Annotated in this window: 57 protein-coding genes (1 of these 57 running past the window's edge); 32 read left to right on the top strand and 25 right to left on the bottom strand. The window is 41.6% G+C overall.

Translation table 11 applies throughout. From position 1 onward, the window contains the following. On the bottom strand, window positions 1-273 hold the 5' portion of the coding sequence (locus CHU92_RS14005; protein ID WP_094416628.1) for a LysM peptidoglycan-binding domain-containing protein. The gene continues 807 nt to the left of window position 1, outside the view; only the first 273 of its 1,080 coding nucleotides appear in the window; the start codon lies at window positions 271-273; its stop codon lies beyond the left edge, outside the window. Window positions 274-436: 163 nt separating this feature from the next. Continuing rightward, window positions 437-1,966 (bottom strand): glutamine-hydrolyzing GMP synthase, encoded by a 1,530-nt coding sequence (guaA, locus tag CHU92_RS14000; RefSeq protein WP_094416626.1) that lies wholly within the window; start codon window positions 1,964-1,966, stop codon window positions 437-439. Window positions 1,967-2,146: 180 nt separating this feature from the next. Here guaA and CHU92_RS13995 point away from each other — a divergent pair, with 180 nt between their 5' ends. Beyond that, window positions 2,147-2,830 (top strand): cell division ATP-binding protein FtsE, encoded by a 684-nt coding sequence (locus CHU92_RS13995; RefSeq protein WP_094416624.1) that lies wholly within the window; start codon window positions 2,147-2,149, stop codon window positions 2,828-2,830. A gap of 16 nt (window positions 2,831-2,846) precedes the next feature. Further along, a complete protein-coding gene (locus tag CHU92_RS13990; protein ID WP_094416622.1) occupies window positions 2,847-3,740 on the top strand; it encodes a glycosyltransferase family 2 protein in 894 nt (297 codons plus the stop codon). Here CHU92_RS13990 and CHU92_RS13985 read toward each other — a convergent pair. Genes CHU92_RS13985 through CHU92_RS13975 form a run of 3 tightly spaced genes read right to left on the bottom strand, consistent with a single transcriptional unit; the run spans window position 3,723 to window position 6,041 of the window. Beyond that, window positions 3,723-4,805, bottom strand: a complete 1,083-nt coding sequence (locus CHU92_RS13985; protein ID WP_094416620.1) for a glycosyltransferase family 4 protein — start codon at window positions 4,803-4,805, stop codon at window positions 3,723-3,725. The genes CHU92_RS13990 and CHU92_RS13985 overlap by 18 nt on opposite strands. Beyond that, the gene (locus CHU92_RS13980; RefSeq protein WP_094416618.1) at window positions 4,802-5,224 is read right to left on the bottom strand and encodes a sugar 3,4-ketoisomerase; all 423 of its coding nucleotides are present in this window, start codon (window positions 5,222-5,224) and stop codon (window positions 4,802-4,804) included. Before CHU92_RS13980 ends, CHU92_RS13985 begins: the two co-directional genes overlap by 4 nt. Then, window positions 5,202-6,041: a glycosyltransferase family 2 protein gene (locus tag CHU92_RS13975; RefSeq protein ID WP_094416616.1), complete on the bottom strand. Its 840-nt coding sequence runs from the start codon at window positions 6,039-6,041 to the stop codon at window positions 5,202-5,204. Before CHU92_RS13975 ends, CHU92_RS13980 begins: the two co-directional genes overlap by 23 nt. 40 nt (window positions 6,042-6,081) lie before the next feature. Here CHU92_RS13975 and CHU92_RS13970 point away from each other — a divergent pair, with 40 nt between their 5' ends. Further along, window positions 6,082-7,221, top strand: a complete 1,140-nt coding sequence (locus CHU92_RS13970) for a glycosyltransferase family protein (RefSeq protein WP_094416642.1) — start codon at window positions 6,082-6,084, stop codon at window positions 7,219-7,221. A gap of 26 nt (window positions 7,222-7,247) precedes the next feature. Here CHU92_RS13970 and CHU92_RS13965 read toward each other — a convergent pair whose 3' ends face one another. From CHU92_RS13965 to CHU92_RS13945, 5 genes are all read right to left on the bottom strand, one after another. Next, on the bottom strand, window positions 7,248-9,287 hold the full coding sequence (locus CHU92_RS13965; RefSeq protein ID WP_094416614.1) for a S8 family serine peptidase: 2,040 nt from the start codon (window positions 9,285-9,287) through the stop codon (window positions 7,248-7,250). Between the two features lies 1 nt (window position 9,288). Then, window positions 9,289-10,308 carry a hypothetical protein gene (locus CHU92_RS13960; RefSeq protein WP_094416612.1) on the bottom strand — a complete coding sequence of 340 codons (1,020 nt, stop codon included), beginning with the start codon at window positions 10,306-10,308 and terminating at the stop codon, window positions 9,289-9,291. Window positions 10,309-10,423: 115 nt separating this feature from the next. Continuing rightward, window positions 10,424-11,152 (bottom strand): LbetaH domain-containing protein, encoded by a 729-nt coding sequence (locus CHU92_RS13955; protein WP_094416610.1) that lies wholly within the window; start codon window positions 11,150-11,152, stop codon window positions 10,424-10,426. Next, window positions 11,149-12,630, bottom strand: coding sequence for an oligosaccharide flippase family protein (locus CHU92_RS13950; protein ID WP_094416609.1), 1,482 nt, complete (start codon window positions 12,628-12,630; stop codon window positions 11,149-11,151). The genes CHU92_RS13955 and CHU92_RS13950 overlap by 4 nt, the downstream gene beginning before the upstream one ends. 2 nt (window positions 12,631-12,632) lie before the next feature. Further along, entirely contained in the window at window positions 12,633-13,604 is a 972-nt protein-coding gene (locus CHU92_RS13945) for a GNAT family N-acetyltransferase (RefSeq protein ID WP_094416607.1), read from the bottom strand. Window positions 13,605-13,720: 116 nt separating this feature from the next. Here CHU92_RS13945 and CHU92_RS13940 point away from each other — a divergent pair, with 116 nt between their 5' ends. From CHU92_RS13940 to CHU92_RS16200, 3 genes are read left to right on the top strand one after another with little or no spacing between them, the layout of a single operon-like run. Further along, the gene (locus tag CHU92_RS13940) at window positions 13,721-15,529 is read left to right on the top strand and encodes a T9SS type B sorting domain-containing protein (RefSeq protein WP_243389612.1); all 1,809 of its coding nucleotides are present in this window, start codon (window positions 13,721-13,723) and stop codon (window positions 15,527-15,529) included. A 4-nt stretch (window positions 15,530-15,533) separates the two neighbouring features. Next, window positions 15,534-15,929 carry a hypothetical protein gene (locus CHU92_RS13935; RefSeq protein WP_094416603.1) on the top strand — a complete coding sequence of 132 codons (396 nt, stop codon included), beginning with the start codon at window positions 15,534-15,536 and terminating at the stop codon, window positions 15,927-15,929. Then, the gene (locus CHU92_RS16200; RefSeq protein ID WP_317044704.1) at window positions 15,886-16,806 is read left to right on the top strand and encodes a MutS-related protein; all 921 of its coding nucleotides are present in this window, start codon (window positions 15,886-15,888) and stop codon (window positions 16,804-16,806) included. The genes CHU92_RS13935 and CHU92_RS16200 overlap by 44 nt, the downstream gene beginning before the upstream one ends. 33 nt (window positions 16,807-16,839) lie before the next feature. Here CHU92_RS16200 and CHU92_RS13925 read toward each other — a convergent pair whose 3' ends face one another. Both CHU92_RS13925 and CHU92_RS13920 read right to left on the bottom strand, forming a co-directional pair. After that, window positions 16,840-17,439 (bottom strand): trimeric intracellular cation channel family protein, encoded by a 600-nt coding sequence (locus CHU92_RS13925; RefSeq protein ID WP_094416599.1) that lies wholly within the window; start codon window positions 17,437-17,439, stop codon window positions 16,840-16,842. Continuing rightward, window positions 17,439-18,182: an RDD family protein gene (locus CHU92_RS13920; protein ID WP_094416597.1), complete on the bottom strand. Its 744-nt coding sequence runs from the start codon at window positions 18,180-18,182 to the stop codon at window positions 17,439-17,441. The genes CHU92_RS13925 and CHU92_RS13920 overlap by 1 nt, the downstream gene beginning before the upstream one ends. A gap of 21 nt (window positions 18,183-18,203) precedes the next feature. On the opposite strand from CHU92_RS13920, the gene CHU92_RS13915 reads away from it, so the two are divergent. The 7 genes from CHU92_RS13915 (at window position 18,204) to CHU92_RS13880 (ending at window position 25,399) form a co-directional block, all read left to right on the top strand. Continuing rightward, entirely contained in the window at window positions 18,204-19,178 is a 975-nt protein-coding gene (locus CHU92_RS13915) for a stage II sporulation protein M (RefSeq protein WP_094416595.1), read from the top strand. Continuing rightward, entirely contained in the window at window positions 19,162-20,097 is a 936-nt protein-coding gene (locus tag CHU92_RS13910) for a hypothetical protein (RefSeq protein ID WP_094416593.1), read from the top strand. The genes CHU92_RS13915 and CHU92_RS13910 overlap by 17 nt, the downstream gene beginning before the upstream one ends. Next, the gene (locus CHU92_RS13905; RefSeq protein WP_129583099.1) at window positions 20,090-20,878 is read left to right on the top strand and encodes a DUF4129 domain-containing protein; all 789 of its coding nucleotides are present in this window, start codon (window positions 20,090-20,092) and stop codon (window positions 20,876-20,878) included. Before CHU92_RS13910 ends, CHU92_RS13905 begins: the two co-directional genes overlap by 8 nt. Window position 20,879: 1 nt before the next feature. Continuing rightward, window positions 20,880-22,064, top strand: coding sequence for a DUF4350 domain-containing protein (locus tag CHU92_RS13900; RefSeq protein ID WP_094416589.1), 1,185 nt, complete (start codon window positions 20,880-20,882; stop codon window positions 22,062-22,064). Beyond that, window positions 22,061-23,092: an AAA family ATPase gene (locus CHU92_RS13895; protein ID WP_094416587.1), complete on the top strand. Its 1,032-nt coding sequence runs from the start codon at window positions 22,061-22,063 to the stop codon at window positions 23,090-23,092. Before CHU92_RS13900 ends, CHU92_RS13895 begins: the two co-directional genes overlap by 4 nt. Further along, complete coding sequence (locus tag CHU92_RS13890; protein WP_094416585.1) at window positions 23,092-24,423, top strand: DUF58 domain-containing protein; 1,332 nt, start codon at window positions 23,092-23,094, stop codon at window positions 24,421-24,423. The genes CHU92_RS13895 and CHU92_RS13890 overlap by 1 nt, the downstream gene beginning before the upstream one ends. 400 nt (window positions 24,424-24,823) lie before the next feature. Next, entirely contained in the window at window positions 24,824-25,399 is a 576-nt protein-coding gene (locus CHU92_RS13880) for a hypothetical protein (protein ID WP_094416581.1), read from the top strand. A gap of 175 nt (window positions 25,400-25,574) precedes the next feature. On the opposite strand, the gene CHU92_RS13875 is transcribed toward CHU92_RS13880, so the two are convergent. Further along, on the bottom strand, window positions 25,575-26,132 hold the full coding sequence (locus CHU92_RS13875) for a CIA30 family protein (RefSeq protein ID WP_094416579.1): 558 nt from the start codon (window positions 26,130-26,132) through the stop codon (window positions 25,575-25,577). 282 nt (window positions 26,133-26,414) lie between these two features. Between CHU92_RS13875 and CHU92_RS13870 the strand changes: the two genes are divergently transcribed. From CHU92_RS13870 to CHU92_RS16065, 3 genes are read left to right on the top strand one after another with little or no spacing between them, the layout of a single operon-like run. Beyond that, on the top strand, window positions 26,415-27,203 hold the full coding sequence (locus tag CHU92_RS13870) for a TrmH family RNA methyltransferase (RefSeq protein ID WP_094416577.1): 789 nt from the start codon (window positions 26,415-26,417) through the stop codon (window positions 27,201-27,203). A 15-nt stretch (window positions 27,204-27,218) separates the two neighbouring features. Then, window positions 27,219-27,965, top strand: coding sequence for a M48 family metallopeptidase (locus tag CHU92_RS13865; RefSeq protein WP_094416576.1), 747 nt, complete (start codon window positions 27,219-27,221; stop codon window positions 27,963-27,965). Further along, window positions 27,911-28,885, top strand: a complete 975-nt coding sequence (locus CHU92_RS16065) for an RHS repeat-associated core domain-containing protein (RefSeq protein ID WP_207759854.1) — start codon at window positions 27,911-27,913, stop codon at window positions 28,883-28,885. Before CHU92_RS13865 ends, CHU92_RS16065 begins: the two co-directional genes overlap by 55 nt. A 668-nt stretch (window positions 28,886-29,553) precedes the next feature. Here the strand turns inward: CHU92_RS16065 and CHU92_RS13850 are convergent. From CHU92_RS13850 to CHU92_RS13840, 3 genes are all read right to left on the bottom strand, one after another. Beyond that, on the bottom strand, window positions 29,554-30,516 hold the full coding sequence (locus tag CHU92_RS13850) for a D-2-hydroxyacid dehydrogenase (protein WP_094416572.1): 963 nt from the start codon (window positions 30,514-30,516) through the stop codon (window positions 29,554-29,556). Between the two features lie 21 nt (window positions 30,517-30,537). After that, on the bottom strand, window positions 30,538-31,608 hold the full coding sequence (gene serC / locus CHU92_RS13845) for a 3-phosphoserine/phosphohydroxythreonine transaminase (protein WP_094416570.1): 1,071 nt from the start codon (window positions 31,606-31,608) through the stop codon (window positions 30,538-30,540). A gap of 74 nt (window positions 31,609-31,682) precedes the next feature. Then, a complete protein-coding gene (locus CHU92_RS13840) occupies window positions 31,683-32,741 on the bottom strand; it encodes an acyl-CoA reductase (protein WP_094416640.1) in 1,059 nt (352 codons plus the stop codon). A 140-nt stretch (window positions 32,742-32,881) separates the two neighbouring features. Here CHU92_RS13840 and CHU92_RS13835 point away from each other — a divergent pair, with 140 nt between their 5' ends. Then, entirely contained in the window at window positions 32,882-33,232 is a 351-nt protein-coding gene (locus CHU92_RS13835; RefSeq protein WP_094416568.1) for a 4Fe-4S dicluster domain-containing protein, read from the top strand. Between the two features lie 94 nt (window positions 33,233-33,326). Here CHU92_RS13835 and CHU92_RS13830 read toward each other — a convergent pair whose 3' ends face one another. Then, window positions 33,327-33,863: an acid shock protein gene (locus CHU92_RS13830; RefSeq protein WP_129583097.1), complete on the bottom strand. Its 537-nt coding sequence runs from the start codon at window positions 33,861-33,863 to the stop codon at window positions 33,327-33,329. A 310-nt stretch (window positions 33,864-34,173) separates the two neighbouring features. On the opposite strand from CHU92_RS13830, the gene CHU92_RS13825 reads away from it, so the two are divergent. The 14 genes from CHU92_RS13825 to CHU92_RS13760 all read left to right on the top strand — a co-directional run bounded on the left by CHU92_RS13825 (window position 34,174) and on the right by CHU92_RS13760 (window position 46,646). Then, window positions 34,174-35,775 carry a Na+/H+ antiporter gene (locus CHU92_RS13825; protein ID WP_094416564.1) on the top strand — a complete coding sequence of 534 codons (1,602 nt, stop codon included), beginning with the start codon at window positions 34,174-34,176 and terminating at the stop codon, window positions 35,773-35,775. A 70-nt stretch (window positions 35,776-35,845) separates the two neighbouring features. After that, window positions 35,846-36,964: a vWA domain-containing protein gene (locus tag CHU92_RS13820; protein WP_094416562.1), complete on the top strand. Its 1,119-nt coding sequence runs from the start codon at window positions 35,846-35,848 to the stop codon at window positions 36,962-36,964. A gap of 26 nt (window positions 36,965-36,990) precedes the next feature. After that, window positions 36,991-38,454 carry an AAA family ATPase gene (locus tag CHU92_RS13815; RefSeq protein WP_094416560.1) on the top strand — a complete coding sequence of 488 codons (1,464 nt, stop codon included), beginning with the start codon at window positions 36,991-36,993 and terminating at the stop codon, window positions 38,452-38,454. A 135-nt stretch (window positions 38,455-38,589) separates the two neighbouring features. Further along, window positions 38,590-39,219, top strand: coding sequence for an NAD(P)-dependent oxidoreductase (locus CHU92_RS13810; protein WP_094416558.1), 630 nt, complete (start codon window positions 38,590-38,592; stop codon window positions 39,217-39,219). Between the two features lie 38 nt (window positions 39,220-39,257). Then, window positions 39,258-39,638, top strand: a complete 381-nt coding sequence (locus CHU92_RS13805) for a helix-turn-helix domain-containing protein (protein WP_094416556.1) — start codon at window positions 39,258-39,260, stop codon at window positions 39,636-39,638. Window positions 39,639-39,682: 44 nt separating this feature from the next. Further along, window positions 39,683-40,339: an RBBP9/YdeN family alpha/beta hydrolase gene (locus CHU92_RS13800; protein WP_094416554.1), complete on the top strand. Its 657-nt coding sequence runs from the start codon at window positions 39,683-39,685 to the stop codon at window positions 40,337-40,339. A gap of 210 nt (window positions 40,340-40,549) precedes the next feature. Continuing rightward, on the top strand, window positions 40,550-41,506 hold the full coding sequence (locus CHU92_RS13795) for a helix-turn-helix domain-containing protein (RefSeq protein WP_094416552.1): 957 nt from the start codon (window positions 40,550-40,552) through the stop codon (window positions 41,504-41,506). An 86-nt stretch (window positions 41,507-41,592) separates the two neighbouring features. Then, window positions 41,593-42,324 carry an SDR family oxidoreductase gene (locus CHU92_RS13790; RefSeq protein WP_094416550.1) on the top strand — a complete coding sequence of 244 codons (732 nt, stop codon included), beginning with the start codon at window positions 41,593-41,595 and terminating at the stop codon, window positions 42,322-42,324. A 101-nt stretch (window positions 42,325-42,425) separates the two neighbouring features. Beyond that, complete coding sequence (locus tag CHU92_RS13785) at window positions 42,426-43,439, top strand: aldo/keto reductase (protein WP_094416548.1); 1,014 nt, start codon at window positions 42,426-42,428, stop codon at window positions 43,437-43,439. A gap of 19 nt (window positions 43,440-43,458) precedes the next feature. Beyond that, a complete protein-coding gene (locus CHU92_RS13780; protein ID WP_094416546.1) occupies window positions 43,459-44,112 on the top strand; it encodes an NADPH-dependent F420 reductase in 654 nt (217 codons plus the stop codon). A 112-nt stretch (window positions 44,113-44,224) separates the two neighbouring features. Continuing rightward, a complete protein-coding gene (locus CHU92_RS13775) occupies window positions 44,225-44,605 on the top strand; it encodes a DUF6713 family protein (RefSeq protein ID WP_094416545.1) in 381 nt (126 codons plus the stop codon). Window positions 44,606-44,672: 67 nt separating this feature from the next. Further along, window positions 44,673-45,086: a hypothetical protein gene (locus CHU92_RS13770; RefSeq protein ID WP_094416543.1), complete on the top strand. Its 414-nt coding sequence runs from the start codon at window positions 44,673-44,675 to the stop codon at window positions 45,084-45,086. 90 nt (window positions 45,087-45,176) lie between these two features. Then, entirely contained in the window at window positions 45,177-45,800 is a 624-nt protein-coding gene (locus CHU92_RS13765) for a DUF523 domain-containing protein (protein ID WP_094416541.1), read from the top strand. 318 nt (window positions 45,801-46,118) lie between these two features. Continuing rightward, window positions 46,119-46,646 (top strand): DUF1003 domain-containing protein, encoded by a 528-nt coding sequence (locus CHU92_RS13760; protein ID WP_094416539.1) that lies wholly within the window; start codon window positions 46,119-46,121, stop codon window positions 46,644-46,646. A 249-nt stretch (window positions 46,647-46,895) separates the two neighbouring features. Here CHU92_RS13760 and CHU92_RS13755 read toward each other — a convergent pair whose 3' ends face one another. The 8 genes from CHU92_RS13755 to CHU92_RS13720 all read right to left on the bottom strand — a co-directional run bounded on the left by CHU92_RS13755 (window position 46,896) and on the right by CHU92_RS13720 (window position 55,443). Then, window positions 46,896-49,949, bottom strand: a complete 3,054-nt coding sequence (locus CHU92_RS13755) for an efflux RND transporter permease subunit (protein WP_094415329.1) — start codon at window positions 49,947-49,949, stop codon at window positions 46,896-46,898. 2 nt (window positions 49,950-49,951) lie between these two features. Next, window positions 49,952-51,001, bottom strand: coding sequence for an efflux RND transporter periplasmic adaptor subunit (locus CHU92_RS13750; RefSeq protein ID WP_094415331.1), 1,050 nt, complete (start codon window positions 50,999-51,001; stop codon window positions 49,952-49,954). Further along, a complete protein-coding gene (locus tag CHU92_RS13745) occupies window positions 51,001-52,368 on the bottom strand; it encodes a TolC family protein (protein ID WP_094415333.1) in 1,368 nt (455 codons plus the stop codon). The genes CHU92_RS13750 and CHU92_RS13745 overlap by 1 nt, the downstream gene beginning before the upstream one ends. Before the next feature lie 51 nt (window positions 52,369-52,419). Then, the gene (locus tag CHU92_RS13740) at window positions 52,420-53,025 is read right to left on the bottom strand and encodes a TetR/AcrR family transcriptional regulator (RefSeq protein ID WP_094415335.1); all 606 of its coding nucleotides are present in this window, start codon (window positions 53,023-53,025) and stop codon (window positions 52,420-52,422) included. 343 nt (window positions 53,026-53,368) lie between these two features. Beyond that, the gene (locus CHU92_RS13735; protein ID WP_094415337.1) at window positions 53,369-53,932 is read right to left on the bottom strand and encodes a dihydrofolate reductase family protein; all 564 of its coding nucleotides are present in this window, start codon (window positions 53,930-53,932) and stop codon (window positions 53,369-53,371) included. A gap of 38 nt (window positions 53,933-53,970) precedes the next feature. Next, a complete protein-coding gene (locus CHU92_RS13730) occupies window positions 53,971-54,543 on the bottom strand; it encodes a hypothetical protein (RefSeq protein ID WP_094415339.1) in 573 nt (190 codons plus the stop codon). Window positions 54,544-54,591: 48 nt separating this feature from the next. Next, window positions 54,592-54,900, bottom strand: a complete 309-nt coding sequence (locus tag CHU92_RS13725; protein WP_129583060.1) for a hypothetical protein — start codon at window positions 54,898-54,900, stop codon at window positions 54,592-54,594. A 42-nt stretch (window positions 54,901-54,942) separates the two neighbouring features. Beyond that, a complete protein-coding gene (locus CHU92_RS13720) occupies window positions 54,943-55,443 on the bottom strand; it encodes a hypothetical protein (RefSeq protein ID WP_094415343.1) in 501 nt (166 codons plus the stop codon). Window positions 55,444-55,591: 148 nt separating this feature from the next. Between CHU92_RS13720 and CHU92_RS13715 the strand changes: the two genes are divergently transcribed. Beyond that, a complete protein-coding gene (locus tag CHU92_RS13715; RefSeq protein WP_094415345.1) occupies window positions 55,592-57,568 on the top strand; it encodes an alpha-ketoacid dehydrogenase subunit alpha/beta in 1,977 nt (658 codons plus the stop codon). Window positions 57,569-57,671 lie beyond the last annotated feature (103 nt).

The raw sequence follows: 57,671 nt of genomic DNA, 5'->3' as shown, positions 1-57,671 counted from the left end.
AGCCTGCACCTTAACCTTTTTACCAACCGGAATCCGGAGCATCATACCCTGGCTAATGCCGTTTACCGCATCAGGGTTTAGTTCATAAATGTCCTGTGGAAGCACCATATACTTTTTGGCAATGATAACCATGGTTTCCCCAAGGGCAACATGGTGAATTGCTGTCTGTTCGGATGTCTCTTTTTCAGAATTTTGCTGTGGGAGCTGAAACGGAGCAGCCATAGCAAAATTCGCAACCAGAAGAGAACTTACGAGTATCAGTTTTGCTTTCATTTGTATAGTTGTAGATGTGATTAGCCCTTAAATTTCTTGGGTTAAAGCTACAAAAATGTAGCCATAACCTGTAAATATTTTCGACCAAATGGCTATATAAATCGATAACATGCAGAAAAAACTGCTTTACAGCGACAAAAAGCCACAACCCATTTTAACAATATTATTCCCATTCTATTGTTGCGGGCGGTTTGGAACTAATATCATATACAACCCTGTTTACTCCTTTTACTTTATTAATTATTTCATTTGATATTTTCATAAGGAAATCATAGGGGAGGTGTACCCAGTCGGCCGTCATGCCGTCAGTGCTTTCTACCGCCCTCAGGGCTACCACTTTTTCGTACGTACGCTCATCGCCCATTACCCCTACACTATTAACAGGCAGGAGTATTGCCCCCGCCTGCCACACTTTGTCATACAGCCCATGGTCTTTAAGCCCTTGTATAAATATATGGTCAACTTCCTGCAATATCCTTACCTTTTCAGGTGTAATATCCCCTAATATCCTTATGGAAAGCCCTGGTCCCGGGAAGGGGTGACGGCCTAAAAGTTCAGGGTCAATCCCCAGTGTTGCCCCTACCCTGCGTACTTCGTCTTTAAAAAGCATACGCAGCGGCTCTACCACCTGCAGCTTCATAAAATCAGGCAATCCTCCCACATTATGGTGTGATTTGATAGTGGCTGAAGGCCCTTTTACAGAAACCGATTCGATTACATCAGGATATATAGTACCCTGTGCCAGCCACTTTACATCGGTGATCTGGTGTGCTTCATCGTCGAATACTTCTATGAATACACGTCCAATAGTTTTACGCTTCGTTTCGGGGTCATCAATCCCTGCAAGCTGTGAGAGGAAACGGTCAGATGCATCAACACCTTTTACATTCAATCCCATGTCTTTATACTGGTGAAGCACGTTTTGGAATTCATCTTTCCTTAGCAGGCCATTGTTTACAAAAATGCAATACAGGTTGCTGCCTATAGCCCTGTTAAGTAATACTGCTGCTACGGTGGAGTCTACCCCGCCCGAAAGGCCCAGCACCACTTTATCGTTGCCCAGTCTTACCCTTAGTTCTTCTACAATATCTTCAACAAAAGAATTTGGGGTAAAGTTTTGGGGTACCTGGGCTATTTTAACTAAAAAATTTTCCAGCATTTGCTTACCATCACTAGAATGGTATACTTCCGGGTGGTATTGTATCGCATAGGTAATTTCGCCTTCAATTTTGTAGGCAGCATTCTCCACATCTTTAGTACTGGCCAGCCTTACAGCACCATCGGGCAGTTTTTTAATCGTGTCGCTGTGGCTCATCCACACCTGGCTGTTTAAGTTCACGCCCTCAAAAAAAGGCTCACCCTCTTTAATATAGGCCAGGTTGGCACGGCCATATTCGCGAATGTTGCTTGGCGCCACCTCGCCCCCGTTAAAATGGGCCAGGTACTGTGCACCGTAACAAACAGCCAGCAAAGGGAGCTTACCGCGGATTTGGGACAGGTCAGGATGCGGGGCATCTTCGGCACGTACCGAGAACGGGCTGCCTGAAAGTATTACCGCTTTATAAGATGATAAATCAGCCGGCGGGTTGTTGTAAGGGAAAATTTCGCAGAAGATGTTTAACTCGCGAACCCTTCTCGCAACGAGTTGTGTATATTGCGAGCCAAAGTCTAAAATAAGTACGTTGTGTTGCATGGGCAAAAATAAATGAAAAAAACGATTTTCCGATTACTGGATTACCAGTTTTTGGATTTAATCTGGAAATAGGCGAATTTGAGATAAACATAAAAATAGGCATACTCGAGCGACATTTTTATACAAAATTTTGAATAGCGGCGTTATCTTATTACTTTTACCAAATAAATGTAGACAAACATGCCCAATCCAGTACTTTCGCTCAGGAACGTTACAATATACCAGGATAATACCGCTATATTAAAAGAAGTGAACCTTGAGGTGAACCATGGCGAATTTTTGTATATCATTGGAAAAACGGGTTCCGGGAAGAGCAGCTTCATGAAAACGCTTTATGCTGACCTTAAACTGCGCGAAGGTGAAGGCATATTTGTTGAATATGACCTGGCGCGGCTTAAAGACAGGGATATACCTTATCTACGCAGAAAAATAGGTATTGTTTTCCAGGATTTTAAGCTCCTGCCTGACCGGAGCATAACTGACAATCTCCTTTTTGTGCTGAAAGCCACGGGCTGGAAAGACCAAAAGGATATGCTCGAAAAAATACATGAAGTGCTGGGCAAGGTTGGCGTCAATAACAGCTCCAACAAAATGCCGCACCAGCTTTCGGGTGGTGAGCAGCAAAGGGTGGCGGTAGCACGCGCCCTGCTTAATGATCCTGAAGTTATACTGGCTGACGAGCCTACCGGTAACCTGGACCCGCAAACCAGCGTTGAGGTAATGCAGCTGCTGCGCGAGATAAACCAGAACGGCAAAACTATAATTATGGCAACCCATGATTATGCCCTGCTGATGAAATTCCCTTCTAAAACATTGAAGGTTGAAGACGGTACTTTATTTGAAGTAGTGCAGCGAACCGTGTAAGCCTGAGCCTGAATAAATGCTGTCCGTACTTATACCTACTTATAATTTTAATGTTTATCCCTTAGCAGCGGCAATACAAAAGCAATGTGCGGGCAGTAATATTGCATTTGAAATTATTGTCATTGATGATGGCTCCGGATCTGCCTTAAATGCTGAAAATGATAAAATAAATTATCTCCACAGGTGCAGCTTCAGCGCTTTAAGCGCCAATATTGGCAGGAGCGCCATACGCAACTTGCTGGCATCGAAAGCTAACTACACGTGGATGCTTTTCCTGGATGCCGATACGCTGCCTGTTGATGAAAACCTGATAAAGAATTACCTGCCGCACATGGATAACCATGTTAAAGTGGTTTACGGAGGCATAAAATATAAAGAAAACAAACCCGAAACCATGCAACTGCTAAGGTGGGTATATGGTAACCGGCGCGAAGCCCTAGAAGCAGAGGAAAGGCAGCAACGGCCTTACCTGAGGCTACTGACCCTTAATTTTCTTGCACATAAAGATGTTTTTGAGAAAGTAAGGTTCAATGAAAATATACCCAATGTAAGGCATGAGGACACTTTATTTTCTTACGATTTAATGGTGGCAGGCTTACCAGTAGAGCATATTGATAATAACGTATATCACTTAGGGCTTGATAACAGCATACAGTTCATTAGAAAATCTGAAGAAGCAATTGCCGGACTTAAATTTTTACTACAGGAAGGTTTATTGCCCGATGATTATGTAGGCATGGGGAGGTTATATGCCCGTCTCAGGAAAGCAGGGCTGGCTGCTACCGTTTCATTTATATTCGTTGCAACCCGGAAAGCGATGCTAAAAAATCTTCTGGGCAGCCATCCGTCGCTGAAACTGTTTGATTTCTACCGGATAGGCTATATGTGCAGTTTACCGGCCAGCCAATGAAGTAAAAAGTTTATTCCAACGTGCCACGCTAGCGGCTTTGCTATACCTATCTTTTATTTCCGACGCTTTAGAGCCAAGGTAATGCCGCAGGTTTTCATTTTCTATTATTTCCAGAACAGCTTTTATATATAATTCAAGGTTGCCCTCAGGTACGAGTAACCCGTTTTGCCTGTCAACTATTATATCAGCCGGGCCCACAGGGCAGTCAAATGCTACACAAGGGACGCCGCAGGCCATTGCTTCGAGCAATACCATCCCAAAACCCTCTGAGTAAGAAGCTACAAGGCACACCGAAGCAGTAATGTATGCCTTATGGATATCAGGCCGCGGCTCATGAAAAACTACATGATTGCTGATCCCAAGCCGGTTTGCCATTTCCCTCAGGTCATAATCGGGATTTTCTTCTCCGTAAATTTCCAAAACCCATTCCGGATATTTTTCGGTAACGCTTTTCCAGGCAAGTAATAGCCTGTCATATCCTTTTTCGGGTACATGCCTGCCTACGGCTATGGCTTTTTTTGCCATGAGTGAACTTTTGCCTGTCTCATTAAACCACAGATAATTAGGAATAATGTCCGCATTGCTGCAATTCCATTCTTTCCGGGCAGATGGCGATAAAACCACCAAGCGGTCATACCTGGACACAGAGACATCCATGAACCTGTAGAGCATGGCCCGAAGAAAATAAGGCCTGATGAAAGCCAGCCAGATATTTTTGGAACCATGCATTTCGTAAACGAGTTTATACCTGCGTGGGGTAAAATAAGGCAGCAGGAAACTTTTGATTCCATTGTCGCACATAATCAGGATGTCGGGCCGGAAAGCTTTTATGTGCTTTAAAAGTAGTTTTTTATATGAAAAAAAATAATTTAATCCTTTTTTGGGTCGGATAATGGCAAGGCCTACCTGCGGCAAAAGCGGGTAAAGGGAAGGTTCGGAAGAAGGGTTTGTACACAGGACAGCAACCTCATACCCCATGGAGGCAAATGTATTAGCTTTGTCCACAAGGACACGCTGCAAGCCTCCTGCCCCATTTATTGTTGTCGTAATATACAGAAGTTTCACTCTCCGGAATTTCTTTTATATTCTCTAAAGTCTTTGATATTTCGTATATAATCATTTTCCGAAAAAATATCAGACGACACTACCAGGCATACTGCACCGGCAGAAAAATGTTTCAGTTCGCGCCATATTCCCTGCACAATCAAAAGCCCCTTTCCGGGATTGTTGAGGGTATATGTATGTTTTTGTAAACCATCATTTACTACAACGTCAAAACTGCCGCTCAATGCCACCAGGAGCTCCTGCTGGGCTATGTGTGCATGACCCCCGCGCCGTGCGTTGCTGGGAATATCGTAAAGGTAATAAACCCTATTAATTTGAAAAGGGATTGTGCTGCCCTCTATGACTGATAAATTTCCACGCCTGTCGTTAATACGGGGCAGTTCAATAATGCGGACATCATGTATTGTCGTGTTTTCCATTTACAGAAGAAAAGTTTTTGTGGCCGCGTGTAGCATGCTTCCAAAGGTTATAAACTTGAGAGAGTGTGATTTTTTGTTGTTTACAGTCAAAAAAAAGCTTTATAAATATCCAATAAAAATATCGTTTGCCAAAAATAGCAGAATACACTGCTCCTAAGGTAAAATATTTTTTTATAACGTCCATAGTTTCAGACCCGGCATTATCCGGATGGATATTTATGACACCCGGGAACATCACTAGTTGGTGTTTTTTTTGCTGCAACTGATGCACAAAAACAGCTTCTTCACCTAACGGATAATCAGTCCCTAAGCCAAACCGGGTATCAAACCGCAGCCCGGCCATTTTAGCCTTTTGATGGTTTAGCGCCATTTCTACAGACATAATGCCCAGTTTTTGAAAAGTAGAAATTGCGGAATACCCCATCTTTGTATATTTTTTAAACAACTTCCCCTGCCCGTTTAATGTCCTGAAAGTAATAAGCGTGGCGCCAGGATATTCAGAAAAAGCACCGGACACTGTCTCTGTGAAGTCATCACAATATACTATATCATCATCTGCAATGAGCAAAATTTTGCCTTTTGCGTGTTGCAGGGCAAGGTTACGGCTCCTCGAGAGGCCTTTTTCAAAAGAGTTGACTACCCTTATTTGCGGGTTATCAGCTTTGAGGAGTTTATCGGGCGTGGTTTGGTTTATGATAAGTATAGAAAAATCATATACTTCCGCAAAGGGGAACATCGGCTTTAAAAAATCGAGTGTAGTGCGGTGCATGGTAGCAACCAGTACCTCGATATCAGATTTTTTAAAAATTTCGGCCAATTATCATATATTTACGCAAATATACTATTTCTGGCAAAGGATGAAAATACTTTTAGTGGGCGAATACAGCAGGCTGCACAATTCACTGAAGGAAGGGCTGCAGGCCCTGGGTCATGAGGCCGTCATAGTAGCTACCGGCGACAACTTCAAGAACTATGATGTGGATTATTCCATAGCTCCGCTGTTTTTTACCAAATACCTCCTGCCCCGCAAGTGTAAAAACGCTTTTTACCTGCTTACAGGCATTGACCTTGAAAAAACAGAAAAAGGATTGCGGTTTTACTTTCTGCTGCCAAAGTTAAAAGGATTTGACCATGTACAGTTAATCAATTCTGATGCGCTGGAAACCCATCCCCGCTTTGAAAAATGGCTGTACCAAAAACTGCTGCGGCAAAATAAAAAAATGAGCCTGCTGGTATGCGGTGATGAAACCCCTGTTATTGATTACCTGCTTAAAAATGAGCTGCAGCCCAATATTCTTACCCCCTTTTTTGAAAATCCTACATTAAAAAACACCTACAAGTACCCGCTCAAGTACACCAAAAGGAATTACAGGAGGCTGTTTGATTATGTCAAGGCAAACGCTTCAGTATTGGTTACCTCTGACCTTGACTATAAAATCCCTATGGAACGCATGGGGTACGAGGTAACACACATCCCTAACCCCATAAATACAGAAAAGATACGTGCCACTGCGGTTTCACAACGGGGCAAAATAGTAATATTCCTTGGCATTAACAGGCTGAGCTATATCAAAAAAGGCATTCCTTATTTTGAAGAAGCGCTGGAAATTGTAAAGGAAAAGTACCCTGATAAGGTAAAGGTCATTATTGCTGAAAATACGCCCTACGCCCGGTATAAAAAACTTTATGAAGAAGCGCATATACTGCTGGATTATACTTATGGATTGGACCAGGGATATAACGCACTGGAGGCCATGGCGGCAGGTAAAGTGGTTTTTACCGGTGCGGGCGCTGAATTTATGGCGTATTATGGCTTAAATGACCGTGTGGCCATACATGCCGTGCCTGATGCTCAGGCTATAGCCAATGATCTGGGCGCTCTTATTGATAATCCTGAGGAGATTGTGGCCATAAGCCAAAGGGCAAGAGCTTTTATTGAAAAAGAACATCACTATATCGCTATAGCTCAGCAGTATCTTGAGGCGTGGCAAATATAAAAAGCCGGTTTTAAACCGGCTTTAAATTATTTTTTAACAAACTTTATTGTCTCAGAATAAGTATCTGACGACAATTTTACCAGATAAATACCTGGTGCAATACCCGGAAGGCTTATACTAAATGAAGCGCCAGTTGCTTTATTTTCATAAATTAGCTTCCCTGATATATCAAAAACTTGGATATTTACGCTATTATGTTTATTAGCCAAAGTTATATTGAATATTCCATTGTTAGGATTCGGAAAAAGCTTTGTTTCAGCTATTGCATTTACATTCTTACTTACTTTCTCCTTTTCCCTGGCAGCAATTCTGCTGGTATTGCTGCATCCAATATCAAGATTCGCATCAATTTTTAAATCAATAAAACCCTCAGCATTTGGTGCCAAATCACTTCCTGGCAAAACATCAACAATATTCCGAGCGGTGAAATCTGCAGTGCATTTATCTTTAAATACCACATTTTGAATTGACAGCCTATTATTAATCCTATTTAATTCGAAGTTGAACCTATAAAAAATATGATTATCTATTACTGCACTACCTGTAGGGCTTATCATTTCAGCGACAAATTCAACAGCATCACCTGTTTCAAGTTTACCCGCACCAACTATACCGTAAAAATTTTGATTTATAGGCATGTGTTCTACATCTTTTGTAGTTAGCTGTAAAATATCTTCAACTTCTTTATAATTCAGACACTGATCAACTGAAACCATCAAGCCCACTGTACCTGTTACAAGAGGAGCCGCAGAGGAGGTTCCAGATCCATAAACTTCTGTAAGATTATGACTATACCAAGGCGCCTGAAAAATTTTGTAACTAGGAGCTAAAATATCAACATGCTTATTAAGAGTATGCATCCACACTAAACCATTTGTGTTTGTAGGTGATTGGTAATAGCCATTATGTGTGACTCCTATAGGATTTTGGATATCTGTACCATCTACCACAGGTGATACTGAATCTTCAATATTGACATAGTTTGGAAACCAATCAGATGTACAACAATAAGCACCTGTATCCGTCATTTGAGAATATGTATGATTGATTCCAGATACAGAAATTACCTTATCATAACTAGCCGGATAACCATATTGTATACCTGTATAATACCCACCTCCTGCCCCAGAATGATTAGAATTTGTTGTTGCAAAAGAAGTTCTGTTACCAGCACCAGCAACCATTACAACATTATAATCTTCGGTTATTTCATCAATAATCCATTGTTCCGCTGTATATCCCTCGGATACCAACATTATAGCCCAACTCATATTAATAACCTTAACACCTGATTGTGCTAATTGTAAAAGCATGTTGTAAGATTGGCCCTGATGATTATAAAAGTATGTATAAGAATTTGCAACAATACTACAATCATAACAAACTCCTACAGTACCTGCACCATTATTTCCTTGGGCAGCAGCTAAACTTGCTGTAGAAGTACCATGCCAACTACCTGTATTATTCACATCAAAATAAGCAGGATTAGTATAAATATTTCTTAAAGGAAATAACCTTTGTGTTTTCAATTGCAAATCAACGTCTGTAGTGTCAATATTACTGTCAGAAATCCCAATCTTTATTTGATTTGACCCTGTAGTTATATCCCATGCTTTAGGCGCGTTAATATAATCTAAATCTTTTCTACTGGCGTTTGCTCCTAAATTTATGACAGGACTTGTGGAACCATAATCGTTTGGATAAGAATTTAATAACTCGATTTTATTTCCCGTAGTTTCCTCAAATATTAAATATTTGTCAAACTTTTTTTTCATGTCTTGAAGAAGACTACTATTATAGCTTACGACACTAAATACGTTGAGGGTATTTATACGTTTTGATGCTGGAAATGATTGCTCAAATTGCAGGATTTCATATTTAGAAAAAAAATCTTTTTCTTCTAAATTAGTACCACTATAAATTAACTTATTACCTACTTGTTCAAATTTCGGTGCATTAGAATAGCTATTTATGTGGACATAGAACGAATAAATTGGCCTTTCCTGTTTCTGACTATATGCCGATAAGAAAAATAAGCTGTAGAAAATTAATAAGCTCTTTTTCATTTTATTTTTTATTAAGTTGCTCTTTTAATATTTTTAGCTCTTTATTAAGCTCTATAGTATATAAAGTTAGTTCTTCAATCTTTTGTAGCAGCAACTTATTCATTTCACCTAATTCAATACCTTTTGCTTCAACCTCTTTAGCTGAAGGTATGTCTTTTAAATGCCCTTTTTCTTTTATATGTTGTTCCACTTCCTCAAGTGTGGGTAACTCATAGTCATCTTCAAATACATAATCTGCCCAAGTTGTATAAACTTTTACCCGATACGCTCTTATATTTCCATTTACAGATAATCTATAATTATCAGAACCATCCGTGAAAGATGATGTACCAATACCGATGTTTGAATCTGTTAGAACATTTCCTTCAATCATTGAACTACCTCTAACTACAAATTTATGCTCAGGTAAATAATTAGCCCAACCTCCAACAACAATTCTGGAGTTTGTTTTTGGTAAATCAATAGTAACAGAACTGTTACCATCATCTGTAACTCTAAAGTTTATTTCCTGATTTTTATCAAATAATCTAAAATATCCACCACTACCCTGCTCTGCATTAAATGCAAACCTATTTTTTGCACTTCTATCAGCTATTGTAAAAAAAACTTCTGGGGTAGGATTATAGTTTGAAGAAGGAAAATCAAAAAAATTTAGTAATCGAGCTTGTGAAGGCACATCTATAACCATTCCACCTGTTAAAACCTGACATTTCAAGTTTCTATCCTCCCAAGAAGTAAAGGTCTGTCCATTTGATAATGAATTTGATAATTTAGCGCTACTCGCCCTTATACTTCCATTAACATCTAATTTTTCTGAAGGAGAAGAAGTATTTATACCTACATTACCATTTGAGCCATTAATAAAAACAGAACCCGTTGTAGGTTTAAACGTCAGATGTTTTCCATTCATTGTTACAGTCCTTGTCGCTGAAAGGGTTCCATCACCTGTGTAAATTGTAGTTTGTGCATTTGAAAATTGCAGAAATAATAAAAAAAATCCTGCTGAAAATAAATTTTTCATAGTAAAATGATTAATTGGTTTATATCACAAAACTATTGAAAATGAAATATATTAAACTTATTTTTGTAATATTTTATGAAAAAATTAACAAAATATCTATGAAATAACTTAAAACTCATAATTTAATTATCAGCCATTTAAGAAGTAACTCTTTCTCTCTTTCCCAATCACGTGAAATATTATTTTTAAGAAGAGCGGCGGGTACACCACCGATTAAAATGTTTTGTCCTAATGAAACATAATTTTTATTACATACACTATTTGATGCAACAGAACAATAATCAGGCGTTACAGTATCTTTCATGATTGAAACCCTGTTTCCAATATAATTAAAGCTACCTATATGTACAGGGCCTTTGATTGAATATTTCTCACCAGTCAGCGTATTTATCATGGTGTGAAAGTTCGTATCCAATATTTGCGATTCAGAACCAATACGGGCATAATCTCCTAAAATAACTTTATAGGTACATATTATCTTACCCGATGATGCCATAGATGACATATGCCCAAATTCAGCAACAGCATCAGGTGCCACATACACAAAGTAATCTTTCCCGAATTGTACATGCCCATTAAATATTATTGTTCCCTCGATTGCTAATTCTGCATAACCTTTATGTACAGTAGTTTTTTCGTACGGCTGGCCAAAGCCTATCATCCCTCTTTTTAATGGAGCATTGATTATAATCCTGCCGTTTATGTTTTGAAACTTAACAGGCCCGTAAAAAAAAACCGGTAATTTCAAAGCTGTTAAAAAATTAAATTTTTTAAAATTGAAATATAAAGTTTTCAGCCAGTTTACTTTACGGTAAAATTTTAATTTATGGTAAAGGGTTCTCATTTGTTTTTCTTTTTTAATAAATCCTTCAACATGCTTTTTATAAATATTAGTTTGTCAATTTCTTTATAGGAATATACAATTGACACAAGTAAAAGAATTAAAAAAATTATATGTTTAGCACTTCCAAAATACATTCTGCTAATAACAATACCAAGTAAACATAGCATAAAACCTGAAATAAACACCTTAACAAAATTACTACCAAAGCTAATCCTGTACCTTAAACAGCTAATAAGGCCTATAATTATCAAATGAGAAGCATAGTATATGAATAAAGCTATTCCTAAACCTTCAAGGGAGCCGTAATAAAAACCTGTAATACAAAATAGGATATAAACTGAGTTGAAAAAAACAGCTGTTCTGATAAAAACTTTAGAATCACCTTTTGCAATAATCACATAGCCCATTGTAAAGGAAACAGCTTTAAAAAACATTGCTGCTACTGCCCATGAAAGCATTGGAATTACTTCGTTAAACTTTGCTGAGAGCAGAACTTTTACAACCAGAGGTGAGTATCCAAGAAAAAAAATAATTATTGGTATAATTGCCAGCATAGCAATTATTGCCTGCTGGTTAACCGCTTTATTTATTAAGTAATTATCCTTGCTTATAGAGGCAAGACGTGGAAAATATTCTGCACTCATAGCAGTAAATAAAATCCCTACATAAGAGTTAACCATAGCCATTCCGATTGTAAACAGACCAACTGTACTCACTGAAGACATGTTGCTTATAAATATCTGTATTACAAAATTTGAAAATACAGGCAGAAAGCTACTTAATGCTAATAAAGATCCTAAATGCAATATTTCTCGCCCATGCGCTAATGTTTCATTAAAACTTATTCTTGTATATGCAATGTTTAATTTTTTATAAAAAAAAACTGAAATTAATAAATTAAATAGTGCTGTAATTATAATAGCCGGAACTATAGCATCAATACCTAAGAAATAATATAATGGAAGTGTGAGCAACAATCCGCCGATATTGCCATACAAATTTGTTTTAGCCAAATACTTAAACCTATTCATACCCTGCATAATTGCGGTATGTGAAAAGGTAAGTTGCTGCATTATTATTGAAACTGAAATACAGATTATAGGGACTGTCATTCCTGTATTTTTAAAAGTCCAGATACTTAAATATTTAGAAAAAAAAATTGCTGTTAATGCCCCGGCAATTCCTGTAGCAATGGCGAGCTTAATTACCGCAGAGGCTTTAACCTGTAATATACGGGGTGAATCATTGGATATCTCTGCTATATGTTTAACACTACTTATTTCCATGCCAAAACCAGTTGCCATTCTTACCATATCTATAGTAGAATTAAGAAGGCCGAAAATACCATAACCCATTGGGCCAATGAAAATTGCAAGACACTTTGAACGTATTAGAGCAATTACAATATTGGCAATTTGAACCATGCCAAATAATGATCCTGATTTAATTATATTTCTATATGCAGTAGTTTCAGACATTGTTAAAAAAGCACCTTATCCAGCAATTTATAATTTTTAGTTTCTACCTCATAAAAATCCTGGGTTACGGTACGTGCTCCAAAACTTTCTTTCCAAAATACTAAATTTTCATTCAGCTTTTTACCATGTTCAAGGTTCGAAGGCCCAAAATCAAAGTATCTTTTATCTCTAAAGATTTCTGTTATAAAATAGTGATACAGATAATCAAGGCTTCCGAGTTTATTTTTATCAGCGTTACCTGATATATATTGCGGGTGTGCTACCATATCAGTTACAAAAATTGTTGTACCCGCTACTATTTTGCCCTCATGATAAAGGTTAAACTGGCGTATGTTTTCGGGAAATCTTGAATGTAGCAATGTAATCTCACCTGCCGAATGTACCGGCATTACGCCATGTTTATTCTTCAGGTTTGGTATAAGCACAGTATTCCAGAACAAGTCAAACTCAGGCTCCTCTACTATTTTAAGGTTATTTTTTATTCCCCTGTTTATGCATTGTTTCCTGTCTTTAGAAAATGTAGTTCCCGTGGTTGGGTCATATACGCTGAGGCTATCCTTTTTTATTAAAGCAGCGCCTGCAACAAACAAGGCATAGTCAATTTCCTGTGCGGGAATTTTATGGTATATAGGAGGTATGATCTTCACATATAACTTTAAAAAACCTGCATCATGCAAATATTTTAGTAAAGCCCGTAATATCCTTATTACTTGTGCAAGTTTAACTTTATCATTATAAACAAGCCCCCCATAAGTAAGCCCGCCATGCGAATGCACCTCATCACCCACTTTATTAGCGGGCAATACGGCCAGGAGTTTCGCACCTTCAAAAATTAATAAGGAAAAATCTTCAAACCGGTCGGAATGATATTCCATAAAATCCCGGTGAAAAAGGAAAGTACCGTTTTTTGATGCTTCCACAAAAGCATTCCACTGGCTGTAATATTCAGGTGAGTATTTAACTATGCTATACATTAATTGCTGCCGATACAGGAAGTAAAAGTAACAAAAATAATATAGTTTGCCGTTTTACATCTATATGTGGTAAAACCCGTTCATATTTTTTATTATTTTTAAAAAAAATTATCGCCGTGAAATACATAATGCCACTACTGGTGCTTATTTTTTTAGGGCCTGCCTGCCATGCCCAGGTTGACATAAGCTTATATCAACAGTTCAACGGGCGGTATGATTTTACCTTTGTAGGGAATACACTTAACCCTACCGAAAATAATATTATTAACACCTGTACCATAAATACGTCATCATCGGCAAACCTTAACCTTGGCCCGGGCGATACCATAATAGCCGCATACCTTTACTGGGCAGGCTCAGGATCGGGTGTTGATACTATTAAGCTAAACGGGCAGGATATTTCAGCAACACGGGGATTTTTGGTGACTAATACTACTGATGTTGCAAGGGTGTATTTCAGCAACTTTGCCGATGTTACCCAACAGGTACAGGCTACCGGTAATGGTACCTATACGGTATCGGATTTTGATTTAAACCCTGTTATTTCACAAGTACCGCGTATCTATTGCAATAACAGCACTAATTTTGGGGGATGGGCCATTATTGTAATTTATAAAAATGACAATTTTCCGCTTAACCAGATTAATTTATATGACGGGCTGGAATTTGTACCTAATTCGGTAGATATAACCTTATCAAGCCTTAATGTTATAGACAACATCGGTGCTAAAATCGGGTTTTTAGCATGGGAAGGCGATGCCAACCTGGCTATTAATGAGCGGCTCAAAATCAACGGCAACTCGTTGCAAAACCCTCCCCTCAATCCCTTAACCAATGCTTTTAATGGCACCAACAGTATCACGGGTTCAAATACGTTATACAACATGGATCTTGATGTATATGATATACAAGGCTTTATAAATATCGGTAGCCTGAGCGCGGAAATAACTTTAGAATCAGGGCAGGACTTTGTGATGATCAATACCATCCTTACTAAACTAAACAGCCAGCTGCCAGACGCTACGGTGACTGTAAACAATGTGGGGCAGCAGTGCGGTTCAGGCCAGGTACAGCTTAATTATACCGTGTTTAATGTAAACAGTACCGATGTACTTCCCGCCGGCACGGCGGTATCCGTCTATGTTGACGGTATTTTTATTACTCATTTCACCACTACAGCCCCATTGCCTGTAGGCGGGAGCGAGAGTGGCTCAATAACTATAACTTTGCCGGAGAACACGGAGGATAACTTTGAAGTGAAGCTAATTGCCGATAACCTTAACGGTGTGGCCAGTATAAAAGAAACCGATGAAACCAATAATACCTACACCCTGAATTTGTCAAAATTAATCGTGCCCACGCTGCCCCCTATACCGCCGCTCCTGTCATGCAACGAAGGTTTCGGGGCGGGTACATTTGATTTTTCAGGATATTCTGAAAGCCTGAAAAACAACCCGGAAGACAGTGTTACCTTTTATGAAAATACGGCAGATGCCACCCAGGGAGCAAATCCAATTCTGGATCCATCAAACTATAGGGCAACCTCAAGCCCCAAAGAAATCTTGGTACGGCTGGAAGCGGAAAACGGCTGCTATGCCATCGGCTCCTTCCTGCTGAATACAAGGCTTTGCCCGCCGGAAACATACAACTATGTAACCCCGAACGGAGACGGGCTTAACGATACTTTTTTTGTAAAAGGCCTGCGCAATATTTTCCTGAATTTTAAAATGAGCATTTATAACCGATGGGGCAACCTGGTATGGACAGGAAACAATGCTACCCAGGATTGGGATGGTATAGCCAATGAGGAAAAAGTGGGCCCTGCTGATGCTAATGTGCCCTCAGGAACCTACTATTTTGTATTGGAACTTAACGAGCCTGATTATCCTAAGCCTATAGTGGGATGGGTGTATGTAACGAAATAAAACTATGCAGGTAAAAGATTTAAATATTGAAAAAGAGATACTGCCATTTTTTGACTTTACCTGGAATGAGGATGCAAGGATAAAAGTAAAAAAATTTATACTCACACCTTTAAATACAAAAGATGCCATAATAACAAGGCAGAAAATTGTAAAAGGCTTCCTTACTAATATCAGCTTGTATACATCGTACTCCTACTCAAGGATAGATTATCGTGAAGTATCACAATTCATGTCAGGATATACTGATAAAGAATACCTTCCAAAAAGGCTATCTACGCTGTTGCTGCTAAATAAAAAACGATACTATCTGTACCGCAGCCGTTGTGTACAGGTAATACTTTTGTACCACAGGCTGCATAACCCTATACATCAAAAACCTTACTATTGCTGCATTCCCTGAAACTTATAAAGATGATATAAAAAAACTGGATGATTTTTTTAATTTCCTGAGGCTTGACTATTTTGAAGCGCTAATCTGGTCAGGCGGATTTAAAATTAAGGCAATAGTAGCGTTTATAAAACTTGTATCAGTACACTACAATGAGGGCAGGATTAAAGTATTTGAGGATGCTTATACAACTTTTGAAGCTTATATCTCTATCAGCCTGGGTACTTATAAAAACAAATTTACTTTTCCAGATATTACTGATAATGTACTGCATTTAAAGGATTTTTACCATCCGCTGCTAAAGGAGCCGGTTAAAAACTGTTTTAATCCTGAAGCCAATGTTACATTACTAACCGGACCTAACATGTCAGGTAAATCAACACTTCTAAAAGCTTTGGGAATTTGTGTTTATCTTGCCAATGCAGGCTTTCCTGTCCCGGCAGCAGAAGCAGCCATACCAAAATATGACAGCATTTTTGTATTTATAAATCTTAATGATGATTTACAAAGCGGCTACAGTCATTTTATGACGGAAGTCATTAATCTAAAACAAGTTGTGACTACTGCAAAATCATCAAGATGCTTTGCTGTATTTGATGAGCTTTTCAGGGGAACCAATATAGAAGATGCTTTCGAAATAAGTGAGACAACACTGAAAGGATTGCTAAACTATAAAAATAGTATGTTTTTAGTTTCAAGCCACCTGCACCAGTTGGTTACTATCCCACAGATAACAGCCGGGCAGATAGCATGCCATTACCTTGATTGCAGTTTAAAGGATAATAATCCCGCTTTTACTTATCAACTTAAAGAAGGCTGGACTGACATTAAGATTGGAAAGGTATTGTTTGAAAAGGAAGGATTAAATGAAATTCTTGCCGCTGAGTAGTATTCGATTTCTATTCGTTCAAATAGAGTATTATTATTTCTCCAATGGTGGCAAGGACCATTTAAACACTACAGCCATAAGCCTGATGATAATAATGAGCAATGAGGTTACAAGGTAAAGCAGGTCTTCGGGAAAACCCAGCCGGCGTAATATAAAAAATACAATCCCACCGAATATACAAATAGTAGCGTAAATTTCTTTTCGGAATATAACAGGTATCTCATTACACAATATATCACGGATGACCCCGCCAAAACAGGCTGTCATGGTACCAAGGGCTACGCAGATAACCGGGTCGAGCCCCACAATAAGACCACGCCTTATGCCTATAAGGGTAAATACTCCCAGGCCTATGGTATCGAACAGGAATAAAGATGTACGGAGTTTATCTAGCTTTTTCCTGAAAATTAGTGCCACAAAAAAGCCAAAAATGATGATATAAACATAGTTGAGGTCCTGCATCCAGCCAACAGGCGTCCGCCCAATAAGTACATCGCGCAGGGTACCCCCTCCCACTGCCGTAACAAAAGCGATGACAAATACCCCAAAGGGGTCCATGCGCTTATTCATGGCAGTAAGCATGCCCGATATGGCAAAGGCCATAGTACCCAGTATGTCAATAATGTACAGCATTACATACTGCGGGTGTAGTAATTATAATCATTAATAACGGTATCAACAAAGGCAGTGGCGTTGGCCGATACGGATTTAATGCCTGTAACTTTTTCTATCTTCGCCTGGAGCTTTGCTATCATCTCAAAGTCAGCCTGCCTTAGGCTTGTTTCATAGGTTTCCTTTATAATCCGCATATCATTATCCGTAAGTTTTATAACAAGCGGATATACCGGCACATAATTATGGTCAATCTCCTTCAGTATGGTATGGTCAATAGATATATTGTTTTTAAGTGTAATTATGGCGGTACCGGCAGCAATATCGCCCAGTCGCTGGGTCTTGTTGTTTACCAGCATGGCAATGAGCCCCACAAAGCTAAGCGGCGGTGTCACCTCAATGATCCGGAACATCCACCGGATGACATAATCGCTGAAACCGGCCTGGTAGCCGTCAATTTTTATCACTTTTATCTTCATTATCTTTTTGCCTACCGTCTGACCCTCGAAAAAATTTTCCTGCCAGAGTGCATAAAACAGTACAGGCAAAGAGATAAAACCCTGTATGGCAAACTGTGACCAGTCATCCAGCCTTTCTACATAGCTGCTAAGGCCGAATACACTCATTATCAGGTAATATATAGTAAAATAATAAGCTGTAATGATAAGAAGGTCTACAAGGTAAGCAAGTATCCGGTCCCCTACTGACGCTGTGTTAAAATTTATCGTAACATTTTGGGTAGTAGTTATAGAAAGTTCTGACATATTTTATATTTTAGCCTCTGTATGAGAGAAGTTGCATTTATTAAGCAAAATAAAGAAAAATGGCTTGAATTTGAGCAGGCTATTTTTGGTAAAGCAAAAAAAAATCCTGATGAGCTGGCAAGCCTGTACATCCACCTGGTGAACGACCTCTCGTACGCTCAAAGCTACTACCCGAAAAGCAAAACAGTTGTTTATCTTAACTATCTGGCTGCGACTACCTATCAAAAAATATATAAAACGAAACGTGAGGAAACTAACAGGCTGGTGTATCTCTTTAAAACCGAAGTGCCCCTTATAATGTACCGCTACCGCAGGTACATGCTTTACGCTTTTGTGCTGTTCTTTGTCTTTACGGCAATAGGTGTACTGTCGGCTTCAAAAGATACCGACTTTGCAAGGCTTATCATGGGTGATCATTACGTTAATATGACCCTTGAGAATATTGAAAAAGGCAACCCCGTAGCTGTTTACAAAAGCGGCAGCAACTGGGGCAGCGCTTTTGCCATAACCCTTAACAACCTCAGGGTAGGCATACTTTCCTTTATACTTGGTATTACAGGTGGTATAGGCACGGCATGGGTGCTCATGCAAAATGCCATAATGCTTGGCTCGTTCCAGTATTTTTTTTATGAAAAAGACGTTTTTTGGGAAAGCGTACGCGGTATATGGATACACGGCAGTATGGAAATATTTGCCATGGTTATTGAGGCCGGTGCGGGGCTGATACTTGGAGCTTCTATCCTGTTCCCAAAAACATTTTCAAGGATGGCCTCATTTAAACAGGGCCTGAAAAACAGCCTGAAAATAGTGCTCAGCACCATGCCTTTTACAATTGCCTCGGGTATACTTGAAGGATTTGTAACCCGCTACTCTCCTGACATGCCTGTTGTATTAAACCTTTTTATTATATTTTCTACATTATCATTAATTGCCTGGTACTACCTTGTGTACCCTTATAAGGTAAATAAAAAAACTAAAGATGTTCAAGCTATTTAAAACACGTAATTTCAGCGATATTTTCAACGATACCTTCGGCTTCATAAAAATCACCGGTAAAAACTATTTTAAGAACTATGTCCTTGTAAACAGCCCGTTCCTGCTTGTACTTATAGTGCTTGGCTACTTTACGGGAAAAGTATTTTTTGACGCCGCCCTTTCAGGTTTCGGCACTGCAGGTTCACAACGTATCATCGAAGATTTTTTCAGCAACAACCTCACGTTCTTTATTACATCAATTATAGGTATAGGGCTGCTGTTCATCATAATTGCCATGATAAACTACAGCTACCCCGTTATTTACATGAGGCTGTATGAAGACAATAATGAACCTACAACAACCCAGATAGTACAGGAGCTCAAAAAAAGCATTAGCAAAATAATACTTTTCGCCCTGCTTTGGTTTATCAGCTTCCTGCCTGTATTTATACTGGTAGGTTTTGTATGTGTGTTCTTATTTGTGCTTATTATCGGGATTCCTTTTGCTTTTATCATACTGGCAGCGGTTTTCAGCTGGATGACTTTATCATTCTACCATTACCTCAATTCTGGCGAAGGCTATTTTACATCTTTTGGTAAAGGGCTGACCATAGTTTCATCAAAATTCTGGACCCATGCAGGCTCAACGGTTATATTTGCCATCATCATATACATAGTGCAGCTGGTAATATCGCTGATCCCGCATATTTTTGGCATGGCCTCAATCTTCACTGACACCGAAGGCCAGACACAGGAGGAAGTACTTTCATTTATGGGCATTGTAGCGCTGATAACCTTTATTATTACAACTATAAGCAATTATGTACTGGGTAACCTTATTTACATCAACCAGGGCATGATATACTACAGTTACCGGGAAGAAAATGAGAATCATTCTGCCAAATCAGAAATTGACCTAATAGGCAGCGACAGTGAATAAGCTACCCGTTTACATATTGCTATTTTTTGCCCCGGCGTTAATTACCGCACAGGACAGCGGAAATATGATTATTGATGCCGACACTACTGCCACAGTAAATTTCCTCACTGAAGACAAGTCGGCCAACGCCACTGTACCTTCAGATACTCTGGTTGCTTATACCCCGAAGAGGTTCGAAAGCGGCTTTAAAACCAAATATAAAGGAGAGGAATTTATTTACGAACTGAAACCACAGGCTAAAACGAACTGGCAACGCTTCCTGGATTGGCTCAGTAAAGTATTAAACGATATTTTTTCATTTGGCAATAGTGCCACCAATACCCCCGCCTATGCCATTATTGTAAGGATATTGCTGGGGCTTTTGCTGCTTTTTGTAGTTTACCTGATAGTAAAAGCTATTGTAAACAAAGAAGGCAGCTTCAGGATATTTGGCAGATCGGGCAAAAAGATATCTGTACAAAATGTAACAGAAGGAGACATCCACCAGATGGATTTCAGGCAGCTGATAGAGAGCACAAAACAAAAACAGGACTACCGCCTCGGCGTTCGGTATTATTACCTTTGGCTGCTTAAAAAACTCTCTAACCGCGAAATTATCGACTGGCACTGGGACAAGACCAATACTGACTACCGGTATGAAATAAAGGATGCGGGGCTCAGGAAAGATTTTGAGTATCTTTCATACCTGTACGATTACAGCTGGTACGGCGAGTTCCCTATTAATGAACTGGCTTTCGGCAAGGCTGAAAAAGCATTTTTAAAAACTATTAATACGCTGTAGTATGAACCGGAAGCTAATATTTTACATAGTACTCCTGGGCATGATTGTAGGGCTTATTATTTTTATTGATGCCAGCAAGCCAAAACCCATAAACTGGACACCCACCTACCTGCCAAAAGATAAGTACCCCCTGGGGCTTTATGTACTGGACAGGGAACTGAAGGGGCTGACCGGCAATAATATTAAGCGTATAACCGTAACACCTTATGAGTTTCTTGACGAACAGTATGACCATAGTACAAGCAACTATAAAATAAGCGGAACGTTCCTGCACATCAATGAATCGGCTAACCTTGACAAAGAATCTGTTAAGGAACTGCTGTATTTCGCTGAGCATGGAAACACAGTTCTGCTCAGCATGAAAGATTTCCCCGAGGAACTGCTCGATACGCTGCAGGTGACTGTAAACATGGAATTTGCCAGGATTGATTCCATTCCCATGTACATTACTGCTGATGGTGCTGCCAGGCAAAAGTACTACTTTAATGAGGGTATGGGCTTTACCTATTTTGACAGCATTAATAACCAATATGCCAAAACCCTGGGCTACCAGGAAGTAAATAAACAACAGCGGGCTAACTTTATCAAGGCGCCTTTCGGCAATGGCAGTTTCCTGCTCCACACCCAGCCCGCGGTGTTCAGTAATTTCCATCTGCTAAAAGGCAACCATTACCAGTACACCGAAAAATTACTGTCATATATAAAGCCGGGGACTATATACTGGTACAGTGAAAAGATTACCGGTGTATCTTCGTCTCCCCTGCGCTACATCATTAAGCAGCCCGGACTTAAGTGGGCCTTATATTTCGGTCTTATAGGGCTGGTAATATTTATATTCTTTAATGCCAAAAGGAAGCAGCGCATTGTACCCGAAATACCCCCGGTGCGCAACACTACAGTTGATTTTACTAAAACCATAGGCAACCTGTACTACCAGGAAGGCAACCACCACACTATTATTGACAAAAAGATTATTTATTTCCTTGAAAAAATAAGGAATGAATACCTTATAGATACCTACGCCCTTGATGATGAGTTTATAGAGAAACTGCATCTTAAAACAGGTAAGCCGATAGAAGATATAAGGAACCTGGTAAGGATAATAAAAGTATACCGGCACAAGTTTGACAGCACTGAAGCCGATGTAATAGAAATAAATAAAGCAATAGAAAACTTAATGTTATGACAGATAATTTTGAGAACAACAACATAAACCTGCAAAAGGACAATGCAGAAAATGAAAGTATCAACTTCCAGTCAAGGATCGACCTGACCGGCCTGCAGCAGAGCATTGATGCCGTTAAGCACGAAATAAGCAATGTGATTGTGGGACAGCAAAAAATGATTGACCAGCTGCTGGTGGCAATTTTGAGCAACGGGCATGTGCTGCTCGAAGGCGTACCCGGCGTGGCCAAGACCATAACGGCAAAACTTCTCTCCAAAACACTTTCACTCGGTTTCAGCAGGATTCAGTTTACGCCTGACCTGATGCCTTCGGATATTCTGGGTACATCGGTATTCGACCTTTCCAAATCGGCATTTGACTTTAAAAAAGGGCCGGTATTCTCTAATTTTATACTGATTGACGAGATAAACCGCGCACCTGCCAAAACACAGGCAGCATTGTTTGAGGTTATGGAAGAACGCCAGATAACCGTTGAGGGCAAAACGCACGCCATGGAAGCGCCTTTCCTGGTTATTGCCACACAAAACCCTGTTGAGCAGGAAGGGACATATCGCCTGCCGGAAGCGCAGCTTGACCGTTTCCTGTTCAAAATAACTATCGACTATCCTAAGCTTGATGAGGAAATCGCTATACTACAGCGTGAAAATGCCCTTCAGGAGCGTGATAAGCTGGAGAATATAAAGCAGGTACTCTCACAGGCCGATATAATAAAATACCAGGGTATTGTAAAGCACATTGTTATAGAGCCACAACTTATAGAGTACATTGCCAAGATAGTTACCAACACCAGGGATAATGCGTTCCTTTACCTGGGCGCTTCGCCGCGCGCCTCTATTGCTATACTAAATGCGGCTAAAGGCTACGCAGCACTCAGGGGGCGTGATTTTGTAACACCTGAAGACATTAAGGAAGCTGCTGTGCCTGTCCTGCAGCACAGGGTAGTAGTAGCGCCTGAACGTGAAATGGAAGGGCTTACCAGCCCCGAAATAATAAGGCAGATAATAGACACTGTTGAAATACCGCGTTAATGAAGTGGTTTAAAAAAATATACCTCAATAATTTCTTTTTCTATGTGCTTATAGGCATCATGGTATGCTTTGTACTTTCGTATGTATTCCCTGCGCTGTATAAAGCGGTATGGCTGCTTGTGTATGTATATGCCGCCTTTACGGCAATAGATATATTGCTGCTTTTTGCCGGTGGCGCAAAGTTAACAGCATCAAGGCATACGCCTGAAAAACTGAGTAACGGCGATGACAATGCCGTACTGGTTAAAATGCAGAGCACCTACCCGTTTGCCGTTAATGTAAAAGTTATTGACGAGATACCTTTCCAGTTCCAGCTGCGCAATTTCGGGATCAGCCGGAAAGTGGCAGCAGGTGCGGCCGACAATTTTGAATATACGCTGCGCCCAACCGAACGCGGCGAGTACTTCTTCGGCAAGCTGAATATTTATGTATCCTCTCCCCTGCGCCTGGTATCGCGCCGCTATATTTTTGGCGAAGGGCAAATGGTGCCGGTGTACCCAAGCTACATCCAGCTGAGGAAATATGACCTGGTTGCATTTTCAAACAGGCTGTTCCAGTATGGGCTGAAAAAGATACGCCGTATAGGCCACACTATGGAATTTGAGCAGATAAAAGAGTATATACAGGGCGATGACATACGTACAATAAACTGGAAAGCCACTGCTAAAAAGAACCAGCTTATGGTGAACCAGTTCCAGGACGAGCGCTCACAAAACGTATATATGGCTATTGATAAGGGACGTGTAATGAAAATGCCTTTTGAAGGGCTCAGCCTGCTTGATTATGCCATAAATTCAACCTTAGTGCTTTCAAACGTTATACTTAAAAAAGGGGATAAGGCCGGTATGTTTGCCTTCTCTAAAAAAGTAGAGAACCGTGTGGCTGCCGAAAGGCGCTCCGGCCAGATGCAGAAAGTGCTGGAAACGCTGTATAATGTAAACACCAACTTTTTTGAGAGCGACTTCGGCCGACTGTATGCCGACATAAAGAAGAACATCAACCAGCGTAGCCTGATATTGCTCTACACTAATTTTGAAACCGTCGATGGCCTGCACCGCCAGCTGCCCTACCTGAAAGGCATTGCCAAAAGCCACCTGCTGGTTGTGGTTTTCTTTGAAAATACCGAACTAAAAGAAATGATGTACAACAAGGCACGCAATATACAGGAAGTGTATGATAAGGTTATTGCAGAAAAGTTTGCTTTTGAAAAGCGCCTGATAGTGAATGAGCTTAAAAAGTATGGCATCTACTCGGTACTTACCCAGCCTGAAAACCTAACTATTGACAGCATCAATAAATACCTGGAGATTAAGGCGAGGGGGATATTGTAATTTGCCTCCTAATCTAATGGCCTTATGATCAGCACCCCAAAAAATTAAATATTTAACTTTACTTTAACAATATATTTTACAATTTTACATAAATTCCAAATTTCAACTATTAAATTATTTTTATAAAAGTCTGCTTTACAGCAAATATAGAAAGGTGTGCCTGTGGTAGTATGTCATCTGGGTCAACTATTGAATATTCAGTTGATGACCCAAAACGAGGAGGATCCAACTGTTGTACACCTGGTACGGTAAATCGTGCTCTGCCAGCTGTGTCTTTAACCTGGAGATAATGGAAATGGTACATACACATTAACATCAGCTCAGGAATATGAGAATTATAACGATGCACAAAAAGATTGTTGCAGTGGTGGTGCAGCTTAACAATTAAACCTTTATTATCATGAAAAAAAATATTATTGTCATAGCCATTTCAGCTTTACTGGCTTTTGGCTGCTCAGAGGATAAGGAGACAGTTATTAATAATGAAACTTCAACTGCCAAAATAAGTGCAGCAACGGGAAGGGTAAAAGGCGAAATCCCCCCAGGATTGAATGTTTTTACTACACTCCAAAAAGCTAATACCCTCACTCTGGCAGACATGCTGGAATTGTACAAACAGGATATAAGCAAATCCCAAGGACAGGACTTTGATACCAACCTTAAGAATATATGGTTTATTAAATTAAACAGAAAGGCACTTAACGAGGGAAATGAAGAACAAAAAATGTTCTTAATCAGCCAGCAGATGGAGATGGAAAATAACCTGCCGCACTTCAACAGCTTCTACACACTACTTTTATCGGTAAACAGCATTGATAAAACTGAAAAAATGAATTTATCAAACCGCTTTAAAGATAAAAACATACAGGTAATCCGGGAAATAAAGTGGCATACGCCTGATGAAAAGAAGGAAAAAGAAACAGAATTGCTCCTCGCACAAAGAAATTTTGGCATGCAGCAACAGTTTTCAAAATAATATCTGATAATTAGAATTTATAAAGCTACTCATATAAAGTAGCTTTATAAATTCGACTTTTAATTTTTGAATAGGTTCAAGAAAATTACAACTTATTTAAAAAAAGATACTTATATGCCAAATAGGGAGTTTAACACCTATTTACATACAGTTGTACCTGGATAACACGTCTGAATTAATTTAAAAACTCTATTTCGGCTACATCCAGCTGGAATTTACCTTCCCTTTTTTCATTTGTAATAATCCCTACGCGTGCTACATCAGAAAGTACTTTTTTTGTAACTGCCGCACCTGTCTTTTCCCCTACTACTTCTTCATAAAGCGTATTTAAATCAAGTTCTACCTCTTCCCACTGATTAGCCTTCTTAGGCTTGAAATCAATTTTATAAACAGGCTTTGTCCAGTCGCGGCTTGACTGAAAAGAAAACGCATACAAAGACAGCCCTAAATAAGCCATTGTAGCGCCTGTAATCCCTTGTTTTTCAGGATTGAATGGCATCAATACAGAAATTATTATATCTAAGGCACCCGGAATCAGGTATGCAATATCACTATTGCGGTAAGTTCCCGAAATTTTCTTTACAAACAACAGGAAAAGACTAAGAGGAAAGCAGGAAAAATCTATGGGAAAATAAAAATAATTGAGTAACGTGTACTGGAACGCGCTGCCACAATAGGTTAGTATAAAAAGACCAAAAAATAATGCTGCCTTCTCCCTGTAGCCTTTATACATCAATACTCCAAAAAGATATTATAAGGCCGTTAAGCGAAATTACATCGCAAATTTTTGAAGAAATCTCATCCATAATTCAAATATAAGTACGAATAAGCTACAATTACTGATTATAAACCAAATATTAATAGAAGTTTTCAGCATACCTTATACTGTCTAAATATGCAAAAGTTCATTTGAGAATAAAATTTAGGTTTTCACACCGGATTCCTTCAAGAACTAAAAATATGCAAACAATGAAAATTCATTATTTTTGATGCCAAAACCAATAACCCGCAACCATTGAAACTCATCACCAGCCCGCAGAACCCGCTAATTAAGCAACTTGTGCAGTTGCAGGAAAAGGCTAAGGCCCGCAGGCAAAGCGGCACATTCCTGATTGAGGGGCAGCGGGAGGTAATGCTGGCAAAAAAAGGTGGGTACATTTTAGAAACTGTTTTATTTCTGCCGGAAATGCTTAGCGAAAATGAGGTGCGCCACCTGGCAGGCCGCAATGCCGGACTGATTGAAATAAATAAAGAGGTGTACCAAAAGCTGGCCTACCGGGATACTACCGAAGGCATAATAGCCATAGCCCGCAGTAAAAGCCTGGAACTGGCCGATTTGCAACTGCGAGAAAACCCGCTGATATTGGTAGCCGAAGCGCCGGAAAAGCCGGGGAACATCGGGGCGCTCCTCCGCACTGCCGATGCCGCCAACCTTGATGCTGTTATTATTGCCAACCCCAGGAGCGATATGTATAACCCTAATATTGTACGTTCCAGTGTGGGCTGCCTGTTTACAAATAACATAGCTACCGGCAGTACCGATGAGGTTATAGCCTTCCTTAAAGATTGCAACATCAGCATTTATTGTGCCACGCTGCAGGACTCTACACCATACCACACCCGGGATTATACCACACCCACCGCGCTGGTGGTTGGCACCGAAGCCACCGGATTATCTGACACGTGGCGCGAAACATCAACAAAAAATATCATTATACCCATGCACGGCGAAATCGACTCCATGAATGTTTCGGTAGCCGCTGCCATACTTATTTTTGAAGCCAAAAGGCAAAGAGGATTTTAATAGTGCCCTATATCTATGGAAAACATTACAGTTACACCCGAATTTAAACAGAAAGCAACTAAAGCAATTTTTTCAATCATATTATTTGTAGTTACCTACCTGGCACTCTTTGCGCTGGCTGTAGGCCTCACCGTTTTATGTGGCTATGGTGCTATTATGCTTGTATCATTTAAAGCACATTTTGTTACATTAATGTTGGGGCTCGGTATTGCGGCAGTAGGCGTGCTCACCCTTTTTTTCCTGATAAAATTTATCTTCACAAGGAATAAAACAGACCTGTCAAACTACCTTGAGATAAATGAAGAAGATCAACCGGAACTATTTGCGCTGATTCATGATGTGGTTCAGGAAGCAGGTACTCAGTTTCCCAGAAAAGTATACCTGTCGTCTGAAGTAAATGCGTCCGTATTTTATAACTCCAGCTTTTGGAGCATGTTCCTGCCTGTTCGTAAAAACCTGCATATTGGCTTAGGGTTAATGAATTCTGTAACTGTTGATGAGTTCAAGGGAATTATTGCACACGAATTTGGGCATTTTTCACAACGGAGCATGAAGGTAGGCAGCTACGTGTACAACGTAAACTATATAATACACAACATGCTGTATGACAACGAAAGCTACAACAACTTTGTATCGAAGTTGGCAAATCTTAACGGCTGGATTTCATTCCCGCTTTTAGGCAGTATAAAAATAGTACAGGCCATACAATGGGTACTTCAAAAAGTATATCGTATNAGGCTAATTATGGGGTGGTATCGCTGAACCCGTCCTATGAGCAAGGGATATATAAGTATAAGTACCAAGGGCAGGAACGTCAAGACGAGTTGGGGCTTAACTGGGATAGCTTTAAATGGCGTAATTACGACTATGCCATTGGCAGGTTTATGAGCATTGACCCGTTGGCGGAAGAATATGAGGATTATACACCTTATCAGTTTGCATCAAATCAACCTGTACATGCGCAAGAAGTTGAAGGTTTAGAAAATTCGCATGATTTAAATAAACGAATTGTGCTTAGAGAATCAGCACCTATTAGGAATGATGCAATTCCACGGGCAGGTGGAAATATAGGTAGAGGCATGCATTTTGGGACAAGACAACGTTATCAACTTGAGCCTGCGAGAGGCTCTACTTTAACTGGTATTAGAGATACAAAAGCGGGAGCTGTCAGAAATGGTAAACCTGTTGGTAAAGATGTAATTAGAGTAGATAAACCTCATGGTAGAGTTCAAACACATCATTTAAATTTTAATCCAGAATTAACAGGGTTACCTGACCCTCATACGCCCATTTCACCAACTACTGCCAAAGTTTTAAATGGTACTGGTAAAACATTAGATGCATTGAGCAAAGTTGCTAAGCCTATAGCAATAGTAACAGATGTGGCTAGAATTGGTAACGCAATAAATGAGGATGGAGGTACTATTGGAGATAATACTATTGTAACAAGTGCAAGTGTAGCAGGTGGTTGGGCAGGAGCTGCTGCTGGTGGAGCAATTGGTGCTGAAGTAGGAGCAAGTATAGGTGGCGGTGTAGGCGCTTTTGCTGGCGGAATAGGGGCTGTTCCTGGTGCAGCTATAGGAGGTATTGTAGGTGGAATTGTAGGTGGAATTGCAGGTTCATTTGGAGGCGCTTGGTTAGCCGAAGAAGGAGCTAAAGAAGTAATCAATAAAATAAAATAGAAACTATGAAAGTAATAAAAACTAAATATGTTATTCTAAAAGCTGAACTTTCTTTGAATTATACAATGGAAGAACGCTATTTATGGCAAAAGATGATTGTCAAATTTATTCTTAATTACTTAGATAAAAATAAATGTTCATTATTTGAACTAAAACCTAATAGAAATTCTCTCATCTATAGCTACAAAAATTTTATAGATGTAAAATCTAATGGAAAAAAAGGTGCATTTGTAAATAATGTTATTTTAAACGAAGAAAGTATCCAAAATTTGATTTTAGAGCAAGATTTTTATCTAGGCAATTTGATTATTGTTCTAAATGAGCTTAAGGGTAATGATGCTATTAATATTCTAAATTGCTGGGATTTTATTTATGAAACAGGGATGGAAATTATTACTTTAAGAGATGATGGTATGAATTTATATTTGTACAATTCTAGTNAAGAAATATCAGGGTAAAACATCACAAAGCTTATCATTCTCTTCAGGAGCAGCCATCCACCGCTTCCCTGGAAGCCTTGTCCTGCTGTCCACTCTATCTCCCCGCCGCGAAAGCGGGCGGCGGGGAGGATGCCGCTCCCATCAGGGCTAAAACCAAAACAGCAGGAATACCTGCAGGCTATAACCATGGCCGTAACTCAACCCCTACAATAGCAAAAACCTCTAGTGCTAATTATTCTCTGTTTTCAGCAGGCTAATGATCTGTTCCGCCAGTTCAGTGCCTATCCTGTCCTGTGCCTCAAGGGTGGCTGCTCCTATATGGGGTGTGAGCGATACCTTGGGATGCATCAGTACCTGTATGGCCGGTGTGGGTTCTTCTTCAAAAACATCAAGCCCGGCAAAAGCTACCTTACCTGAATCAAGTGCCTCAATAAGCGCTACTTCATCAATAACCCCGCCGCGGGAGGCGTTGATAATGCCTACGCCGTCTTTCATTGCCTTCAGTTCCTCGCTGCCTATAACATAACCGTCCTGTGCCGGTACATGCAGCGTAATGAAATCAGCATGCTTAAATATGTCCTCAATCGGCTCGGTTACAATCTCAACATTAATAAACTGCCCGTTGTAAAAATCAACCCTTATTTCAGCGTTGCCCACAAATTTATCTGAGGCTATAACACGCATCCCTAATCCAAGGGCTATCCTTGCCACAGAGCGGCCAATTTTGCCAAACCCTATGATGCCCAGTGTTTTACCCCTGAGTTCTGTGCCACTGGCATAAGCCTTTTTAAGCCCTTCAAAATTGGTGTCGCCTTCCAGCGGCATTATCCTGTTAGAATCATACAGGAAACGTGCTCCCGTAAAAAGGTGCGCAAAAACAAGCTCCGCCACCGAGTCCGATGACGAGGCAGGCGTACTGATCACATGGATGCCTTTTTCGCGGGCATACTCTACATCAATATTGTCCATGCCTACACCTCCGCGGCCTATAATCTTTAATCCGGGGCAGGCGTTAATAATGTCTTTTTTTACCTTTGTGGCGCTACGCACCAACAGTACGCTTATGTTATTTGAGTTGATATAATTTGCCACCTGCTCCTGGGCTACTTTGGTGGTTATTACTTCAAATCCATGTTCTTCAAGCGCTTTTATCCCGCTTTTAGAAATTCCGTCATTGGCTAATACTTTTATCCTTTTTTATTTCAGTTCCGGTTAAACGGATTGTTCCAGTTCCTTCATTACTTCTACAAGTACCTGCACACTTTCAAGGGGCATAGCATTATACATTGATGCCCTGTAGCCGCCCACCGACCTGTGGCCGTTAAGCCCGCTGATACCTGCCGCCTTCCACAGCTTATCAAACTTTTCCGTATGCGATTCGTCTTCCAGCAGGAATGTAGCATTCATTTTGGAGCGGTCTTCAGCCCTTGCCGTACCTGTAAACAGCGGGTTACGGTCTATCTCGCTGTACAGCAGCTCGGCCTTTGCGGTATTCCTCTTTTCTATTTCGGCAATACCCCCGTTTTCTTTAAGCCATTGCAGGGTTAAGTAGGACGTGTATACCGCAAATACCGAGGGAGTGTTGTACATGCTCTCTTTTTCAATGTGCTGCCTGTAGTCAAGTATTGCCGGTATAACACGGCCCGTTTTCCCCAGTATATCTTCCTTAACTACTATGAGGGTGGTACCAGCGGGCCCCATGTTTTTCTGGGCGCCTGCATATATGAGGCTGAACTTTGAAAAATCAAGCGCCCGTGAAAATATATCCGAACTCATGTCACAAACAACAGGGACACCTGTTTCGGGAAATTCATGCATTTGTGTCCCGAATATGGTATTGTTGCTGGTGCAGTGGAAATAACCGGCATCAGCAGGAATAGTATATTCTTTTGGTATATACGTATAATTATCAGCCTTTGAAGAAGCTGCTATAACTGTTTCGCCAAAATTTTTAGCTTCTTTAATAGCACCCGCTGCCCATGTCCCGGTGTCGAGGTAAGCAGCTTTCCCTAAGTGCGTCATAAGGTTATAAGGCACCCTTACAAATTCCATGCTTGCCCCCCCGGAAAGGAACAGTGCCTGGTATCCTTTTCCGGTAAGCCCTAAAAGCTCAAGCGCCAGTGTACGGGCTTCTTCCATTACGGCAACAAAATCTTTGCTCCGGTGTGATATTTCAAGTATTGACAAGCCTGACCCGTTGAAGTCCAGTACGGCCTGCGCTGCTTTTTCAAAAACTTCCCGGGGAAGTATTGAAGGGCCTGCGCTAAAATTATGCTTCTTCATGTAACCTGAATTTATGCGTGCAAATTTCTTACATTCTGTACAAATTATCGCAGAAAAACTCTGTAATTATTCGGCTATATTTTTGCTAAAAATGCAATAGTATCAATGTTGTCAGCATAATCCCATAGTTCCGGCTGCTGGGTTTTACCAAAAGGCACAGTGCCCGGCATGAGGCTGTTGCTTACAATGCACTGTATCTGCTCATGCTCTGCCTCAAGCCGCTGTTTCAGTACCTCAAGGCTGTCATAATATTCGTAAAACACGCTCGAAATGGGGGAGGCATATCCTGTGTCCTCTTTTATGGTCATAAACCCGTTGTCCAGTATGCTGAAGTTGCTCATCAGGAATACCGCCTTGTTATAGTCATAATTATTGGCGTATTTTTCGTACTGTATAATATCCCTGTATCCATACATAGCCTCAAAGAACGGCTTAAAGTCATAGCCGGAAGGCACAAACAGTTTCGACACATTGCGGCATCCCAGCCCAAAATAGCGGAATATATCTTCACCCAGGGCAGCCAGTTCTTCTTTCGTTTCTTTTCCGTTAAGTACTGCTATCGAGTTCCTGTTTTTCCTGATGATGGACGGCTTATCCTTAAAATAATATTCAAAATAGCGTGCCGTATTATTGCTTCCCGTAGCTATAACGGCATCAAAACCTTCAAGCTTTCCCTCAGTAAATGTAATGTAGTCCCTGAGGCGCGGTTCAGCCGCGATAATATATTTTGCAAGGAAGGGCAGGAGCTTCTGGTCGTTAGAAGACGTTTTCACCAGGGCCTTATGCCCGCTTATGATTACTGAAAGAAAATCATGAAAACCCACCATCGATATGTTGCCCGCCAGCACCAGGCCCACGGTTTTAGGCTCTATATTATTTAAATCGTAAGCTGCCAGCCATATATCAAGGTTTTGTGAGGTGAGTGCTTTTGACCACTGCTGCAGCGCAAAATATACCTGCTCTTCTGTAAACCAGCGGTTATGTGACTGCGACAGTGCAATAAGGGCCAGCATCTCATCAAAAAAAAGGTCGTTATGTGGCACATCTTGTTTTTTGTGGCTGTTTCCGGGTGCAAACTGCCCAAGGAAAGTACCTAATGCTATAAATGCTGATTTTCTTTCGGCTAATGTCATGGTATAAAGATGAAGGGCACCTGCATTTAACGTTTGTATAATGCCAAATACACCTAATGTTGTGTTATTATAGTTTGTATATAAACAGTTTTGGATGTAATTTTGCTGCAAATTTACAGTTAAAATATAAAAAGTAAGCTATGGCTATCAAGATAACAGACGAATGTATAAATTGTGGCGCATGTGAGCCGGAATGCCCTAACACAGCTATTTATGAAGGAGCTGATGACTGGCGCTATAAAGATGGTACCAAACTGCGGGGCAGGGTAGTGCTGCCGTCAGGTGAAGAAGTGGATGCCGATGCGCCACGCACCCCACTGTCAGATGATATTTATTATATAGTACCGGGTAAGTGTACTGAATGTAAGGGATTTCATGAAGAGCCGCAGTGTGCTGCCGTGTGCCCGGTGGACTGCTGCGTGCCTGACGAAGACCATGTGGAAAGCGAGGAAACATTACTAAACAGGCAGGCGTTCCTGCACAATGAATAAAAGCATAACTAAAAATCCTGGAGCATAACACTTCAGGATTTTCTACTTTTCATAGCAACTTAACTTAACTTAACTTAACTTAACTCCAAATTATTTATTCCCTTACCCGTGTAAAGGTCTGCACCGATACACCGTCAGTTTTATCATCATAGGTTTCTACTATAAAATTACCGTTACCGTCAAAATAGCCATAGGAGGTAGTAGTGCCGCTGCGGTATATATAGTTATTGTTTGATGTCTTCCTTAAAACACCATAGTTCTGGTTATTGTCTGTTGATACCCTGTAACCGGCCCTGTCAGTGGAAAACTGGTAGCGCTGCCCGTCCATGGTATAATAGCTTGAGCGGTCTGTTTCCTGGGTAGGTATGCCGTCGCCAGATAAGGTTGTTGATGAGGTTACCTGCACCGGCGTTGGCTTAATGTTTTTGTTCAGTGTTTTTGATTCTGCATTTTGCAGCTCAATTTCCTGTTGCGTAGCCTTATTCGCGGTTTTTACTACTTTCCTTTCGCGCGTGCCGTCATTCACTTTCGTGGTCACAGTTGTACTCTCCTTGGTCACATTAGGTTTTACCTGCGCGCACAGCGGTAATCCCATTGCCAGGGCTGTAATTATCATTAATAGCTTCTTCATGGTTTCTATGGGTATTATTGTATACGGCAAAGATAATCCTGACGTGTTAAAGCTATTTTTATAAAACCATAAAGTATTGGTAAAAAATTTAAAAAATAAAAATATGATTATGGCCTGTAACCGAAGTTTCAATTTTTTTATATACACATTAAAATTTACCAGCCAGAGCTTAAAAATATCTCTAAGTTAAAATAACAAGTAACGTATTGACAATTATTCAGAAACCATAGCAGCACAAATTATTTAATACCCGCTAAAGTAATATTCGTACTACTTTTAATAAATTGGTACTCGATTTTTTTAAGTTATCATGGAAAATATTACAATCATAATCATGCTGCTGTTTGGTATGTCATTTTTAGGCTTACTGAGCAAAAGGTTCAATTTTCCTTTTCCCATTGTACTGGTGCTTTGCGGCGTTGTGGTAAGCGTAGTCCCCGGATTGCCCGTTATAGCGCTTAATCCCGGTATTGTTTTTATCATATTCCTCCCGCCGTTGCTCTACTATGCCGCCTGGAACACCAGCTGGCACGATTTTAAAACGTCGCTTCGCCCGATAAGCCTTGCTGCCATAGGGCTGGTGCTTTTTACCACAGTTTCGGTAGCTGTTGCCGCACATTACCTTATTGATGATATGGGCTGGCCGCTTGCCTTCCTGCTCGGGGCTATTGTATCGCCACCCGATGCCGTTGCCGCTACATCTATAACCAAAGGGTTAGGCCTGCATCCGCGCATTATTACCATTCTTGAAGGTGAAAGCCTTGTTAATGACGCCAGCGGCCTTGTAGCTTATAAATATGCCCTCACGGCGGTTACGGCAGGCAATTTTATAGTATGGGAGGCCGGCTTTAACTTCCTGGTCGTAGCTTCGGCAGGGGTGGCTATAGGCCTGGCGCTGGGGTACATAATGTACCTGGTGCATAAGAAATTTGTTTGCGACCCTGTTGTTGAAACTACCCTTACATTCCTTACGCCGTTTGCAGCCTACCTTACTGCCGAACATTTTCATTTTTCCGGTGTCCTGGCAGTGGTTTCCACAGGCCTGTACCTGTCATTCAGGGCAGGGCAGATATTTACCCACCAGAGCCGGATTATGGCCTCTGCCGTATGGGATGTTGTGGTATATATCCTCAATGGCCTAATCTTTATATTATTGGGGTTGCAACTGCGCGGTGTCATGCATGGCATAAGCCAGTACCCTGTAAGTTCGCTTATCTGGTGGGGTGTCGCCATAAGCTTTGTTGTGATTATAGTCCGGTTTATCTGGGTAGTGCCTGCTGCCATGATCCCGAGGATGCTAAGCAAAAAGATACGCGCTAATGAACCTTTTGACAAGCGCAACCTTGTTGTTTTCGGATGGGCAGGTATGCGGGGAGTGGTATCAATGGCTGCCGCACTTGCACTGCCGCTAACCCTTAAAGACGGCTCGGCCTTTCCTGGGCGTAACCTGATTATCTACCTTACCTTTTGTGTTATCCTCTCCACACTGGTACTGCTGGGGCTTACCCTGCCGTGGATAATAAAGAAAATGAAAATGGAGCCTTATTCCATTTATGCTGAAGAATACCAGGTACGCAACCAGGTGGTTTCCCAAACCATAGAATATATTGAGGAAAACCTGTCCCTGCTTCACGACGACCTGCTGAGGAATATAAAAAGCAAGTATGAAGTCAAATTCAACCGCCTGCAGAAAACCGAGCTCCCTGCCAACTATTTCAGCAACGGGCAACCGCTTGAGGTGAATATTTTCAATGAGTTTACCCAACTGCAGATAGACCTTATCAGCGTAGAGAGGAAAAAGATCGATGAGATGCACAGGAAAGGCAGCGCCAATGAAGAAGTACTCCGTAAGATCGAGCGTGAACTTGACCTGGAGGAAACACGTCTTATGATGGATATGTATGAGGGGTAATTTTACACAAATTTTGAAATTAATCACGTTTTTAACGTTTGCTAAACGGCATATTTGGTAATTTAGGGTTATGGAAATAAATAAGAGAAAAGGATTTATATTCCGCAGCTACCAGGCTCCTGACGTATCACCTTTTGATAAGCTTTTTGAAATTTTTACCGAGCTTATCACGCATACCTCAGGTGATCTTGATGAAGCGCTGGACTGGCTGAGGCAACTGGACGAGGAGTATAAACTTACAGATGAAAATTACACTCTTGACGACTTTATCGAAGACCTTAAAAAAAAGGGATACATTAAAGACGAAACCCGTGAAGACGGTTCGGGAGGGCTCAGGATAACCGCTAAAACTGAGCGTTCCATACGGCAGCAGGCACTTAACCAGATATTCGGCAACCTGAAAAAAAGCGGAGCAGGCAACCACCGCACCAAGCAGTCGGGCGTAGGGGATGAGCATACAGGTGAATTCCGCGAATACCGTTTTGGTGACGGGCTTGATAAAATAGCACTCACCGAGAGCCTTAAAAACGCACAGATAAATCATGGCACGGGTGATTTCCGGCTTACAGAGGACGACCTTGTGGTGGAAGACTCACAGCATAAGGCACAAATGAGCACCGTACTTATGATTGATATCAGCCACAGTATGATATTGTATGGCGAGGACCGTATTACTCCTGCGAAAAAAGTGGCTATGGCGCTGGCTGAACTTATAACTACCCGCTACCCAAAAGACACGCTTGATATACTTGTTTTCGGCAACGATGCCTGGCCTGTTTCTATAAAAGACCTGCCTTACCTGCAGGTAGGCCCTTACCACACCAATACGGTTGCAGGCCTGCAGCTGGCTATGGATATTTTAAGGCGCAAAAGGAACACCAACAAGCAGATCTTCATGATAACCGATGGCAAACCAAGCTGTATACGCGAGCAGGACGGCACCTACTACATGAACAGTTTCGGCCTTGATGACTATATCGTTGAAAAATGCTATGCTATGGCACGGCAGGCCAGGAAAGTGCATATACCCATCACTACGTTTATGATTGCCAATGACCCTTACCTCCGGCAGTTTGTCAACCATTTTACAGAAGCTAACCAGGGCAAGGCATTTTATACAGGGCTTAAAGGACTGGGCGAAATGATTTTTGAAGATTATGAAACCAACAGGAAGAAAAGAATTAAATAGAGTAACTGATTATAGATAATAAACACATGGAAATACCGAATATAAAAACACTGGGTGAGTTAAAGCAGGCAGGCTACGGGTATAAAAGCATAAAAGATGAGCTTCGTGATAACCTGCGCGAAAAAATAAAAAAAGGCGAAACCGCTTTTCCGGGGGTGTGGGGCTTTGAAAATACGGTGATACCCGAACTGGAACGCGCCATACTGTCGCGCCACAACATTAACCTTTTAGGATTGCGGGGGCAGGCTAAGACAAGGCTGGCAAGGCTTATGGTAAACCTGCTTGATGAGTGGATACCTTTTGTGGGTGGCTCCGAAATCAATGATGACCCATTTCGTCCCATATCACGCTATGCAAAAGAGCTTTTAGCCGAAAAAGGTGATGATACACCCATAAGCTGGCTGCACAGGAGCGAACGTTTTTATGAAAAGCTTGCTACACCCGATGTTACCGTAGCCGACCTTATTGGCGATATAGACCCTATTAAGGCGGCTAACCTTAAATTATCATATGCTGATGACAGGGTAGTGCACTTTGGCATGATACCCCGCGCCAACCGCTGTATCTTTGTAATCAATGAGCTGCCCGACCTGCAGGCACGCATACAGGTAGCGCTATTCAACATACTGCAGGAAGGTGACATACAGATACGCGGGTTTAAACTTCGCCTGCCGCTCGATTTGCAGTTTGTATTTACTGCCAACCCTGAAGATTATACCAACCGCGGCAGCATTGTAACCCCGCTTAAAGACAGGATTGGATCACAGATACTGACACACTATCCGGAAACCATAAAAATTGCCCGTACTATTACTGAGCAGGAAGCAAATCTTGATGTACGCCAGAGCGAAGGCATTTATGTGCCTGACCTGGCCAGGGACCTGCTGGAGCAGATAGGCTTTGAAGCACGCGAAAGCGAATTTATCGATTATAAAAGCGGTGTCAGCGCCAGGATGAGCATAACAGCTTTTGAGAACCTGTTAAGCACCGCTGAACGGAGAGCCCTGCGTACCGGGGCTGAAAAAACAACAGTAAGGCTTTCGGACTTTATGGGTGTAATACCCGCCATAACCGGAAAAATTGAACTGGTGTATGAGGGTGAGCAGGAAGGTGCCGCTGCCGTTGCCGAGCACCTGATAAGCAGTGCTGTAAACAGGCTGTTTACCGAGTATTTCCCTAAGATTGAAAAACTGGAACGCCAAAATGAAAAAGGGCCTTACCAGGAAATAGTAGACTGGTTTTTTAATGAAAGCGGCCTTGAGATAACCGATGATGCCACCGATGAGGAATACAGGAAACAGCTTGATGCCATCATACCGCTAAAGCAGCTGTTGCTTAAATACCAGCCGGGTGTGCCTAAAGAAGACCAGTACTTTATGAAAGAGTTTATACTATGGGGCCTTGCCGAAAACAAGAAGCTCAGCAAATACCGCTTTACCGAAGGCTACCAGTTCAGGGATCCTTTTGGAAGCTATCTCAGTAAATTGTAAGGTATAATATTCTTTTCTGTTATCCTGTATTTTAAGGCACTGCCAGTATACTCAGGATTGATTGTAAATTGCATTGATATTGTAATGGGCTTCAAATTTTAGCTATACTTTTATAAGTAATTTAAACCTTTAAGCATGAAAATAGTTGTAATAGGGGCGACAGGAAAAACCGGGCTGCACTTATTAAGACAGGCGGCTGCGTTTGGCTATGAGGTAACAGCTTATGTGAGGAATCCTTCTAAACTGAAGGATGTTGCCCCGGCAATTACTGTAATACGGGGTGAACTTACCGATAGGGACAGCATGGTTCGGGCGTTTGCCGGCGCCAGGGCCGTCCTTAGCGGGCTTGGTTATGCCAACCTCAAATCGGGCCCCAAGCCGTCCGGCCTTCTTCCAGACATTTTAACAGCTATGGAAAAAGCCGGAGTGGCAAGGTATATTGGCATATCATCCGGCGCGGCAGTCACTCTGCCCGGGGACAAAAAACCGTTTGTGGCAGTATTAGTGGGTAAAATACTAAAAATTTTCAGGGAAGATGCCGTAAATGATAAAAGAGAAGAAGTAAAAATCCTTTCCGGCCAGCACACAATAGCGTGGGTACTTGCACGGCCTACCCGGCTTTTTGGGGATGCACTCACCGGTAAGTACCAGGCAAATTTATACCGCCCCAGGAAGCTTTGGGTAAGCAGGGCGGATATTGCAGATTTTTTACTCCGCCAGGTGGAAAGCGACGAATGGCTCAATAAGGCGCCTTTTGTATCCTGAGCATTACCACTCTTTCCAGTTTTTGCTATCTTTACCGGATGAAAAGCCATAATACAAAAACAAATAATATTTCACAAAGGAAGAAGGAAATCGCAACTAAATTCCTTCATGAGCTAAGCCTGCATATGGCTGACCTGGAAAACGGTTATGTTAACGACAAGTATACGATTGAAAATTTTGCCTCTGTATTATGTGTCCATCCTGTCCATCTAACCAGTACCATAAAAACAGTTACCGGGCAGACTCCCTGTGAACTTTACAAAGAGGCATTGATTGCCGTATCAAAAAAAATGCTGTTGTCCGGCCAACTTACCGTAAGTGAAATAGCGTCCAGGCTCACATTTGATGCTTCCAACTTCTCAAAATTTTTTAAAAAAGCTACCGGGCAGCCGCCTTCCGCCTTTAAGAAAAAAACTTAAACCTTCACCATTCTTCAGAAACGGCTGCTGTTTATTTTTGTGGTATGAGAAACCTACGTATTATTGCTATCACTGCCCTGTTTTGCTTTGTATCTGCAACAGGCTATTCCCAACGTAAAAAAAACACCACTAAGAACAGTATGGACTACAGAGTTATTATCGCGCACGCGTATCCGGCCGATTCATCCACAGCTTGGTACCCGTATATTGCCGACAACCTTAAAAAACAAAATTGTGAAGTTCTAATCCCCAACTTCCCTGAGCCTGATTTAAAGGGCTGGCAAAATGTGCTGAAGCCCCTGGCAGACAAATCTCCTGAAAAAACAATCCTGATTGGGCATAGCATTGGATGTGTAAATATCCTTCGCTATCTGGAAAGTGCCGGTAACACAAAAAAATTCCCGCTGGTAATCCTGGTCGCACCGCCTGCTTTTAACCTGGGCTATGAACAGTTAAACTCTTTTTTTGCCACACCTTTTGATTTTAATACAATTAAATCCAGGGCAGAGAAAATAGTGGTAATCATGACGATGCAGGACCGCGTATTGGCACCGGATCCCATGAAACACGGGCAGATATTCCTGGAAAATGTAAAGGCCAAATTGGTTATCTTACCCGAAGGCGGGCATTTTGCGCCTTTTGATAATGTAACATCATTACCGGAAGTGCTGGAAGAAATCCGGAGCGCCCTAACACAATAAAGTAATGCGGTTTACTGCTATAAAAGCCGGCAGGAGTACATCATTAGTACTGCTGCCGGTTTTATGCTTTTTTTAGGGACTTCCGCCGGGTAAGTTTATAGTGTTGATTCAAAACGTGGATTACGTATCAGAGCTAATTTTATATTTTCATAATAATATTTACCTTTAAAAAAATTACCGGCCGCCCGCTATGGCCGGAACACAAAAAGCATGGCTAAAGAAAGTCCCTCAGCGATGAGCAACAACGAAATAAAACCGGAAACAGAACTCAAGCACTACATCCCGTACTACAGGGAAATCAATGATTTCCTCAAATCAATATCATCCCGCCATGAAACTGCCAACCCTGATTTCTTCTGCCTGAGGTTAAAAGACAATGACCTGTCCATAAGCAATTTCAAGCCGCCATTCCGAAAGGGCTTTTATTTTATTTCCCTGGTATCGAATGCAGGGAATTCAAAGATAACTTTTGATAACACGAATGTTACCCGGCTCAATTCCTTCCTGGTTTTCCAATCCCCCGGGCTGCTGTATAGTTTCTACAGGGACAGTTCGGCCAGTGGGTATGTTATATATTTTAAAAAAGAGTGTTTGTCCTTCTTTAAACCTGATTTTGATAATGAATTCCCGTTCTTCAGTATCCTGCAAACGAATTTTTTTAAACTCAATGAAGCAAAATTTAGCCAATTTGCCCCTCTTTTTGAAGAAGTATTTTCCGCTTACGAAAACTCTGGTGACAGCCGGCACACCATTGCTGCCATAAAGTTCCTTGCGCTGCTCTACCAGCTGAAAGAATACACAACAGCCTTTAAGCAATGGGAAGAAGGGTTTACAACACCACAGCAGATTTTGCTCCAGAAATTCATTCAGCTGGTTAATAATTTTTACATTGAAAAACGTACTATAGAAGAATATGCAGTTTTATTAAATGTATCTCCTAATCATCTTTCCCAGTCTGTAAAATCCGCATCCGGCAAAAATGCATTACATTACATCAGCGGCCGGATACTATCAGAAGCAAAATCCCTAATCCGCTTCACCCATTACGATATTGCCGAAATTGCCTACCAGCTCAATTTTTCCGACCCTGCCAATTTTGGCAAATTCTTTAAGAAGCATACCGGCCATACCCCGCTCGAATACAGGAAGCTGGAGGTACAAAAATAATGTACCATTACAACCAAGTTATTGACCATTTTCCAACCAACAATTCTGGGCACCTTTGTATTGTAATTTTAATCAGTCAGTACAAAATGAAGGTAGCATTAATCACCGGGGCTAATAAAGGCATAGGTTTGGAAGTTGCCCGCCAGCTTGGGCAGCATGGGGTAAAAATTTTAATAGGCGCCAGGAATACAGAAAAAGGTGAAAAAGCGTCTGGGTCTCTCCGGGCAATTGGGGTAGAGGCAGGATTTATTCACCTGGACGTTACCCGCGAAGAAAGCATTATTGCAGCCGCCAGACAAATAAGGGAAGAATATGGAAAGCTGGATATTCTGGTAAATAATGCCGGCGTATTCCCGGAATATTTTCAGGGCTTATTTGATGTTACGGTGGTGCCGCAGGAAGTATTGGCCGCTACTTTTCAGACGAATGTATTTGGCGCCATACTCACCATTAAGCATTTACTGCCCCTGCTTAAAAAAGCCCCTTATGCCAATATTGTGAATGTAGCTTCAACAGCCGGCTCTATTACTGACCAGTCTGATCCTGCATCGCCTTTTTATAGTATGAGGGCAATTGCCTACGCTTCTTCAAAAGCAGCTTTAAATATGGTAACGGTGCAGGTAGCCAAACAACTGGCCGGAACAGATGTGAAAATTAACAGCATTTGCCCGGGCTGGGTCAGGACCGATATGGGTACTGAGCACGCGCCGCGTACAGTAGCGCAGGGTGCTTCCATCATTGTAAAAATGGCTTCCCTGGCCAAAGAAGATACCACTAATGGGGCTTTTGTGGACGATCTGGGGATAATTCCCTGGTAAAACGGCGGGCATAAGGGCTTCAGGCAGATGACACAGCCCATAAGCCTTGTAAATGTTACCTTAGTAAATTAACCTTATAGTATAACAATAATTAAATTATCATGAAATATAAATTATTAGGCAACAGCGGTCTCAGGGTATCTGAACTCGCGTTGGGTACTATGACCTTTGGCACAGAATGGGGCTGGGGTGCAGATAAAGATGAAAGCCGGAAAATATTCGACGCGTATGCCGGGGCAGGGGGTAATTTTATTGACACCGCCAACCGTTATACCGAGGGTACAAGCGAAAAGTTTGTGGGAGAGTTTATCCGCAAAGAAAGGGATCACTTTGTACTGGCTACAAAATATACCTTATTTGACAAAATGGGCGACGTAAACTATTCCGGCAACCATCGCAAAAACATGATGCGGTCGGTAGAGCAAAGCCTAAAGAGGCTGAACACTGATTATATAGATTTGCTATGGGTACATGCATGGGATTTCTTGACACCGGTGGAGGAAGTGCTCCGTGGCCTGGATGATTTGGTACGTTCCGGTAAGGTACACTATATCGGGGTTTCCGATACGCCGGCATGGATAGTTTCAAGGGCCAATACTATTGCGGAATTTAGAGGCTGGAGTTCTTTTGTAGGTCTGCAGGTAGAATACAGCCTGCTTCAGCGCACACCCGAACGCGATTTAATCCCAATGGCTAAAGAAATGGGCCTGGCCCTTACCCCATGGGCACCATTGGCCGGTGGAGCACTTACAGGAAAATATCTTAAAGGCCATACAGGCAGGATTGCCGAAGCCAGCGCAAGGCGGAACCAGCGCAGTACAGCCATTGCGGCTGAAGTTGTCACTATAGCCGAAGAAATGGGAGTAACACCCGCACAGGTAGCTTTAAAATGGGTGATGCAAAAAGGTTTCAACTCCATACCAATTGTGGGCGGCCGCAGGGTGGAACAAATTATTGATAGCCTTGGCGCTACTTCCCTTACGCTACCCGATCATGCAATAGCAGCATTAGATAAAATAAGCACAACAGACATGGGATTCCCTCATGATTTCCTCGAAAGTGAGGAAGTAAAAAAAGTAGTGTACGGAGGCACGAAGGGAACAATTATCGTATAACATCTTAAAATAGTAAATAATGAAAATAGCAGTATTCGGAACAGGAATGGTAGGCGATACCATCGGTTCAAAATTATTAGAAGTAGGCCACTCGGTTATGATGGGTTCACGGGCATCAGGCAACGAAAAAGCGCTTGCTTTTGCCGCTAAGCATGAGGGTAAGGCGGGCACAGGGACTTTTGCCGAAGCAGCCGCATTTGGTGAAATTATATTCAACTGCACGGCAGGGGTAGGGTCAGTAGAAGCATTAAAAATGGCAGGTGAGGAAAATCTCAAGGGAAAAATCATCGTTGATATTGCCAATCCGCTCGATTTTTCAAACGGGATGCCGCCAACCCTCACCGTGTGCAATACCACATCGCTGGGTGAAGAAATCCAGCACGCTTTCCCAAAGGCAAAGGTTGTTAAAGCACTCAACACCATCTGGTGCGGGATCATGGTAAACCCATCTATGATAAATGGCGGCGACCACAGCACGTTTATCTGCGGCAACGACGCTACGGCCAAAGAAGAGGTAAAAGAAATCCTGAAATCATTTGGGTGGTCAGGTAACAATATACTCGACCTGGGCGATATTACCAAATCCCGTGGCACAGAAATGTACCTGCCCTTATGGCTCAGCATTTACGGGGCTACTAATAATGGTGCTTTCAACATAAAAATTGTAGGGTAAGCATTCCTTATTAGGTAAATCTATGCCGGCGGGAGTACTTTGACAGGTACTTCCGCCGGCCTTTTTGTTATATTTGTAAAAAAAATTTAGTCATTTATCACCCCCTCCGCTGATGCAACATCAGTATATAACAGTCAATACTATGGGGCACATTTTCTTTTATATAGGGCTTTCACTCCTGTCCATCCACGAAATGGACGCTATCCGTTGCAGGGAGTGGCGTATCTTTCCGGGGCTCTCACTGCTGAGCGACAGGTTAGGGTACATCATTTTCCTGTTTGCGCACATCCCCATATTCTGGTTTATATACTGGCAGCTCGCCTATAGCCCTTATTTGAGTAGGTTTATCCGCGGGTTCAGTATTTTTATGATAGTGCATGCCGGGCTTCACCTCTTATACCTCAAACACAAAAACAATGAGTTTAAAGACTGGATTTCCTGGACGATTATCCTTGGCGCCGGGTTATGCGGCCTGCTCGGGTTAGTCACGTAATATTTCCGTATAAATAAGTTGTGTTTAACTTTATCCTACATTAACACTAAAACATTTGTTAAAAAAAATGAATAAATTAAAAACTTCTTGGTATTGGTTTGCACTGTTCGCGCTTTGCTTTGTCGCCTTCCAGCAGGTGCAGGACAATATCAGGCCCAATTACTCCGGCGGCAATAGGATAATCACATATTTTTTGGGAGTTGCCCCAAATTTTTTTCCGGGTATTGGATTGCCGGCGTTGTTTGTCATGCTCATCCCGCAGGTCTTCAGCACAAAAAATACCAATAAATGGCTAAACGAAAAAAAGCACATTACAGCCAACGTATTTTCGGTGGCAGGGCTGGTGTCATGGGAGTTGTTGCAATTTACTGGCAAACTGAAATTTGACTGGAACGATATCCTGTGGACCATCATAGGCGCCATGATTTTCCAGTGCATCTGGACCGTATCGCCCCCGGCTTATAAAAAAGGAAAAAATTAACAGGCAAATCCGGACACCCAAGCTAAAAGGCAGGCAGGCTTTTGGTCTTGGCTTGAACTTTTATATAAATTTTATTAATACAGATTATTTATGACAGACAGGGATTATTTAAAACAGCTGAGGAAGCCCGATAAAGAGCATCCGCTCCGAGTACTCATGAGCGCCTGTTTATCCGGAATAACCTGTGGGTGGGACGGTACAGCCAATGGGGAATATCCTGCCGCATTGAAGCTGTTGCAATACGACACTGTAAGAGTAGTTACTTTCTGTCCCGAAGAATTTTCTTTCGGCTCACCCAGGGAAATGTGCGATATTCACGGCGGTACAGGGTTTGATGTCCTTGACGGCAAAGCACGCCTGCTCACAGAAAGCGGCAAAGACTGGACAGCAGGCATTATAAGGGCATCAGAAAAAATGCTCGAAATAGCCAGGCAGGAGGCTATTGAGCTTGCCGTATTGATGGATATTAGCGCCGCTTGCGGCAGCCAGGTCATTTACAGCGGTAACAGGTTTTCCCAAAACAAGATTTACCAGATTGGCGCGGGTGTAGCCGCTGCCCAGCTAATCCGGCACGGGTTTAAGGTGATAAGCCAGAGGGATTACGCCTCACTCGAAATCGTATATTCAAAAATAGATCCGGCACACCAGGCTGATCTTTCTAAAACAGACCACCACGAAATCCCTTGGTATAAAGAGTATTTCAAAAAAGGCTGAGGTTCGGGATTACACGGATAAGCAAACTACAATCGTCCGTGTACGTTAAACATTCCCCAAACCCCGTTCCGTTTTTTTCCACTACAGTATCTTTAGCCTGCAGTATGCTTATAGTTTATCATCAGGAGCGGCAGGCTTAGCACACTTCTTGGATACGCCGGTCCCGCCGTTCGCTGTATCTCCCCGCCGCAAAAGCCGGCGGCGGGGAGGATGCCGCTTCCGTCGGGGCTATGGGGAGGAGGCAGTGCAGCCCCGTAGGTACAGTATAAACATTGTTGACAAAGCTAAACTACTTTTAAATAGTAAATACATTATAGTATGGACAATACAACACATAGCGGTATGGCGCGCGTGGTGGAGCGCAATATCAAAACATTGCTAAAAAGGCGCAGGGAAGAGGAAGCAAAGCGTGCCCTGCAGGAAAAGATAGCCGATGCTATAACACATTTTACGGGCAGTATGGCATTTGTGTACATACACCTTATCTTGTTTGGCACATGGATATTGTGGAATGCCGGCGGTATAGGCTTAGAGCCTTTTGACCCTTCTTTTGTTATACTGGCCATGTTTGCCTCTGTTGAAGCCATTTTCCTCTCAACATTTGTACTTATCAGCCAGAACCGTATGAATGCCCAGAGTGATAAGCGGGATGAACTGACACTGCAGATCACCCTGCTTACCGAGCATGAGCTTACCAGGCTGATAACCATGGTGGAGGCAATAGCCAAAAAGGCTGAGGTTGAACTTCCTGACGATGTTGGCCTTGAAGAAATCACTAAAAACATTGACCCCGAAAAGGTAATGGATGCCATGGAACAAAAGGACAGGCAAAACAGCCCGTCCTGATTCTGTAACAATTCCCGAACCGTCAAACACTTACCGCCGTACCAACTTTTGTACTTTACCTGCTGCACAGTTAGCTTTCACAGAATTTTTCAGGAGCAGCCATCTACCGCCCTTCTGGAAGCCACGTCCTGCTGTCCGCTCTATCTCCCCGCCGCAAAAGCGGGCGGCGGGGAGGATGCCGCTCCCATCAGGGCTAAACCAAAAAAGCAGTGCCAGCCAGCTTCAGTATAACTTCCCGGTTCCAACGCATTATTTTTTATCCATGTCTATTTTAGGAGGTATTAGTTTGTACACCACCGGTGTAACTACCCGCGACAGCAGCGTGGAGCTGATAAGGCCTCCAATCATCACAATTGCCAGTGGCGATATCAGCGGGTTTGTACTTAGCGCTATGGGCAGCAGCCCTCCTATGGCAGTGAGTGATGTAAGGATTATAGGGAGGAACCTTACTTCGCCACCTTCTCGGATTGCCTCTTCCACACTGTGCCCTTGTTGCCTCAGTTGGTTGGTGAAATCTACAAACAATATTGAATTTTTTACTTCAACCCCCGCAAGCGCTATTAGGCCGATGGTCGCCACAAATGACAGCGTATTGCCTGTAAGCCATAAAGCAATAATTGCACCAACAATACCTAAAGGTATCACGGACAGCACAATAAGTGTGCTTTTGAAAGTTTTGAAAAGTAAGATTAAAATAGCAATGAACAGAAAAACAGTAACAATTATAACTGATTCAAACCCGCCAAAAGATTCTTTTTTGGCTTCATATTCACCGCCCATCTGGTAGCTGTAACCTTTCGGCATCTGAAGTTTATCCATCTTATCCATAACCTCGGTTATCACATTGTCAACAAGATGGTCTTTATCAACAAAGGCCGATACAGAAACTGTGCGTATTTTATTGTAATGATTTATGAACAGAGGGGAGCTTTCCATTTCTACTGTTGCAATGCTGCTTAGGGGTATAGCTGTACCTTTATTATTATTTACATAAACCTTGTCAAGGGAAGACAGTGTAGGTTTTTCCAGCTTTGGCGCTGTGAGTATGATATTGCGTTCATCGTCATTTTTATCCGTAAAACTCCCCAGGTTAAGGCCGGCAATGGCAAGCCGTACCGTACGGTCTATGTCTACAGTGTTTATCCCGAGCATCCTGGCTTTATCCTTATTTATATTAATCCTTATATCGGCCTTCAGGTTGGATACAGGGTTTGTAACATATATAGTACCGGATGTACCCTTGAGCAGTCGTTCGGCCCTTGCCGACAGCAGCCTCAGCGTATCGAGGTTTTCACCGTATAGCCTGACTTCTACAGGCGCTACAATAGGCGGTCCCTGCTCAAAATTCTTGACTTCGATTTTTGCATCAGGAATCCCGGTGAATTTTTTCCGCAGCAATTCCATCACTTCATATTTTCGCTCAGAAGTGGTTTCTTCATCCATTTGTATAAATATCTGGGCAAAATCAGGCGTATCTTTGGCAGGTATCACATTGTAATACACACGTGGATTCCCCCTTCCTACATTTGAAGTATAATATTTAATATCATTAATTTTTGAAAGTTCTTTTTCTACTACAAATGTTATCCTGTCGGTTTCTTTTATATTGGTTTGCAGCGGCGCCAAGATATTTACCAGGAACTGCGGTTTTTCTGAAGCAGGGAAGAGGCTGAAACCCACGGCAGGGATCATCATCAATGAACCGATGAATATGACAAGTGCCACAAGCGTTGTTTTCCAGGGGTGTTCAAGGGCTTTGTCAAGGAGCCTTGCATAGGTACCGTGAATCCCTTTTTGGAGTACCCGCAGAAATATATTGCCTTTATAATCAGGCCCGTGCTGCTTTAATATCCTGCTGGATAGAAACGGGATAATGGTGAGCGACACGACCATTGATGACAAAACGCTCATAATAACAGCCATAGGAAGCCCCCGTATGAAATCGCCCGATGCCTCAGGAAGGAAAACCAGTGGTAGGAATGCAATGATAAGGGTCACCGTACACCCTACAATAGATATACCTATCTGCTTTGTACCCATAAGGGTAGCCTCGAGCCTTGAGTGCCCTTCACGCATCCAGCGTTCTATATTTTCTACTACCACAATACTGTCATCAACCAGCAGCCCCAGCGCCACCACCAGGCCTACAATACTCAGCTGGTTAATATTATATCCTAAATAATTAAGCAACACTAAGCCAATAGCCAGGGAAAGTGGGATGGATATCATAACAATTATAGAGGCTCTTAAACCCAGCGGCAACAGTGTTATAGACACCAGGAGGATAGCTATTATAAAATCTACCCCCAGGCCTTCGAGCCTCTTATTGACATTGTCAGCCTGGTCAAAATTGTGCACCAGGTCAATGTTGTGGGGCAACGTCTTCCTGAACGTTTCAATAACAGGCAAATATTTATCCTGGATTTCAGAAATATTAAAACCTTCTTTCAGTGCGGCGGTTACTAATGCGGCACGGTGCCCATTTAAGCGGACAATATGTTTGGTTTCATCATAATCATTTTGTACAGACGCAATATCCCTGAGCAGTATATTTTTATCATTAGCGGCATAAACAACTGTATTTTCAATTTCGTCCAGTGAGTTGTAATTCCCGCTGGTTTTAATGTTGAAAGACCGTTTTCCCGCATCTACACTACCCCCCGGTATATTAGCAATTTCACTTTGTATGCTCCCGGTTATTGCATTTAGCGGAAGATTCATCCTTGCAATTTTATCAAGCTTCAGGTCAACCCTTACAATAGGTTCGGCAAGGCCGTGCACCTCTACATTCTTTAGTTCGGTAACTTTTTCGAGTTCTTCCTGAAGGTTTTCAGCATACCACCTTATCTTGTCAGCCGGGGCATTTTCACTTACAAGCGATGCCTGTATTATATTTACGTCAGATGGTATCTGTTTTTCTACATACAGGCTTTTTACATCCTGTGGCAATTGTTCCCTCAATGCGTTTACTTCGCGGACTATCTCCTGGTATTTCTCATCAACATCGCTGTTATATTTATATTCAACATTAAAAATAGCTACGCCATCCTGTATATTGGTTTTTATCCTTTTGATGTTTTCAAGCGCGTAGATTTTTTTCTCGGCAGGCTTCACTATAAGCTCTTCTATATCTTCAGGCGATGCTCCCGGATATATAGCGACTACGGTGAAATTTGGGCTGCTCAGCAACGGGTCTTCGCTCCTGCCCATGGTCAGTAATGTTGTGATACCAAGGGCTATAGCCATGATGAACATTACCAGGGTAAACTGGTAGTTCCTTACTGCATATTCAGATATTTTCATAGCTATTGTATAACTTTTATAGATGATTTATCAGTAAGGTAGGCATTGCCGGTGACAATAAGGTATTTATATCCTTCGAGGCCGGAAGCAATGATTACTTTTTCATTAGTAATCCTGTCAATAACTACCGGTACTTTTATTGCGGTTTTGCCGTCATTAGTCACAAAAACAAATCCTGTTTTGGCATTAGCATCCATTAGCGCCTCATAAGGCACAACAAACGCTTTAGTTTTGTTGGAAGCTGCTATACGTGCTGATCCAAACATGCCTGATGCCAGGCCGCTCACTTTATTGTCAATGCCTATTTCAACAAAGAAAGTACTGCTGTAAGGGTCAATACCCTGTGATTTGCGTACAATTGTCCCGCCGATGTTTTTGCCCGCAAGTGTTTCTGACGACAGGGTTGCTTTATCGCCGACAGCAACGGCTGCCCAGTCGCGGTCACTGATACCGGCCTTTAATATCCATGAAGCCTGCCCGGCGCCATTAACCCTTATGACTGGATCACCGGGATTAACCAGTTGTCCCGCATTAGCGGTTTTCCTAAGGACATATCCATTTTTTGGCGCGTAGATTTTAGAATATTTATAGTTGAAATTTGCCGCCTGGTTTTGTTCCTGGGCTATATTTAAAAGTGTTTTGGCATTTTGAAGCTGTTCAAGTGTTGCTACGCTGTCTTTGTACAGCGCCATTACCCTGTTATAATCACGTGTTGCTTTTTCTATGGCGAGCCGGCTTTGTGCTGTGCCTGATCCGATTTCGGTAAGGTCCAGTTCGGCAAGCACCTGTCCTTTTTGTACATAATCGCCTTCTTTAACATATATGTTTTTGATGAGCCCACCGGTTTTGAAAGACAGATCAACTTCGTCATCGGTGGAAAATTGGCCTGATACTATGATTTCTTTATCCAGTGTTTGCATTGCCAGGGGTTCCGTCTTTACCGATATGGTTTCAGTAGTTTTATTTTCCGGTTCTTTATCCTTACCGCATGATGCCGGCAATAGTGTAGCTGCTATAACCAGTATGGCAGATTTTAAATATAGTGTTTTCATTATTGATTGGTTTGATTGATTTTATAGGTTGCGTTCTGACGTTCAATATCGGTTAGCGCAGCAAGTACCCTGTATCGGGCAATGTTACCGGAAAGTTGCGATTGCGTAAGCTGGTTACGGGCATCAATATATTCTATAAGCGTATTAGCGCCCTGCCGGTACCCGGATTCTATGACCCTGAAATAACTTTCGGAAGCTTTGATATTTGCTGATGCAGCTTCAAGCTGTGCTTTTGAGGAGTAGTAATTGGAGAGTGCGTTTTGAGAAGCCATATCAAGCTGGCGGGTAATATTTTCTTTATCAAGCTCCAGTTTCTGTATATCCAGTTTGCGCTGTTGCGCCTTATGTGTATTGGCCTGGCCTTTGAACAATTTTATATCCATCTGGATGCCTGCGAAATAATACCTGGAATAGCCGTTATATTCCCAATCAATTCCCTGAGAACCCAAGTCAAGGAAAGCACTTATCTTAGGAATCCAGAAGCTACGGTCCATTTTCAGCGCTGTTTTGTTGATCTCAAGGGCCTGGTCAAGCTGTTGTAATTCTTCGCGTGTGTTCTTTATATTAATTAAAGCCGCATACTTTTCAGGGTCGGCATTATTTCCTGGTACGGTTTCTACCGGAGCATTAAGGTTCTGGTTAATCAGAAAATTAAAATACCGCCGGGCATTATCAAGTTCATTTTTCGCCTGAAGCAGCTGCGCATTTAAGCCTGCTATTTCAGATTCTGCCCTTTTTATATTGGCCTGTAGCCCTTTGCCGTTCCTGTACAGTGATTCGTTCACTTTAAGGTTTTGGTTCACCAGCGCCAGTGCGTTTTCATAGATAGCTATATTTTCGAGCATCATCAGGTAATTATAATAGGCGTTGCGTATGCCGGCTACAAGTTCACGCTTATATATAGCAAGTTCATGTTCCGGAAGGGCTGCCTGCTGTTGCTTTATCCTGTAATTGTAATATACATCCGTATTTACTATGGGCACACTTGTGCGTACATGCGCGTCATAATAATTATTCGGGTTCAGGTAAGACCGTATGTTTTCAAGTTGGGGAAAGTTGCCGGATCCGGTAAGCTGGTTCAGGGTGGCATATACAGGGTTCACAAGGTCTCCTACCGGGAAATTAAAATATCGGCCACCTTCGCCGCTTTGGTAACTGGTACTAAATGATACATCAGGCAGGAAATATCCTTTTGCCTCCTTTAATGCGGCAAGCGCGGTTTGCAGCGCGATGTTTTTTTGCCGGACAACAGTATTGTTCTTCAGCCCCTGTTCAATATAATTGTCCAATGGCTCCTGCGCCAATAAAAGCCCGGGGCAGAGGAACAGCAATATACATGCTATGCTGCGGGTTAATGGTATAGACATATTTACGTTATTAATTTAGTTTACAGTGTTAATTTATAAAGAAAAAAAACATTAAAGTTCAATAATCTTTAAGAATGATTCATATGATGTCGATAAGATGTGTGTACGCCTGTCCTCATCAAATATCATGCACCTGTCCCTGTTGTTGAGGGTACACATGCCGTGCATGAAAGACCAGATTACAAAGGCAACCACCTCCGGGTCATCCTTTTTTAGTGTCCCGGTTTTCATGCATTCTGCTACAGTTGCCTCAAGGAATTTAAATGAGGTATGTCCTTCACTCCAGCCTTCCTGCTCTATGCAGTTCAGGGGTGCCCTCTGTACAAACATGAGGTCATAATAATCTGGGTTGTCCATTGCGAAAGCCATGTATATTTTACCCATAGCCTTTAATCGCTCCATGGGATCCGCGACGGCAGCCAGGACAGCCATTTTTTGATTCAACAACTGGAACCCTTCATTATGCAGCGCGAAAAATATTTCGCCCTTATCTTTAAAATATATGTAAAGGGTTGTTGGGCTATACTCAATGCGGTCGGCTATATTCCGGATAGACATGTTGTCATAGCCCTTTTCCAGGAATATTTCCCTGGCGGCATTAAGAATGGCTTTCCGAAGGTCTTCCTTTGCTTTATGTTTTCTTTCTTTAATACCCATGCCGCAAATTTAGTTAACACTGTTAACATAAACAAAAATTTTTACGGTTTTTTTATAAAGGTAATTTTTTAAATCCTTGTCATAAATGAAGAATCATTTATTATTACTGACAGCGATTCTTTATTTTGGCTCCCTGTTGTGGTTATTGAAATAATTCCCTCAGAGAAAAATAAAGCCAGGGGCCAGAAAAAAAACAAAAGCAGATTTTTCATTTGTGGTGGGTTAAGCTGGGACATTTGAGTTGCGTAGATTTAATTTAGTTAATTGTTTATAACCTTAAGGCAGTAAATGCACTTATAATGATTTTTTTTTGAATGGGAGGAAGTTGTTGGCAGGTAGCAGCTTAATTATTTGAGCCTGATGAAGCTGGTTTATAGTAATGCAGCACCGATCCACCATCAAACGTCTTAGTTTTGATAAGATTTAATACTGTCCTGTCATTTATGTTGTCAAACAATTGCAGCCCTGGCCCAGCAATAACAGGAAAAATGCAAAGCTGGTATTCATCGACCAGGTTCAGGTTGGCTAATTGTATAATAAGGCTCCTGCTGCCGACCAAAACATCCCTGCCCGGTTGCTGTTTGAGTTCTGCTACTACTTGTTCAAGCGGTTTGGTTGCCAGTGTTGCACTGTCCCAGCCTGTTTCCGTTAGCGTGCTTGAAAAGATGATCTTAGGTATCCTGTCTATAGCCCTGGCAAAATCGTCCATAGATTTTTCACCTGTAGGATTATTTATCATGGGCCGCCAGTATTGCATAAGTTCATAGGTTGTCCTGCCGTACAGTATTGCACCCGACTCATTCAACAACTGTGTGTAATAATCGTGTACTTCGGCATCAGGTATGCCTGCGGTATGGTCACAGTTACCATCAAGTGTCATGTTGAATGCGGCGATTATTTTTGGCATTGGGTTTTAGTAAATTTTATGTTGGTTATTTAGCTTGATTAACAAGAAGAAAAAGAATTTCCTTTTGAATCTTTGGCAGTAAAACAACCATCTTTAAACGCTGTTTTATAATGGCAAAAAAGGTCTTCTAACTCTGAAGCAGTTAAATCAAATTCTAATAGTTCTGGAGGTAACTGATTAATAGATATACATTTTCTTCCTTTAACGGCAGCCTTACCCAACAAATATCTCACTCCAATTTTAGTTCCAGCATGTAAATAAACCTTGTCGGGATATAATTTACGAAAAGCACCAATTCGTAATGCAGTATCATATTTAGTGAGTACTCCAATACGTTCTGAGTCAATACTTTCTATTACAGATAATAAATCATCGAAAGATTTAGCTTTCTCTATTTTAGATTTTTCGACAACTAATCCAGAAGCAAATTTGTCTAGATTCTCTCTTCCAACACGTCTTTGATGACTATTAATCTTACCTTTTTTATCAATAGCCTTAGCTGCGACTTTTATCGCTCCGACAAGATTATCCTGAGCAAGACAATGAGATATATGCAGTTCAGAAAAGTTTCTTTTTCTTTCTCTAAACTCTTTAACTATTTCATCATACATAATACAGTTTTTTTAAATTTATAAATAACATAAAGTTAGTAAAGACATTTAAATGTTATTTAAAGGCCACACGATTATATCTCCTTCAACAGATACTGACTCAATAAATTCTGTTTCTACATAATTAGTAGTACTAATTCTACTCATTTTACGTCTATTTGCAGCAATAAATTGTAACTTTTGATCTGCTATATATGGTGGTAATACAAAATTAAACCCTTTTAATTTGTTTACTGTGCTCGGATATATGATCGCATCAGCCTGCTCAATAGTGTCAAATACATAATTAGTGAATGCAGTAGTTATTTTGTAATGTTTTGAATCACCTCTTGCTTCTGTTGAAAACTCTTTAGACAAAAATTGAATCATCTCTTGTACAACTCGGGAATTTTCATCATTTTATTCTTTAGCTAAATTTGAAAAACTTTTACTTATTTCCTCTAATTCTTTATGCTGGTCTTTTATGTCATCATTAGTAAGCAGGCTAACGCATAGAAGATTTTCTTTAGCAATCCATAGCCCTGTTGTAAGATATTCATATTCCTTGTCTATATTTTGACGGATTATTTCGCTTGTTTCAGGGATAGAAATTGAATCATCATTTGCACAATAGAAAGTTGATTGACCTGGTTCATTAGCTCTTCCAAAAAATTTAATGTTCTGTATGTCTTTTCTATATGATAATTCACCAACGGAACTAAAAAAATCTTCATTATCTCGATGGACTCGTGTTCGTACTAACTTAGTGCCTTTAGGAAAAATTACACACGGTATTGGAAACTCAATTGTGTTTAAAATATTCTTTATGTAGATATAACTTTCAATTGACTGACTTTCTTTTGCATTCTTTAATAATGTTAAAAAGTGCTGTAGTTCGATGAGATCAAATTTGTTATTCATTAAATGTATAAGGTAGAATGATAAACCTACGAAAAATCCCCTTACAAAAATTTTTTCAAACAAAATATTTTCATCACATTTCCTCCAGCTCCTGTTATTTTCTTACTTTTGGGGTGCACAAAAAAATAACGATAATTCAATAACAAACATGAATTTCGACAGAAAACAATTAACCAACGAACAATTACTTGATTTATATACGAAATTAATAAAACCACGCCTCATAGAGGAGAAGATGCTTATCCTCATCCGTCAGGGTAAGGTGTCAAAGTGGTTTTCCGGCATAGGGCAAGAGGCTATTGCTGTGGGTGTTACCGCCGTTTTAGACAAAGATGAGTACATCCTGCCCATGCACCGCAACCTGGGCGTTTTTACCGGGCGCGACATTCCGCTGTACCGCCTGTTCTCGCAATGGCAGGGCAAGGCCAACGGCTTTACCAAGGGCCGCGACCGTTCTTTCCACTTTGGTACACAGGAGTTTAAGATCATAGGCATGATATCGCACCTAGGGCCGCAGCTGGGCGTTGCTGATGGTATTGCGCTGGCTAACACGCTGAGCAACAACGGTAAAGTTACCGCTGTATTTACCGGTGAGGGCGCTACGAGCGAGGGCGATTTCCACGAAGCGCTGAACATTGCCGCCGTGTGGGACCTCCCGGTGCTTTTTATCATCGAGAACAACGGCTACGGGCTTAGTACCCCTACCAACGAGCAATACCGCTGCGAAAACCTGGCCGACAAAGGCATTGGCTACGGCATGGAATCGCACATAATAGATGGTAATAACATACTTGAAGTATACACACAGTTAAGCGACATTGTTGCTTCTATGCGCCAGAACCCACGCCCGGTGCTGCTGGAGTTCAAGACCTTCAGGATGCGTGGGCATGAGGAGGCGAGCGGCACTAAATACGTTCCGCAGGAGCTTATGGATATGTGGGCGATAAAAGACCCGGTAGATAATTACCGCAACTACCTAAAGGCAGAAGGCGTGCTGACCGATGAGCAGGATGATGCAATGCGTTCCGAACTGAAGAAAGAAATAGACGAGCATTACCAGCAGGCTTCGGCTGAACCGGCTATTGTTGCCAGTCTAAGCGAAGAATTAAATGATGTTTACAAACCCTATCAATTTGAGGAAGTTAAAGCTTCATCAGAAGCTGAAAATATACGGATGATTGATGCGATATCACAGGGGTTAAGGCAAAGTATGGAGCGCCATGAGAACCTCGTAATCATGGGGCAGGACATTGCCGAATATGGCGGGGCTTTCAAGATTACCGAGGGCTTTGTGAAAGAGTTCGGTAAAGGCCGCGTGCGCAACACCCCAATTTGTGAGTCGGCTATTGTTTCCACAGGCATGGGATTATCTATAAACGGCTACAAATCAGTTATTGAAATGCAGTTCGCCGATTTCGTTTCCACCGGGTTTAACCCTATAGTAAATTACCTTGCCAAAGTGCACTACCGCTGGCAGGAAAAGGCTGATGTTGTAGTGCGTATGCCTTGCGGGGCAGGGGTACAGGCGGGGCCTTTCCACTCACAGACGAACGAGGCGTGGTTTACCAAAACACCGGGGCTTAAAGTAGTTTACCCGGCATTCCCCTATGATGCCAAAGGTTTGCTTGCTACGGCAATAAACGATCCTAACCCGGTAATGTTCTTTGAGCACAAGGCTTTATACCGTAGCATATACCAGGATGTGCCGAAAGATTATTACACTTTGCCTTTCGGTAAGGCATCGTTACTAAAAGAAGGTGAGGATGTTACCATAATTTCGTTTGGCGCGGGAGTACACTGGGCGCTTGAAACTTTAGACAAAAATCCGGACATAAAGGCCGACCTTGTTGACCTTCGCACACTACAGCCGCTTGATACGGAAGCTATATTTAAATCAGTGAAAAAAACAGGTAAAGTGATTATCCTTCAGGAAGATACATTGTTTGGCGGTGTGGCCAGCGATATCTCGGCAATGATCATGGAAGAGTGCTTTGAGTACCTTGACGCCCCGGTAAAGCGTGTAGGCAGCCTGGAGAGCGCTATACCGTTCACTAAAGCCCTGGAAGACCAGTACCTGCCCAAACAACGCTTTGAAACCGCACTGGCAGAATTGATGGCTTATTAGTAATTTTAACAGAAAAAACGCGCTAAAGACGGCTTGCATGCCCTTATGTGGATGCATAGCCCTGATGGGAGCGGCATCCTCCCCGCCGCCCGCTTTTGCGGCG

Source organism: Flavobacterium cyanobacteriorum (assembly GCF_002251835.1).
GTDB lineage: Bacteria > Bacteroidota > Bacteroidia > Flavobacteriales > Flavobacteriaceae > Flavobacterium > Flavobacterium cyanobacteriorum.
Note: the sequence above shows the minus strand (reverse complement) of the source record. Positions and strands in the feature narration are given on the sequence as shown.

Coding starts and splice junctions, on each gene's coding strand:
- guaA (WP_094416626.1), bottom strand. CDS start 1,966: ATGCAACACAACGTACTTATTTTAGACTTTGGCTCGCAATATACACAA.
- CHU92_RS13995 (WP_094416624.1), top strand. CDS start 2,147: ATGCCCAATCCAGTACTTTCGCTCAGGAACGTTACAATATACCAGGAT.
- CHU92_RS13990 (WP_094416622.1), top strand. CDS start 2,847: ATGCTGTCCGTACTTATACCTACTTATAATTTTAATGTTTATCCCTTA.
- CHU92_RS13980 (WP_094416618.1), bottom strand. CDS start 5,224: ATGGAAAACACGACAATACATGATGTCCGCATTATTGAACTGCCCCGT.
- CHU92_RS13970 (WP_094416642.1), top strand. CDS start 6,082: ATGAAAATACTTTTAGTGGGCGAATACAGCAGGCTGCACAATTCACTG.
- CHU92_RS13965 (WP_094416614.1), bottom strand. CDS start 9,287: ATGAAAAAGAGCTTATTAATTTTCTACAGCTTATTTTTCTTATCGGCA.
- CHU92_RS13960 (WP_094416612.1), bottom strand. CDS start 10,308: ATGAAAAATTTATTTTCAGCAGGATTTTTTTTATTATTTCTGCAATTT.
- CHU92_RS13955 (WP_094416610.1), bottom strand. CDS start 11,152: ATGAGAACCCTTTACCATAAATTAAAATTTTACCGTAAAGTAAACTGG.
- CHU92_RS13950 (WP_094416609.1), bottom strand. CDS start 12,630: ATGTCTGAAACTACTGCATATAGAAATATAATTAAATCAGGATCATTA.
- CHU92_RS13945 (WP_094416607.1), bottom strand. CDS start 13,604: ATGTATAGCATAGTTAAATACTCACCTGAATATTACAGCCAGTGGAAT.
- CHU92_RS13935 (WP_094416603.1), top strand. CDS start 15,534: ATGCAGGTAAAAGATTTAAATATTGAAAAAGAGATACTGCCATTTTTT.
- CHU92_RS13925 (WP_094416599.1), bottom strand. CDS start 17,439: ATGCTGTACATTATTGACATACTGGGTACTATGGCCTTTGCCATATCG.
- CHU92_RS13920 (WP_094416597.1), bottom strand. CDS start 18,182: ATGTCAGAACTTTCTATAACTACTACCCAAAATGTTACGATAAATTTT.
- CHU92_RS13915 (WP_094416595.1), top strand. CDS start 18,204: ATGAGAGAAGTTGCATTTATTAAGCAAAATAAAGAAAAATGGCTTGAA.
- CHU92_RS13910 (WP_094416593.1), top strand. CDS start 19,162: ATGTTCAAGCTATTTAAAACACGTAATTTCAGCGATATTTTCAACGAT.
- CHU92_RS13900 (WP_094416589.1), top strand. CDS start 20,880: ATGAACCGGAAGCTAATATTTTACATAGTACTCCTGGGCATGATTGTA.
- CHU92_RS13895 (WP_094416587.1), top strand. CDS start 22,061: ATGACAGATAATTTTGAGAACAACAACATAAACCTGCAAAAGGACAAT.
- CHU92_RS13890 (WP_094416585.1), top strand. CDS start 23,092: ATGAAGTGGTTTAAAAAAATATACCTCAATAATTTCTTTTTCTATGTG.
- CHU92_RS13880 (WP_094416581.1), top strand. CDS start 24,824: ATGAAAAAAAATATTATTGTCATAGCCATTTCAGCTTTACTGGCTTTT.
- CHU92_RS13875 (WP_094416579.1), bottom strand. CDS start 26,132: ATGTATAAAGGCTACAGGGAGAAGGCAGCATTATTTTTTGGTCTTTTT.
- serC (WP_094416570.1), bottom strand. CDS start 31,608: ATGAAGAAGCATAATTTTAGCGCAGGCCCTTCAATACTTCCCCGGGAA.
- CHU92_RS13840 (WP_094416640.1), bottom strand. CDS start 32,741: ATGACATTAGCCGAAAGAAAATCAGCATTTATAGCATTAGGTACTTTC.
- CHU92_RS13835 (WP_094416568.1), top strand. CDS start 32,882: ATGGCTATCAAGATAACAGACGAATGTATAAATTGTGGCGCATGTGAG.
- CHU92_RS13830 (WP_129583097.1), bottom strand. CDS start 33,863: ATGAAGAAGCTATTAATGATAATTACAGCCCTGGCAATGGGATTACCG.
- CHU92_RS13825 (WP_094416564.1), top strand. CDS start 34,174: ATGGAAAATATTACAATCATAATCATGCTGCTGTTTGGTATGTCATTT.
- CHU92_RS13820 (WP_094416562.1), top strand. CDS start 35,846: ATGGAAATAAATAAGAGAAAAGGATTTATATTCCGCAGCTACCAGGCT.
- CHU92_RS13815 (WP_094416560.1), top strand. CDS start 36,991: ATGGAAATACCGAATATAAAAACACTGGGTGAGTTAAAGCAGGCAGGC.
- CHU92_RS13810 (WP_094416558.1), top strand. CDS start 38,590: ATGAAAATAGTTGTAATAGGGGCGACAGGAAAAACCGGGCTGCACTTA.
- CHU92_RS13805 (WP_094416556.1), top strand. CDS start 39,258: ATGAAAAGCCATAATACAAAAACAAATAATATTTCACAAAGGAAGAAG.
- CHU92_RS13800 (WP_094416554.1), top strand. CDS start 39,683: ATGAGAAACCTACGTATTATTGCTATCACTGCCCTGTTTTGCTTTGTA.
- CHU92_RS13795 (WP_094416552.1), top strand. CDS start 40,550: ATGGCTAAAGAAAGTCCCTCAGCGATGAGCAACAACGAAATAAAACCG.
- CHU92_RS13790 (WP_094416550.1), top strand. CDS start 41,593: ATGAAGGTAGCATTAATCACCGGGGCTAATAAAGGCATAGGTTTGGAA.
- CHU92_RS13785 (WP_094416548.1), top strand. CDS start 42,426: ATGAAATATAAATTATTAGGCAACAGCGGTCTCAGGGTATCTGAACTC.
- CHU92_RS13780 (WP_094416546.1), top strand. CDS start 43,459: ATGAAAATAGCAGTATTCGGAACAGGAATGGTAGGCGATACCATCGGT.
- CHU92_RS13775 (WP_094416545.1), top strand. CDS start 44,225: ATGCAACATCAGTATATAACAGTCAATACTATGGGGCACATTTTCTTT.
- CHU92_RS13770 (WP_094416543.1), top strand. CDS start 44,673: ATGAATAAATTAAAAACTTCTTGGTATTGGTTTGCACTGTTCGCGCTT.
- CHU92_RS13765 (WP_094416541.1), top strand. CDS start 45,177: ATGACAGACAGGGATTATTTAAAACAGCTGAGGAAGCCCGATAAAGAG.
- CHU92_RS13760 (WP_094416539.1), top strand. CDS start 46,119: ATGGACAATACAACACATAGCGGTATGGCGCGCGTGGTGGAGCGCAAT.
- CHU92_RS13755 (WP_094415329.1), bottom strand. CDS start 49,949: ATGAAAATATCTGAATATGCAGTAAGGAACTACCAGTTTACCCTGGTA.
- CHU92_RS13750 (WP_094415331.1), bottom strand. CDS start 51,001: ATGAAAACACTATATTTAAAATCTGCCATACTGGTTATAGCAGCTACA.
- CHU92_RS13745 (WP_094415333.1), bottom strand. CDS start 52,368: ATGTCTATACCATTAACCCGCAGCATAGCATGTATATTGCTGTTCCTC.
- CHU92_RS13740 (WP_094415335.1), bottom strand. CDS start 53,025: ATGGGTATTAAAGAAAGAAAACATAAAGCAAAGGAAGACCTTCGGAAA.
- CHU92_RS13735 (WP_094415337.1), bottom strand. CDS start 53,932: ATGCCAAAAATAATCGCCGCATTCAACATGACACTTGATGGTAACTGT.
- CHU92_RS13730 (WP_094415339.1), bottom strand. CDS start 54,543: ATGTATGATGAAATAGTTAAAGAGTTTAGAGAAAGAAAAAGAAACTTT.
- CHU92_RS13720 (WP_094415343.1), bottom strand. CDS start 55,443: ATGAATAACAAATTTGATCTCATCGAACTACAGCACTTTTTAACATTA.
- CHU92_RS13715 (WP_094415345.1), top strand. CDS start 55,592: ATGAATTTCGACAGAAAACAATTAACCAACGAACAATTACTTGATTTA.